This is a genomic window from Agathobaculum butyriciproducens (genome assembly GCA_003096535.1).
GTDB classification, from domain to species: domain Bacteria; phylum Bacillota; class Clostridia; order Oscillospirales; family Butyricicoccaceae; genus Agathobaculum; species Agathobaculum butyriciproducens.
The window spans coordinates 75068-132738 of sequence record QEKJ01000003.1 but is presented as its reverse complement, the minus strand read 5'-3'; the positions used below and the strand labels follow the sequence as shown (position 1 = coordinate 132738).

51 protein-coding genes, 1 tRNA gene and 1 pseudogene (1 of these 53 cut by a window edge) are annotated in these 57671 nt (G+C 51.3%); 25 read left to right on the top strand and 28 right to left on the bottom strand.

The features are described from left to right. The 16 genes from C7386_RS04485 to C7386_RS04410 all read right to left on the bottom strand — a co-directional run. Positions 1 to 1591, bottom strand: the 5' portion of a protein-coding gene (locus C7386_RS04485; RefSeq protein WP_165815460.1) for an S-layer homology domain-containing protein. Its footprint begins 176 nt before the window's first position; 1591 of the gene's 1767 nt are visible here — the first part of the coding sequence; the start codon lies at positions 1589 to 1591; the stop codon falls past the left edge of the window. A gap of 94 nt (positions 1592 to 1685) precedes the next feature. Beyond that, entirely contained in the window at positions 1686 to 3440 is a 1755-nt protein-coding gene (gene thrS, locus C7386_RS04480) for a threonine--tRNA ligase (RefSeq protein WP_110436842.1), read from the bottom strand. 527 nt (positions 3441 to 3967) lie between these two features. Beyond that, on the bottom strand, positions 3968 to 5224 hold the full coding sequence (locus C7386_RS04475) for a methionine gamma-lyase family protein (RefSeq protein ID WP_110436843.1): 1257 nt from the start codon (positions 5222 to 5224) through the stop codon (positions 3968 to 3970). A 107-nt stretch (positions 5225 to 5331) separates the two neighbouring features. Beyond that, positions 5332 to 6126, bottom strand: a complete 795-nt coding sequence (locus tag C7386_RS04470) for a hypothetical protein (protein WP_110436844.1) — start codon at positions 6124 to 6126, stop codon at positions 5332 to 5334. Next, the gene (gene wecB, locus C7386_RS04465; protein ID WP_110436845.1) at positions 6123 to 7271 is read right to left on the bottom strand and encodes a non-hydrolyzing UDP-N-acetylglucosamine 2-epimerase; all 1149 of its coding nucleotides are present in this window, start codon (positions 7269 to 7271) and stop codon (positions 6123 to 6125) included. Before wecB ends, C7386_RS04470 begins: the two co-directional genes overlap by 4 nt. Next, the gene (locus C7386_RS04460; protein WP_110436846.1) at positions 7264 to 8352 is read right to left on the bottom strand and encodes an MraY family glycosyltransferase; all 1089 of its coding nucleotides are present in this window, start codon (positions 8350 to 8352) and stop codon (positions 7264 to 7266) included. The genes wecB and C7386_RS04460 overlap by 8 nt, the downstream gene beginning before the upstream one ends. An 18-nt stretch (positions 8353 to 8370) precedes the next feature. Further along, the gene (gene trpS, locus C7386_RS04455) at positions 8371 to 9381 is read right to left on the bottom strand and encodes a tryptophan--tRNA ligase (RefSeq protein WP_110436847.1); all 1011 of its coding nucleotides are present in this window, start codon (positions 9379 to 9381) and stop codon (positions 8371 to 8373) included. Between the two features lie 302 nt (positions 9382 to 9683). After that, positions 9684 to 10916 carry a peptidase U32 family protein gene (locus C7386_RS04450; RefSeq protein ID WP_286050531.1) on the bottom strand — a complete coding sequence of 411 codons (1233 nt, stop codon included), beginning with the start codon at positions 10914 to 10916 and terminating at the stop codon, positions 9684 to 9686. Then, positions 10909 to 12162, bottom strand: coding sequence for an endolytic transglycosylase MltG (mltG, locus tag C7386_RS04445; protein ID WP_110436849.1), 1254 nt, complete (start codon positions 12160 to 12162; stop codon positions 10909 to 10911). The genes C7386_RS04450 and mltG overlap by 8 nt, the downstream gene beginning before the upstream one ends. 24 nt (positions 12163 to 12186) lie before the next feature. Further along, positions 12187 to 13077, bottom strand: a complete 891-nt coding sequence (locus C7386_RS04440) for a CPBP family intramembrane glutamic endopeptidase (protein ID WP_110436850.1) — start codon at positions 13075 to 13077, stop codon at positions 12187 to 12189. After that, on the bottom strand, positions 13064 to 13636 hold the full coding sequence (locus C7386_RS04435; RefSeq protein WP_110436851.1) for a 5-formyltetrahydrofolate cyclo-ligase: 573 nt from the start codon (positions 13634 to 13636) through the stop codon (positions 13064 to 13066). The genes C7386_RS04440 and C7386_RS04435 overlap by 14 nt, the downstream gene beginning before the upstream one ends. Next, positions 13623 to 14174, bottom strand: a complete 552-nt coding sequence (locus tag C7386_RS04430) for a DJ-1 family glyoxalase III (protein ID WP_110436852.1) — start codon at positions 14172 to 14174, stop codon at positions 13623 to 13625. Before C7386_RS04430 ends, C7386_RS04435 begins: the two co-directional genes overlap by 14 nt. Before the next feature lie 14 nt (positions 14175 to 14188). Continuing rightward, on the bottom strand, positions 14189 to 14989 hold the full coding sequence (locus C7386_RS04425) for a GNAT family N-acetyltransferase (RefSeq protein ID WP_110436853.1): 801 nt from the start codon (positions 14987 to 14989) through the stop codon (positions 14189 to 14191). Positions 14990 to 14994: 5 nt separating this feature from the next. Further along, entirely contained in the window at positions 14995 to 15900 is a 906-nt protein-coding gene (locus C7386_RS04420; RefSeq protein WP_110436854.1) for a DUF2156 domain-containing protein, read from the bottom strand. A gap of 29 nt (positions 15901 to 15929) precedes the next feature. After that, positions 15930 to 16700 (bottom strand): FAD-dependent thymidylate synthase, encoded by a 771-nt coding sequence (gene thyX / locus C7386_RS04415; protein ID WP_110436855.1) that lies wholly within the window; start codon positions 16698 to 16700, stop codon positions 15930 to 15932. A 5-nt stretch (positions 16701 to 16705) separates the two neighbouring features. After that, complete coding sequence (locus C7386_RS04410; RefSeq protein ID WP_110436856.1) at positions 16706 to 17443, bottom strand: WecB/TagA/CpsF family glycosyltransferase; 738 nt, start codon at positions 17441 to 17443, stop codon at positions 16706 to 16708. 271 nt (positions 17444 to 17714) lie between these two features. Between C7386_RS04410 and C7386_RS04405 the strand changes: the two genes are divergently transcribed. The 3 genes from C7386_RS04405 to C7386_RS04395 all read left to right on the top strand — a co-directional run bounded on the left by C7386_RS04405 (position 17715) and on the right by C7386_RS04395 (position 19648). Continuing rightward, on the top strand, positions 17715 to 18020 hold the full coding sequence (locus C7386_RS04405; protein ID WP_110436857.1) for a phage holin family protein: 306 nt from the start codon (positions 17715 to 17717) through the stop codon (positions 18018 to 18020). Between the two features lie 195 nt (positions 18021 to 18215). After that, a complete protein-coding gene (locus tag C7386_RS04400) occupies positions 18216 to 19271 on the top strand; it encodes a type IV pilus twitching motility protein PilT (RefSeq protein ID WP_116704916.1) in 1056 nt (351 codons plus the stop codon). Between the two features lie 301 nt (positions 19272 to 19572). Then, positions 19573 to 19648, top strand: a tRNA-Pro gene (locus C7386_RS04395). A gap of 538 nt (positions 19649 to 20186) precedes the next feature. Here C7386_RS04395 and C7386_RS04385 read toward each other — a convergent pair. Together C7386_RS04385 and C7386_RS04380 are read right to left on the bottom strand one after the other, a co-directional pair. Then, entirely contained in the window at positions 20187 to 20642 is a 456-nt protein-coding gene (locus C7386_RS04385) for a DNA cytosine methyltransferase (RefSeq protein ID WP_110436860.1), read from the bottom strand. Continuing rightward, complete coding sequence (locus tag C7386_RS04380; protein ID WP_207655841.1) at positions 20639 to 21376, bottom strand: DNA-methyltransferase; 738 nt, start codon at positions 21374 to 21376, stop codon at positions 20639 to 20641. The genes C7386_RS04385 and C7386_RS04380 overlap by 4 nt, the downstream gene beginning before the upstream one ends. A gap of 29 nt (positions 21377 to 21405) precedes the next feature. Here C7386_RS04380 and C7386_RS04375 point away from each other — a divergent pair, with 29 nt between their 5' ends. Next, a complete protein-coding gene (locus C7386_RS04375; protein WP_110436861.1) occupies positions 21406 to 21780 on the top strand; it encodes a hypothetical protein in 375 nt (124 codons plus the stop codon). 212 nt (positions 21781 to 21992) lie between these two features. On the opposite strand, the gene C7386_RS04370 is transcribed toward C7386_RS04375, so the two are convergent. From C7386_RS04370 to C7386_RS04355, 4 genes are all read right to left on the bottom strand, one after another. Beyond that, on the bottom strand, positions 21993 to 24467 hold the full coding sequence (locus C7386_RS04370; RefSeq protein WP_165815459.1) for a pPIWI_RE module domain-containing protein: 2475 nt from the start codon (positions 24465 to 24467) through the stop codon (positions 21993 to 21995). Next, positions 24457 to 27543 (bottom strand): pPIWI_RE_Z domain-containing protein, encoded by a 3087-nt coding sequence (locus C7386_RS04365; protein WP_116704914.1) that lies wholly within the window; start codon positions 27541 to 27543, stop codon positions 24457 to 24459. Before C7386_RS04365 ends, C7386_RS04370 begins: the two co-directional genes overlap by 11 nt. Beyond that, on the bottom strand, positions 27533 to 28657 hold the full coding sequence (locus C7386_RS04360) for a restriction endonuclease-related protein (RefSeq protein ID WP_110436864.1): 1125 nt from the start codon (positions 28655 to 28657) through the stop codon (positions 27533 to 27535). The genes C7386_RS04365 and C7386_RS04360 overlap by 11 nt, the downstream gene beginning before the upstream one ends. 412 nt (positions 28658 to 29069) lie before the next feature. After that, entirely contained in the window at positions 29070 to 30116 is a 1047-nt protein-coding gene (locus C7386_RS04355; protein ID WP_110436865.1) for a Fic family protein, read from the bottom strand. A 294-nt stretch (positions 30117 to 30410) separates the two neighbouring features. Here C7386_RS04355 and C7386_RS04350 point away from each other — a divergent pair, with 294 nt between their 5' ends. The 6 genes from C7386_RS04350 (at position 30411) to C7386_RS04325 (ending at position 36361) form a co-directional block, all read left to right on the top strand. Beyond that, entirely contained in the window at positions 30411 to 30632 is a 222-nt protein-coding gene (locus C7386_RS04350; protein WP_110436866.1) for a hypothetical protein, read from the top strand. Positions 30633 to 31058: 426 nt separating this feature from the next. Further along, a complete protein-coding gene (locus C7386_RS04345) occupies positions 31059 to 31196 on the top strand; it encodes a helix-turn-helix domain-containing protein (RefSeq protein ID WP_116704913.1) in 138 nt (45 codons plus the stop codon). 208 nt (positions 31197 to 31404) lie between these two features. Beyond that, entirely contained in the window at positions 31405 to 32097 is a 693-nt protein-coding gene (locus C7386_RS04340) for a response regulator transcription factor (protein WP_064786815.1), read from the top strand. Beyond that, entirely contained in the window at positions 32094 to 33125 is a 1032-nt protein-coding gene (locus C7386_RS04335) for a sensor histidine kinase (protein ID WP_116704912.1), read from the top strand. Before C7386_RS04340 ends, C7386_RS04335 begins: the two co-directional genes overlap by 4 nt. Before the next feature lie 177 nt (positions 33126 to 33302). After that, complete coding sequence (locus C7386_RS04330; protein WP_116704911.1) at positions 33303 to 33968, top strand: ABC transporter ATP-binding protein; 666 nt, start codon at positions 33303 to 33305, stop codon at positions 33966 to 33968. Positions 33969 to 33982: 14 nt separating this feature from the next. Continuing rightward, on the top strand, positions 33983 to 36361 hold the full coding sequence (locus tag C7386_RS04325) for an ABC transporter permease (RefSeq protein WP_116704910.1): 2379 nt from the start codon (positions 33983 to 33985) through the stop codon (positions 36359 to 36361). A 224-nt stretch (positions 36362 to 36585) separates the two neighbouring features. Here the strand turns inward: C7386_RS04325 and C7386_RS04315 are convergent, their stop codons facing one another. Continuing rightward, positions 36586 to 37686, bottom strand: coding sequence for a DUF6076 domain-containing protein (locus C7386_RS04315; protein WP_437124094.1), 1101 nt, complete (start codon positions 37684 to 37686; stop codon positions 36586 to 36588). Positions 37687 to 37928: 242 nt separating this feature from the next. On the opposite strand from C7386_RS04315, the gene C7386_RS04310 reads away from it, so the two are divergent. The 10 genes and pseudogenes from C7386_RS04310 (at position 37929) to glyA (ending at position 46699) form a co-directional block, all read left to right on the top strand. Continuing rightward, positions 37929 to 38153 carry a helix-turn-helix domain-containing protein gene (locus C7386_RS04310; RefSeq protein WP_024726897.1) on the top strand — a complete coding sequence of 75 codons (225 nt, stop codon included), beginning with the start codon at positions 37929 to 37931 and terminating at the stop codon, positions 38151 to 38153. A gap of 147 nt (positions 38154 to 38300) precedes the next feature. Then, entirely contained in the window at positions 38301 to 38504 is a 204-nt protein-coding gene (locus C7386_RS04305; RefSeq protein WP_004614949.1) for a hypothetical protein, read from the top strand. Between the two features lie 286 nt (positions 38505 to 38790). Continuing rightward, the gene (locus tag C7386_RS04300) at positions 38791 to 39108 is read left to right on the top strand and encodes a DUF3847 domain-containing protein (protein WP_008816380.1); all 318 of its coding nucleotides are present in this window, start codon (positions 38791 to 38793) and stop codon (positions 39106 to 39108) included. A gap of 2 nt (positions 39109 to 39110) precedes the next feature. After that, positions 39111 to 40583 (top strand): MobQ family relaxase, encoded by a 1473-nt coding sequence (gene mobQ, locus C7386_RS04295; protein ID WP_165815465.1) that lies wholly within the window; start codon positions 39111 to 39113, stop codon positions 40581 to 40583. Between the two features lie 47 nt (positions 40584 to 40630). Then, on the top strand, positions 40631 to 41371 hold the full coding sequence (locus tag C7386_RS04290; RefSeq protein ID WP_014079457.1) for a CHC2 zinc finger domain-containing protein: 741 nt from the start codon (positions 40631 to 40633) through the stop codon (positions 41369 to 41371). Further along, positions 41256 to 42595, top strand: a pseudogene (locus C7386_RS04285) (virulence-associated E family protein). Before C7386_RS04290 ends, C7386_RS04285 begins: the two are co-directional and overlap by 116 nt. A 270-nt stretch (positions 42596 to 42865) precedes the next feature. Beyond that, positions 42866 to 43051, top strand: coding sequence for a hypothetical protein (locus C7386_RS04280; RefSeq protein WP_004849804.1), 186 nt, complete (start codon positions 42866 to 42868; stop codon positions 43049 to 43051). Positions 43052 to 43089: 38 nt separating this feature from the next. Further along, positions 43090 to 44781, top strand: a complete 1692-nt coding sequence (locus C7386_RS04275; protein ID WP_243182705.1) for a recombinase family protein — start codon at positions 43090 to 43092, stop codon at positions 44779 to 44781. A gap of 75 nt (positions 44782 to 44856) precedes the next feature. Next, a complete protein-coding gene (locus C7386_RS04270) occupies positions 44857 to 45288 on the top strand; it encodes an XRE family transcriptional regulator (protein WP_147357608.1) in 432 nt (143 codons plus the stop codon). Between the two features lie 157 nt (positions 45289 to 45445). Beyond that, positions 45446 to 46699, top strand: coding sequence for a serine hydroxymethyltransferase (gene glyA, locus C7386_RS04265; protein ID WP_116704906.1), 1254 nt, complete (start codon positions 45446 to 45448; stop codon positions 46697 to 46699). Between the two features lie 329 nt (positions 46700 to 47028). Here glyA and groL read toward each other — a convergent pair whose 3' ends face one another. The 4 genes from groL to C7386_RS04245 form a co-directional block, all read right to left on the bottom strand. Beyond that, complete coding sequence (gene groL / locus C7386_RS04260; RefSeq protein WP_110436869.1) at positions 47029 to 48657, bottom strand: chaperonin GroEL; 1629 nt, start codon at positions 48655 to 48657, stop codon at positions 47029 to 47031. A gap of 20 nt (positions 48658 to 48677) precedes the next feature. Further along, on the bottom strand, positions 48678 to 48962 hold the full coding sequence (locus C7386_RS04255; RefSeq protein ID WP_110436870.1) for a co-chaperone GroES: 285 nt from the start codon (positions 48960 to 48962) through the stop codon (positions 48678 to 48680). Between the two features lie 174 nt (positions 48963 to 49136). Beyond that, the gene (locus C7386_RS04250; RefSeq protein WP_110436871.1) at positions 49137 to 50321 is read right to left on the bottom strand and encodes a THUMP domain-containing class I SAM-dependent RNA methyltransferase; all 1185 of its coding nucleotides are present in this window, start codon (positions 50319 to 50321) and stop codon (positions 49137 to 49139) included. 112 nt (positions 50322 to 50433) lie between these two features. Next, complete coding sequence (locus C7386_RS04245) at positions 50434 to 50841, bottom strand: hypothetical protein (RefSeq protein WP_110436872.1); 408 nt, start codon at positions 50839 to 50841, stop codon at positions 50434 to 50436. A gap of 1076 nt (positions 50842 to 51917) precedes the next feature. Here C7386_RS04245 and C7386_RS04240 point away from each other — a divergent pair. The 5 genes from C7386_RS04240 to C7386_RS04215 all read left to right on the top strand — a co-directional run bounded on the left by C7386_RS04240 (position 51918) and on the right by C7386_RS04215 (position 56575). After that, positions 51918 to 52193, top strand: a complete 276-nt coding sequence (locus tag C7386_RS04240) for a hypothetical protein (protein WP_181969008.1) — start codon at positions 51918 to 51920, stop codon at positions 52191 to 52193. Positions 52194 to 53233: 1040 nt separating this feature from the next. Then, complete coding sequence (locus C7386_RS04235) at positions 53234 to 53500, top strand: hypothetical protein (RefSeq protein ID WP_110436873.1); 267 nt, start codon at positions 53234 to 53236, stop codon at positions 53498 to 53500. 1146 nt (positions 53501 to 54646) lie between these two features. Next, positions 54647 to 54835: a type II toxin-antitoxin system HicB family antitoxin gene (locus C7386_RS04230; RefSeq protein WP_110436874.1), complete on the top strand. Its 189-nt coding sequence runs from the start codon at positions 54647 to 54649 to the stop codon at positions 54833 to 54835. A gap of 308 nt (positions 54836 to 55143) precedes the next feature. After that, positions 55144 to 55491: a type II toxin-antitoxin system RnlB family antitoxin gene (locus C7386_RS04225; RefSeq protein ID WP_110436903.1), complete on the top strand. Its 348-nt coding sequence runs from the start codon at positions 55144 to 55146 to the stop codon at positions 55489 to 55491. A gap of 919 nt (positions 55492 to 56410) precedes the next feature. Beyond that, the gene (locus tag C7386_RS04215) at positions 56411 to 56575 is read left to right on the top strand and encodes an RRXRR domain-containing protein (RefSeq protein ID WP_110436905.1); all 165 of its coding nucleotides are present in this window, start codon (positions 56411 to 56413) and stop codon (positions 56573 to 56575) included. A gap of 477 nt (positions 56576 to 57052) precedes the next feature. On the opposite strand, the gene C7386_RS13410 is transcribed toward C7386_RS04215, so the two are convergent. Continuing rightward, a partial coding sequence (locus C7386_RS13410) for a hypothetical protein (RefSeq protein ID WP_165815458.1) occupies positions 57053 to 57671 on the bottom strand: 619 nt, incomplete at its 5' end.

Sequence of the window (57671 nt, the reverse complement as noted above, 5' to 3'; positions counted from 1 at the left end):
TTGCGAAGCGAACAGCACCGCTTTTGACCGTCTTTACCTCGTCGATCAGAATGTCATCGAGTGTTGTAAGCGTGGTCTGCGTTCCGTCCGGCGCGATACGCACGAGCATATCACCCGCCATGTATCCGATACCATCCGAATAGTATTCCGTCCGCTCAGACTTATCGCAGGAAACAGCATAGTAGGCCCCATCCGCATCCTGCTTTACGCTGATGACCGGAGAATCTGTCACCTGCACCAGACGGCCGTTCTCTTCGCGGTACAGCCCAGCTGTGCCCCAGAACAGTGCACCGTCGCTGCCAATTATCCGCGGCGCACAATGCTTGCGCACCTCGGCATCATCCGATTGATACGCATTCGAGATGGTATAGCTGTCTGTCTTTTGACCGTCCCAGTTATACGCCGTCAGCACGGTTTCGTCCGCCGTACAGTTCTGCGTAACAGTCATGCCGTTATCCGTCAGCCGGCAGATACCCGCTGCCACGCCCAACGGCTCCACGCCTGTTTCCGTGAGCTTATAACCGGTCGTCTCGTCCGGGCAGATGATGCAGCCGCGTACGCTCTGATAAACGGTATGTGCTGCCTGCTGCTGTGCTTCGGTCAGGGTCAGTTCGGTTTTGACCGTATCGCCGTGCACTGAGCACAGCGAATACGTTTCCGTTTTCCGGTCGTACACCAGCAGATAATCGGTTTCTCCGGCACGGCCGAGATATTCCACAGAGCTTTCCTGCGGCAGCGAGAGCACTTGCGTCAGTTTCATCGTCTTGCTGTCCATGCGGTACAGGATAAAATCCGACTGCTCCATATCGCTCTGCGCATAACGGTCTGTACCGCTGACAGGCTGCACTCCGTCAATCGGACACTGCGCCACTGTCACATCTGCGATCTGGCAGACGAACGGCGAAGCAATCAGGTTCCATTTGCCATCGTACTGGTAATCATTGCCGTAATCACGCGGCAGAACGTCCCATGCCGCATTTTTGAACTGTTCCGCCGTGAAAACGCCGTCGTCGATCAGCTTTTCCGCCACACTGCGGTCGCTTTCATCGCCATTTTTCGCGTAGTTCGTACTGAGCAGCCGCGCCGAGAGCGAAACCGCATCTCCGCGGATAAAGCCCTCCTCGTCCGTCTGCCGTACCTCATCGTTATCGACAAAAGCCATACCCTGATAGCTGTCCGCATCCAAATGCGCCCGGGTCAGAAAAATGCAATACTGGCCGCAGGTGACATTGCGCTGCGAGCCGTACAGTGTCGCGGAAACGCCCTTGGTCAAACCATTCTGATACAGCCAGCCGACGTATTTGTCCGCCCACTGCGGCACATCGGTAAACGGATGCTTCCAGTTTCCTTCCAGCGCGGTCTTTTCTGCGCCAAGCAGACGGGTCAGCATCACCGAGGCCTCTGCGCGGGTCATGGATTTCTCCAGCGCAAAGCCCTTGTCGGTGCCTTTGAACAGTCCGAGATCATAAAGCATCTGCGCCTGCGCTTCGGTATCGCCGGGATAGTTGTTGTTGATCGTACCGACCTGTGCCGCACCGGCGGCACAAGTCAGCAGACCTGCCATCAGACACGCGGAAACAAATTTTTTCATGCCGCACCCTCCCTGCATACATGACAAAACTCTATGAACCTTTATTCTATTGTGACGGAGAACGGAATATCGCTTCCGCTCTCCGTTTTGCTGCTTACTTCAGCTTATTCTCAACCTCATACGCGAGCTTCTCGATAAACTCGCCGGTCTCCATAGCAGTGGTCTCGCCGGTCTTGCGGGTACGAACCGAGATAACACCCTTTTCCTCGTCCTTGTCGCCAATGACGATCATATACGGAACCTTGTGAACCTGTGCTTCGCGGATCTTATAGCCAATCTTCTCGTTGCGGTCGTCCATGGTGACGCGGAAGCCGTTGTCGGTGAGCTGCTGCATGACTTCCTTGGCGCACGGGATGTTGCGGTCGGTCATCGGCATGATGCGAACCTGCTCCGGTGCCAGCCAAGTCGGGAATGCGCCTGCAAAATGCTCGGTGATAACGCCGATGAAGCGCTCAATGGAGCCGAGGACAACGCGGTGGATCATAACCGGACGGTGCTTCTCGCCGTCTGCGCCGGTGTACTCAAGCTCAAAACGCTCCGGCAGCTGCATATCCAGCTGGATGGTGCCGCACTGCCAGGTACGGCCGATGGAGTCTGCCAGATGGAAGTCCAGCTTCGGACCGTAGAACGCGCCGTCGCCCTCGTTGACAACGTAGTCCTTGCCGATCTCGGTGATGGCCTCTGCGAGGGTCTTTTCCGCAAACTGCCAGTCCTTCAGTTCGCCCATGTGATCCTCCGGCATGGTGGACAGCTCGATCTGATAGGTCAGGCCAAAGGTGGAGTAAACCTCATCGAACAGACGAACGACGTTCTTGATCTCGTCCTTCATCTGATCCCAGGTCATGAAGATGTGGGCATCATCCTGCGTGAAGCAGCGCACGCGGAACAGACCGTGCAGTGCGCCGGACAGCTCATGACGGTGTACCAGACCCAGCTCGCCGACACGCAGCGGCAGCTCCTTGTAGGAGTGCGGCTGAGCCTTGTAGACCAGCATACCGCCCGGGCAGTTCATCGGCTTGATGGCGTAATCCTCGTCATCGATGACGGTGGTGTACATGTTCTGCTTGTAGTGATCCCAGTGACCGGAGCGCTCCCACAGCTTGCGGTTGAGGATCATCGGGGTGGAGACCTCAACGTAGCCGTAGCGCTTGTGCACCTCGCGCCAGTAGTCGATCAGGGTGTTCTTGAGGATCATGCCGTTCGGCAGGAAGAACGGGAAGCCCGGGCCTTCCTCGGTCAGCATGAACAGGCCGAGCTCCTTGCCCAGCTTGCGGTGATCGCGCTTCTTCGCCTCTTCCAGCATGTTGAGGTACTGGTCGAGTTCGTCCTTCTTCGGGAATGCGGTGCCGTAAATACGCTGCAGCATCTTCTTGGAGGAATCGCCGCGCCAGTAAGCGCCGGTGACGTTCATCAGCTTGATGCCGTTGCCCTTTACGCGGCCGGTGGAGTCCAGATGCGGGCCTGCGCACAGGTCAGTGAACTCGCCCTGCTTGTAGAAGGAAATGGTAGCATCTTCTGGCAGATCGTTAATCAGCTCTACCTTGTACGGCTCCTCACGCTCTTCCATGAACTTGATGGCCTCTGCGCGCGGCAGCTCGAAGCGCTCGAGCTTCTCCTTCTCCTTGCAGATCTTGCGCATCTCTGCCTCGAGAGCATCGAGGTGCTCCTGCGTGAAGGAGAACGGCGCATCAAAATCGTAGTAGAAGCCGTTGTCGATGGACGGGCCGATGGCCAGCTTGACCTCCGGATACAGGCGCTTGACCGCCTGCGCGAGAATGTGCGATACCGTGTGACGGTAGGTGTCGCGGTATTCCTTGTTCTCAAACGTGTACTTGTTTTCTTCGGACACTTTTATTCAGACCTTTCTTGTAAAATCATAACGAGTGGAGTAATTGATAGTGGAGAATGGAAAATGAAGGTATCCGTCCACGGGACGGAATTTTATAACGTGCTTTGCGCGTAACCACAATTCTCAACTCTCTATTTTCAATTTTCCATTACTGCAGAGTAACAAAAAAGCGCTCACCCCTGTATCTCTCAGGGGTGAGCGCTTGCCCACGGTTCCACCCTGCTTGCAGCCCTTGAGGGACTGCCGCTCGGAGTTCTTAACGCGAACGACACGGCACAGCATACTGCGGTTTTCCGCTGTGCGGCTCGGGAATCGGTACTGTTTTCTCCGCATTGCGTGTGCTTGCAGCCGTGACGCACGCTCTCTGCCAAATGCTTTTCGGAAAACAGGATTTCCGTCATTGCCTATAACTTAATAAATACAGATTTATTATAACGCTCATATCCGCACTTTGTCAACCGATTTCGCACGAAAAATGAAGAATTGAAAAATGCAGGATACCATCATCCTCTATTTTTCATTCACCATTACTGTGCCTTTGCCTTGGTAATTTTATCTGCAGCAAGCAAAATGCCCAGCTTGCCGGATTCATATGTCAGGCCGCCCTGCATATAGCAGACATACGGCTCACGCATCGGTGCATCGGCGGAAAGCTCAATGGACGCGCCCTGCACGAACGCGCCTGCAGCCATGATAACCTGATCGTCGTAACCCGGCATTGCCCACGGCTCCGGCGTTACATAGGAATCGACAGGTGCACCGGCCTGAATGCCCTCACAGAAGCGGCGCAGCGGGTCAGGCGCACCGAACGCGATGGTCTGGATGATGTCGTAACGCGGCTCCTCTGCCTTCGGGCTTACCTCGTAACCGAGCTTTTCCATGACCTTTGCGCAGAACATCGCGGTCTTGATGGCCTGCATGGTGACATGCGGCGCCAGGAACAGGCCCTGATACAGCAGGCGGTTCTGCCCCATCGTACAGCCGCATTCGCCGCCGATGCCGGGTGCGGTCAGCTTGTAGGAGGCGTTCTCGACCAGATCGGCACGGCCTGCAATATAGCCGCCGGTCGGGGCCAGACCGCCGCCCGGATTCTTGATGAGCGAGCCTGCGATGATGTCCGCACCGACCTGCGTCGGCTCGATCTCCTCAGTGAATTCGCCGTAGCAGTTATCGACCATGATGGCCGCAGTCGTGTTGACCTCGCGCACGGTCTTGCAGATTTCGCCGATTTCCTCGACAGAAAGCGTCTTGCGGACGCCGTAGCCGCGGCTGCGCTGAATGAATACCAGCTTGATATTCTCATCTGCCGCCGCTGCCTTGATGGCGGGCAGGTCAGGCTCGCCGTCCTTGAGGTCAACCTGCCTGTAGCCGATGCCGTAGCTCTTCATACTGCCGCAGTAATCGCCGGTGATGGTGTTCTGCAGCGTGTCATACGCCGGTCCGGTGACGGACAGCACGGTATCGCCGGTCTTGACGGCGGAAAACATCGCGCAGGACAGCGCGTGTGTGCCGTTTACAAAGCCGATACGCACGAGTGCGGCCTCGGTGCCGAAAATATCGGCGTAGATCTTGTCGAGCGTGTCACGGCCGTAGTCATCGTAGCCGTAGCCGGTCGTACCGGCAAACAGATTGTCGGATACGCGGTTCTTCGCAAATGCCGCCAGCACCTTCTCGGTGTTGCGGTCACAGATCTCCTCGAGACGCTCGAAATACGGACGGATCTCGCGTTCAGCCTCACGGCCGAGCGCACGAATCTCCGGTGAAATCTTAATATATTCAGACATTTATGTGTAATCTCCTTCTATCAGAGTGAAGAGTGGAGAGTTAAGAGTGAAGATAGCGAAACGGTTTCGCTGTCTCTCCACTCTGCAATCTCCACTCTCCACTTTTTCTATATAACGCTTTCGCCGTCCGGCAGCGTAAACAATTCACTGTCCGGCGTTTCCGTGCTGAGCTCGCTGACGGTGACTTTGCGCGTCAGCGTATCGCCGTCATAGAACGACGCCTGCGCCAGCAGACCGCTGACCGTTGAAACGGCATATACGCAGCGGTAGCCGTCCTGCTCAAACGTAACGGCAATACACGGTTCACCGTTAATATCCTGCCTGCCGGCAGCAGTCAGCTGTACTTCGTCAGCCAGAACATCCTCGTATGTCGGCAGCATAGCCGCTGCGTCATCGGTAAAATCGCCGGCTTTGCCCTGATAAGCAGTGCTGTCCCCTGCATTCCACGCGTACACCTTGCTGTCCGGAACGCGAATCAGCGTAGACTGCACCTGATTGTCACTGCCGAGTGTATCCGTGCGCATCACATTATCCCGCACATAGCGATGGCAGTACAGAGCCGCCGAGCCGCCATCATAGTAGATCGTGTTCTCGATCCTGCTGCTGTATGCCGCCGGACGTGCGAGCGTTGCAATAACGGTCTTGGCGTTATTGACATCAATGGTAATATCATCCACGCTCTGCCCAGTGAGCAGCGCACTGCCTGTGCCAACCGTTGGCGAATCGCCCTCACTGCCGGGCAGGATAATGCCGGTGCTGCTGCCGTGCATCCAGCCGGAGGACAGCACAAAGCTGAGCACCACCAACAGCACGAGCACGGTAGCGCCCGCAGCCGCAATCTTCGGCGTAGTGTCCGGCAGATAGTGTTTCGGCGTATGCTTCTCTTTTTTTACGGGTTTCACGGGTTAAACGGAGCCGGACCGTCCTCGCGCAGACCAAAATACTGCTCGATCGCCTGCACGATACGCTGCGAGGTCTTTCCGTCGCCGTACGGATTGACAGCGTGCGCCATTTTTGCGTAAGCGTCCTCATCGTCAAACAGCTCACGCGCGAGCTTAACGATATTGGCCTGCTCCACGCCTGCCAGCTTGACCGTACCGGCCTCGATGGCCTCCGGACGTTCGGTCTCGCGGCGCAGCACCAGAACCGGCTTGCCGAGGCTGGGCGCCTCCTCCTGCAGTCCGCCGGAGTCGGTCATGATGAGATAGCAGCGTGCCATCAGGTTGTGCATCTCGTCCACGGCCAGCGGATGGATGAGGTGAATGCGGTTATTGCCGCCGAGGAATTTCTCCGCAGTCTCGCGGACATACGGGCTGAGGTGCACCGGATAAACGAAGTGTACATCCGGATATGCTTCGCTCAGCTCGGCAATGGCGCGGCAGATGTTCTCCATCGGCTCGCCGTAGTTCTCGCGGCGGTGCGCGGTAACGAGGACAACGCGGTTGTTCTCAAAGTCCAGCGTTTTGAGCTGCTCATCGCGGAACTCAAAATCCGGCTTTACGGTCATGTGGATTGCGTCAACAACCGTGTTGCCCATGACAAACACGCCGTCTGTGATACCTTCCTTCGCAAGATTATCGCGGTTGCGCGGAGTCGGCGCAAAGTGCAGCGTTGCAATCTGACCGGTCAGCTTGCGGTTCATCTCCTCCGGGAACGGGCTGTACTTATCGTAGGTACGCAGACCGGCCTCTACATGACCGACCGGTACCTTGTGATAGAACGCCGCGAGCGCACCGGCAAAGGTGGTCGAGGTATCACCGTGGACGAGCACGATGTCCGGCTGTGCCTTTTCGAGCACCTCATCCAGACCGTGCAGGCTCTTCTCGGTGATGGTCGCCAGCGTCTGACGCGGCTGCATGATGTTCAGGTCATAATCCGGCTTAATATCGAAAATATCAAGCACCTGATCGAGCATCTCACGGTGCTGCGCGGTAACACACACAATGGATTCGGTGTTTTCATTCTGCTCGAGCGCGTGCACCAGCGGCGCCATCTTAATGGCCTCCGGGCGGGTGCCGAAAACCGTCATTACCTTGATTTTATTCATCGTCTTTATCCTCCTTGTTTTCGGGAGCGTGTTTGCTCCAGTGTTCCGCACCGTAAATAATGCATGCACCTACCAGAATTGCAGCCAGCACTGCCAGCAGCAGTACAATCGCCTTAACCTCGCCGGACGAGGTGAGCACCACGGCGGTCAGGCCGAGTGTTGCGCTGATAGCGTACAGGATAGCAACCGCCTGCTTCTGGTTGAAGCCCATGTCGATCAGCTTGTGATGCACATGGCCGCGGTCCGGACTCATCGGACTTCTGCCTGCCGCCACACGACGGATGATGGCGTTGGCTGTATCAAAAATCGGCAGGCCGAGAATCAGAAACGGCACCGCAAACGAGATGACTGCGTAGAATTTGAACAGACCCATGATGGACACGGTCGCCAGCATGTAGCCGAGGAAGGTCGAGCCGGTGTCGCCCATGAAGATCTTAGCCGGATTGAGGTTGTACGGCATAAAGCCGATGCACGCACCAGCGAGCGCCGCCATCGTGATGGCAATCGGCATGTTGCCGGTCAGCAGTGCAACGGCAAGCATGGTAATCGCCGCGATAGACGAAACACCGACCGCAAGTCCGTCCAGACCGTCAATCAGGTTTACCGCATTCGTGATGCCGACAATCCAGATAATCGTGGCCGGCACTGCCAGAATGCCGAGATGGACAAACGGCGTATCCGACAGCGGATTCAGATTGGTGAACAGACCGATCTGCAGATCGCCGATGCAGACCGGAATGGCTGCCGCCACAATCTGCACCACGAATTTGAGCTTGGCGCCGAGCGCCAGCACATCATCGAAAATGCCGAGTGCGACAATGATGGCCGCTCCGAGCAGGACGCACAGCATGGTCTCATCGAGCTGCCCGAAAATCAGAATCGAACACAAGAAGCCGCCGTAAATGGCCAGACCGCCCAACCGCGGGATCGGCTTTTTGTGCATGCGGCGTGCATCCTTCGGCACGTCGATCGCGCCGACCTTGTGTGCAAAGTTCTTGACCGGCGGTGTGAAAAAATAGCTCAGCACGGCAGCTACGGCAAACGCTGCAATGATCGTGCCGATAACAATATATTCAGACATGGTTTACTCCCTTTTGGCTCAGCGTGCGACAAAGCCTACCTTTCGATAAACCTTATCCAGCGTTTTGCGCGCCAGATAGGAGGCCTTCTGTGCGCCCTCCTTGTAGACCTGCTCCAGATAATCCTTGTTGTTCAGCAGATCGGTGGTCTTTTCACGAATCGGACGCAGCAGCTCGACAACGGCCTCGCCGACTGCGGGCTTGAACTCACCGTAGCCCTTGCCGTCAAACTCGGCTGCCGCCTGTTCGATGGTCTTGCCGGTCGCCAGAGCGTAAATCTGCAGCAGGTTGGAAACACCCGGCTTGTTCTGCGGGTCAAAGATGATGCGGGAATCCGAGTCGGTAACCGCACGCTTGAACTTACGCATAATGTCCTCCGGCTTGTCCATCAGCAGGATATAGCCGTTCGGGTTCGGGTCGGACTTGCTCATTTTGCTGTTCGGGTCAACCAGGCTGGTAATCTTGGCACCCTCGCCAACCTTCGGGTAGTAGCCCTCCGGAATGGTAAAGGTATTCGGATGCAGATTGTTGAAGCGGTTTGCAATATCGCGGCAGATCTCGATGTGCTGGCTCTGATCCACGCCAACCGGAACGAGGTCGGTCTGGTACAACAGAATGTCAGCCGCCATCAGAACCGGATAGGTGAACAGACCGACATTGATGTTGTCCGCGTGCTTGGCGGATTTGTCCTTGAACTGGGTCATGCGGGAAGCCTCGCCGAACATGGTGAAGCAGTTGAGCACCCACGCCAGCTCCGCATGCGCGGGCACATGGCTCTGGATGAACAGAATGCTCTTTTCCGGGTCCAGACCGCAGGCAATGTACTGCGCGATCAGCTCAAGCGTTGCACGGCGGAGCGCCGCAGGCTCCTGCCGGACCGTGATGGCGTGCTGATCGACCACGCAGTAAATGCAGTTGTACTGCTCCTGCAGGATCGGGAAATTGCGGATAGCACCCAAATAGTTACCCAGCGTCAGCTTGCCGGACGGCTGCACGCCGGAGAAAATCGTTTTTTTCTGGTTATCGCTCATGTATATACTTCCCTTGCTTAGAATTTTTCGGTTCAATTCACCCCGAAAGGTTTCCATACTTAATTGTAATGATACCACACTTTGAGGGAGGTTGCAACCGTTCAAAAAGAGTGAAGAGTGAGGAGTGAAGAGTGGAGAGCTTTTAAGAGAGTGGAGAGTGGAGAGCGTTTGTTGTTTGCGTGTACCTGTTTTCTCCTCGCACTCACAAAAAGAAAGGGCGGACACGCTGGTCCGCCCCTACGGCAAGTGAAGCCTCAGAGAATCTCTTCACTCTCCAATCTCCACTCCTCACTCTATTAAAACTATTCCGGCCGTTCCTTGACCTTCCGCAAAATGGCCCACTCGCTGACCTTGAACGGGAACGCAAAGTGTACGCGCATCTGCGGCACGTTGAACAGCTCGCGCTTCGTGCCCTCGTCATCAGTGACGTTCTCTGCGCGGAACACATACGGCACCTGACCCGGCTGGATCAGCTCCAGCTCTTCCCCATCGAAAAAGCGGTTCTTGAGTGCGAACACGGCTTTGCCGCTGTCGTCACACTCGACCGGCATGCCGACAACCTCGTACTCGCGGATATACTGGCTGTCGCCGTAATGCTGCCCGTTTTCCTGATTGCCGAAGTAGAAGCCGGTGTAATACTCGCGGTGGCTGACCTTATTGACCTCATCGCGGCAGAACTGCGGCAGAACGAAGCCGTTCGGGTCTTTTCTGTACGCATCGATCGCGGCACGGTATGCACCGGTGACACAGGCTGCATAGTACGCAGTTTTGTTGCGGCCCTCAATCTTGAACGAGGTAATACCGGCCTCGATCAGCTCCGGAACGTGCTCGATCATGCACATATCCTTGGAGTTATACAGGTAGGTGCCGCGTCCGTCCTCCTCGACCGGGAAGAACTGCCCCGGACGCTTCTCCTCCATCAGAGAATAATTCCAGCGGCACGGCTGTGCACATGCACCATGGTTGGCGTCGCGGCCGGTCATGTACTGCGAGATCAGGCAGCGGCCGGAGTACGAAATGCACATGGCACCATGAACGAAGGCCTCAATCTCGAGTTCCTTCGGGGTTTTGGCACGGATTTCGGCGATCTCCTCAAGGGAAAGCTCACGCGCGAGCACGATACGCTCGGCGCCTTCATCCGCCCAGTAGTTTGCCGCCTCGTGGTTAAGGATGCTGGTCTGAGTCGAGATGTGCACCGGAACCTTGGGCGCGTATCTGCGCGCCATGCGCAGCACGCCTACATCCGCGATGATGAGTGCGTCCGCGCCTGCGTCCTGCAGCAGCTCCAGATAGGCCGGAAGCGCCGGAAGGTCGCGGTTGGACGGCATAATATTGACTGTAATGTAGCACTTGACGCCGTGCGCATGCGCGTAGGCAATGCCCTCGCGCAGCGCGTTATCGTCAAAGTTGGTTGCAGCGGCACGCATGCCGAAGCGCGTTCCGGCCATATAGACCGCATCCGCGCCGTAGGCAATGCCAAACCGCATTTTGTCCAGATCGCCTGCGGGCGACAGTAATTCAGGTGTGTTATTCACCGGTTGCCTCCGTTGTTGTCGTGTCTGCCGAAGCGCTTGCAGCCTGCGCCTGTGCCTGATTGGAAGCCTCGATGTTGCGCTCGTGCTCCTCATAGCTGCTTGCAAACAGGTGCGAGCCGTCCGGCATAGCAACGTAATAGTAGTAATTGTTGTCCTCCGGATGGCTTGCTGCGTACAGCGAAGCATAACCCGGGTTGCAGATCGGTCCGGGCGGCAGACCCTTGTGGTTGTAAAGGTTGTACTCGGAATCCGATTTGAGATCCTCGTCACTCAGCTTGCCGCCGGTGCGTCCCAGACCATACAGAACGGATGCATCCACCTGCAGATACGGGAACTCGGAGGAATTGTTCAGACGGTTGTAGATAACGCCCGCAATGCGTGCGCGCTCATCGTCACGCTGTGCCTCACGCTCGACAAGAGAGGCGATCGTGACAATATCGTGCATCGAGCGGCCGAGATTCTCCGCGCCGGACTTGATGTCCGCGTCATACTTGTTGCCGAAGTTGTTGAGCATCTTGTTGATGGTATCGACAACCGCAGCGTTGCCCTTGTATACCTCATAGGTATCCGGGAACAGATAGCCTTCCAGCCAGCCTTCCGCGGCCGGTTTTTCATCCTCAAGGAAATCGTGCTTGAAGGAATAGTCATTCAGCACCTCATCCAGCGCATCCTCGGTGCAGATATGGTTGTCCAGCAGCACCTGACGGATCTGCGAGATGGAATAACCCTCCGGAATGGTAATCTGCACGGTCTCCGTGCTTGCGGTGTTGGCCAGTGCATCTACGATCTGACCGTAGTCCATCGACGGGTTCAGCTGATAGGCGCCTGCCAGAACCGAGGTATCGGTCTGGTGCTTGAGCGTCAGATACAGCTTGAACACCGAATGATAATTGATAACGCCCTGGTCGTCCAGCTCCTTGGCGAGCGAGGATACCGAGGTGTTCTCCGAAACCGTGATCTCCTTGACCGCATCCGCTTTGACAAAGGCAAAAATGTCGTTTGCCATGAACAGCGCTGCAATCGACAGCACCAGCGAAACGCCGACTACTGCGATCATGTACACCATCGAGCCTGCACAGCCTGCGTTCATCTGGCGGCGGCTGCGGCGGCGTCTGGGCTGCTTCTGCGGCTGCTCCGGCTCCCGATCGTCATCGAAATGCTCCGGCGTGAACTGCTCAGGCACCGGCGATTCCGAACCCGGCAGCGGTACGCGCCGCGTTTCATCGTTGTTAAAATGATTATCCATAATTCACCTCTCTGCGGATCAGCCTCAGCCGATCCAGTAATTCAGAATGATTTTACCGGCAAATGCCAGCACGAACACAATAAATCCGGGCTCTTTCACCAGCAGCCACAGGTCGTACCAGCCGGCGCTGACCTCAAAGTGCGGAATGGAACCGCGCGCCAGCATTTTTCCCAGTGTGTCCAGCGTTAAGAACACAAACAGCAGGAAAAAGAGCACAGTCAGCGGCAGCAGAATGTTCCAAATGCCGAACGGTGCATAGGTATCTGCTATCCACTGCATCACCACGGTGACAAATGCCGCCGCAGCATGGGAAAGTACCGCCGCCCATACGGTATCAAACACATAGGTCAGATAGGTAAACGCCAGTCCGGCGCAGAAGCCTGCCGCCAGATCAAGCGGACTGCCGTGCAGCAGTGCGAACACGATGCCGCCGAACAGCAGGCACGCCGAGGTACCGACTTCTTCACCGTACACGCTGAACAGTGCACCGCGTAAATAGATCTCCTCGACCAGAGCTGCTATCACAACGCCGATCAGCAGCCGCCATGCAAACGACATACCGCCGAGCGGCATCGGCAGGGATGCAATCGTCAGCCGGAGACCGGTATGCGCCAGCAGACGATATTCCAGCATGTTCAGGCTGAGGGCGGCAAATGCGGTCGCCGCGCCCATAAACAAAATGAGCAGCCAGCCGCCCTTACGCGGCATTTTGAATGCAAGCCGCTGCTTAAAGCGCTCCCGATCCATACCGGGCAGCGCCATTGCAAGCGCCAGACCGAAGCACACGATCTCACCGAGCGCCATCAGCGACGGCGGCAGATTAAAGTGCGTGATCAGCTTTTCCATGCCTGTCAGCAGGCAGAAGCACACAAACAGACTGAGACCCGGCAACAGTGTGCGTTTATCTTGATTCATCGGTGCGCAGCACCTCTCTTTCGGTGATAATGTAATGACAGCAGCGGTCGAACGCCTCGTGTGGCAGGGCTGCGCTCATGCGCTGCGATGCACACAGCGCCGCACAGACCGCGTTTGTTCGGCTGAGGAACCGATCATAGTAGCCGCCGCCGTAGCCGAGACGGTACCCTTTTCTGTCGCACGAGAGCGCAGGCGCAAGAATCAGGTCGATGTTCTCCGGTGCAATCTCGGGCGCCGTGTTAGACGGCTCCAGGATACCGTAGTGACCGGCCTGCAGCTCGGAGAGCGCGGTGATTTTCCGCGCGGTCATGCTGCCGCCCTTGCCGCACAGCGGCACGCAGACCGTCCTGCCGGACGCAAGCGCGTTTTCGAGCACCGTACGGGTATCAATCTCCTCAGCAGTCGAAACATAGCAGAAAATGCAGTCTGCCTGCTGATAGAACTCACTTTGCAGAATGTTCTGTGCAATGCCGCGGTCAATCGCCTGCTTTTCCTCAGCGGACAGACTTGCCCGTTCCGCAAGATAGCGCCCCCGCAGCGTTTTCTTATCCGTACACATGATGTACGACCGACTCTGCGATCTCGTCCGCCTTGGCCTTGCCGCACAGCGCGGTAATCAGCTCGCACGCGAAATCCAGCGCACCGCCCACGCCGCAGCCGGTGATGATCTTCCCGTCGGTGACGGCGTTCGCCTTGACCGGGGTCGCGCCCGTCATGCCGTCCTCCATGCCCGGATAGCAAGTGGCTTTCTTGCCCTCGAGCAGACCCATGCCGCCCAGAATGATGGACGGAGCCGCGCAGATGGCCGCAACGTACTTGCCTGCATCTGCCATCGTGCGAACCGCATCGGTGACGCGCTTGTCCGCGTACAGATTGGTCGTGCCCGGCATGCCGCCCGGCAGAACGAGCATATCGGCCTTTGCAAGGTCAACCTCGTCCATGGACAGGTCGGTTACGACATTGATGCCGCGTGCACCGCACACGGTTGCACCGGTCACACCGACCAGCCTGGTCTCCACGCCTGCACGGCGCAGAAGATCGACCGGAGTCAACGCCTCGACTTCCTCGAAGCCCTCTGCCAGTAATACATATACCATGTTTGTCACACCTTTCAGTTGAGCATTAAATTCATATATCCAGCGGTTTCATCCGCTTTCTCATGCCATTTGCATACGCCGAGTGCTATTTCGCTGCCGATTTCCGTCACGGTGAGCATATCGCGCCGCAGCACGTCCATCAGACCCTGCATCTGCGCGTCATCTGCGCCGAGCAGCTCCTGCGCATTGTCCTCCCAGCAGAACGCATAGCCAGTGAGCGTTTCGTCCTTGAACCAGCCGTATACGCCCGCGCCGAGCGTGTCGAACAGCGCAAGCTGTGCATTCCAGTACGCCGTGTCCCGCTCGATGCGGCATTTCGGCACCAGCTTGTCATACAGCGCCGCCAGTGCAGGCACATCCGCCGAGGTCAGCCGCCGAGGTGCTTCGCGCTCCCCTGCCGTGCAGGTAATCTCCCGGCGGGAAATATGGAAGAACGGCTCGTAGCCGAACGGTTTGTAAAAATCAAACAGCCACTTTTCTGCCGGAATGAGCACGGACGCAATGCGCCCTGCTTCCCTGTCCAGCTCGAACGAGCGCTCGAGCAGCCGCGCCATATACCCCTTGCGGCGGTGCGCCGGGTCGGTACACGCGCCGTAGATATACGTCGCCTCGCGGGAGAGACCACCCACCGTCATGCGGTACGGGAGCATCTGCACCATCGCCACGAGCGTTTCACCCTCGAGATACAGCAGCGTATATTTCTCTTTATAGAAGTGCGCGAAGAAGTAGTCATTGAAGCCGCCCTCATCCGGAAAACAGGTTTCCCAGAGGGCGCGAACGGCAGGAAAATCTCCTTTTTCGGCAAATCGCATCATTTCAATCAACCTTTCGGTGTTGCCACATATTTCACGCCGCGCATGACCGGATAATAGGACTTCTTCGCCTTGCGCAGGCCCTCGAGTCCCAGATCCTCCTCGCGGTTGACGTATTCCACATCATTGCAGTTGCGCTGTACGAACTGCTGGTTGATCATCTGGTACGCGCCCTGAATCGTGTGGTCGGCCTTTTCAATCTGTACCACGAACATATCCGGCGTAGCCTTGCAGCCGAACGTGAACGCGATAACCTCGCCGTCCAAGCGGAGCAGTCCGCCGCGCAGATTCAGGTAGTCGAAGTTGTGGAGCGCCTGCACGATCGCGCAGGTCTCGCCCTCAAAATCGCGCTCGCGTGCACAGCCGTTCAGGTTGCACCAGTGGATGTGGAACGCGAATGCGTCCTTGATGTTTTCCCTGGTCATATCCTCGTAGCTCCAGCGGCCCTCGTAGGCAGCCTTGAAGCGGTTGACGAGGTTGCGCTTGCTCTGCAGCTTTTTGCCGGACAGCGTGCGCAGCTTTTCCGCGAGGTAGATATAATCGTCACCGTCCTCGCTGTCATGCGAGAACGTGAACTTGCCCGGACGAACGGCTTCGATACGCTCGATCATCGGCTCAGCGACCGAGACGATGACGAACGGAAGACCGCGTTCAGCGGCATCCTGCTCGAGCGCATCCAGCGCCGCGCCGAGGTCGCCCTGACCGACAGGCGCAAGATAGCAGTCGTGTCCGCCGTCCAGCGGAGACATTTTCACCAGCATAAAGCCGTCTTTGAAGCAGATCTGCGTATTGTAGTGGCTGCGCCACATGAAAAGATCGACAAAGCAGCGCTCACACAGATGATAGTTGTAATGCGAGCCGCAGTGCTCGACCATCGGTTTATCTTCTAAGGTAATTTCTCTAAACGGTAACATATAATTCCTTTCGCAAGATTGATTGAGGGTTACTTGCCCTCGCGCAGCGTCTGATAGTGCGCGCGCACCTCTGCAGCCTTGCCGCAGGACATTTTGCCCTCTGTGCAGACACCGTCCACGCAGGCCGGTCCGCAGTGACCAAACAGCGTCGGCGCAACAGCGTATACCTGCTTGTACATCTCCTCGGCAAGCGCACGGATCTCCCACTGAGCGCGATTGCAGCAGCGCAGGCGGAAAAAGTTCTTCAGGCTGCGGGCGTTCGCCGTCATGACGATGCGGGTCGCGCAGGCGTTCGGCAGAACGTAGCGTGCGTCCTCAATGGCGTGCTTTTCAGCCTTGCTGCGGGCGGTCTTCTCCGGAACGCCCTGCTCGAGCAGCTCCTTGAGGTAGCCTTCCATCAGCACGGCCGTCAGTTCCTCGTAGGTGCGCTGATCGTCCTCCATCGCCTGAATAAATTTTGCCCGGGCAGCCGGAATTTTATCAATCTCTGGCGGAACAACATACTCAAAGCCCTTCTCACGCACATAGCGCTGGCTCTGTACCGAGAACGATGCAATGCGGTGGCGCGTGATCTGCGCCAGCAGAGAACGCGATACACCCTCGATTGCAAAGGTGAACGACACATGCTCGATCGGGCTTTCGTGGCCGATCTCGGAAAGCATGTTGACAAAGCTCTCGGTCTTTTCCTCGGTCAGACCATCCAGCACGCTGTCCACGTCCGTGGAGGAATAGCAGTTCTTTGCTGCAGCCGCGACCAGCTTTTCCGGGTCCGGCGTGTAAGCAAGCAGTTTTACTTTCATTCTTATCACTTTCCCTTCCTGCCGAAAAGCCGCTCCTTGATAACGATGAGCAGAAATTTCGGCAGCTTCATCATACGGCCGATACGGCTGGGCTGCTTGAGCAGACGATAAAACCACTCCAGACCCAGCTTGATGAAGATATCCGGCGCACGCTTGGCAACGCCTGCAAACACATCCAGCGAGCCGCCGAGACCGCAGAACAGTGTGCTGTGGATATCGTCCATGTTGTCCGCAATGAATTTCTCCTGCTTGGGCGCACCCAGACAAACGAACACAACATCCGCACCGCCTGCGGCGTTGATGCTGTCAACAACCTTCTGCGGGTCGGAGAAATAGCCGTCATGCGTGCCGGCGAGCACCAGTCCCGGATACTTCGCACACAGGTTTGCACCTGCCTTTTCGGCAACACCGGGCTTCGCACCCAGCAGATACAGGCGCATGTTCTCCTTGGCCATCGCGGCAACAAGGCTCTCGGCAAATTCAATGCCGGCTACCTTACCGTGCAGCTTTTCACCGAGGATCTTCGCAGCATAGATGATGCCGATGCCGTCCGGCAGGACAAGCGTCGCATGGTTGACAACGCCCATGAATTTTTCGTCATGGCGGCAGAGATCGACGATCTCCGGATTCGGGGTAACAACGTAGCCCTTCTGCCGGGAACGGATCTTGCTCATTGCAAGCTCAACAGCCTGCTGCTTGGTAACGGCGTGAAATTGCACGCCCAGAATAGAAGCAGTATTCATCTTCGTATCTCCCATATTTTCCAGCCTTTTATTTGGCGGTAAACATTCCTAATCTATTGTATTATACAGCAGCAAACTAAAATCTGCAAGTCCAGCTTGCAGAGAGTGAGGAGTAGATTGCGATAAACATATCATGCAGGGTGGGCTGACCCCGGCCCGCCGCCTGTAAGTATGTGCATATCGCAGGGCGGCATGAGGTCATGCCGCCCTGCGATATGCCTTGGCAAACATCGTTCTCTTTCCGCATAGGCTGTTAAGGGGAGGTGAACCCATGGAAGAACTGACGCAGTATATCAAGGCGGATTTCGCGGTTCTGGTGGCGGTTTTATACTGTATCGGACGCGGACTCAAGGCAATACAGCGGTTTCCCAATCAATTTATCCCTCTGGCACTCACGTTCTGCGGGATTGGACTGGCCTGTCTGTCGGTCGTATCGCGCTATGCCAGCTACGGCAACTGGGCAGCCGCTCTGTTTGAAGGTGTGGTGCAGGGTGTCCTGTGTGCGGGCATGTCGGTCTATCTGAACGAAGTCATAGCGCACTGCAGTTCAAATAAAGGGAACGACCCGCCGAAATAACACGCGCAAACCCAAGAAGAACGCATAAGCATTCTCGCAGATTATCGAAAAAACAAAGTTTTTCGACGGTCGCAACGGCTTCGGATTTCCGAAGCCGTTTTCATTTATCCTTACTTGCAGCGGCAGGCAATTTGCGGTACAATACCCATATAAACTCTGTCCCCTGCTTTGGGACACCAAGGAGAGAGACACGCCTTGTACGATTTACAAACTCTGATTTTTTACGCCAAGGAGAAAAACACCTCCGATGTGCATTTAACCGTTGGTCTCCCGCCGATGCTGCGTATCGACGGTGAGCTGCGCACCCACGGTGACGTACCTCTGACCGAGCAGGATGTGCAGGATGCGGCGCAGCAGCTTGCGGATGAGCATCAGCTGCACGAGCTGAAAACCATCGGCGAGTCCGACTTTGCAGTGACGTTTGCCGATTCCGTGCGCATGCGCTGCAATCTGTTTCGCCAGCAACACCACACGGCGCTGGCGCTGCGTCTGCTGCCGATGGAAATCCCGACTGCGGAGCAGCTTCGCCTGCCGGATATCATTATACAGCAGGCCGAAAAGCCGCGCGGACTGGTTATCGTGACCGGTCCCACCGGCTCCGGCAAAAGTTCCACACTGGCGGCACTGATCGACCACGTCAACCGCACCGCGGCACGCCATATCATCACGCTCGAAAACCCGATCGAGTATGTACACCCGCGCATTCGCTCAATGATCAACCAGCGCGAAATCGGCGCGGACACGGACAGCTTCGCGAGCGGTCTGCGGGCGGCTCTGCGGCAGGACCCGGACGTTATTCTCGTCGGTGAGATGCGCGATCTGGAGACCATTTCGACCGCTATCACGGCTGCCGAGACCGGTCACCTTGTATTCGGCACACTGCACACCAAGGGTGTTGCCGGTACGATCGACCGTATCGTAGACGTATTCCCGCCGGAGCAGCAAGAGCAGATTCGCATTCAGCTTGCCGAGGTGCTCGAGTGCATTGTCTGTCAGACGCTCGTACCGCGCACCATGGGCGGCCGCATAGCCGCATTTGAGATTCTGACCGGCACTTCTGCCGTGCGCAACCTGATCCGTCAGAACAAGTCGTATCAGCTGATCAGCACCATGCAGACCAGCCGCAATCAGGGCATGATGCTGATGGACGATTCGCTCGGTGAACTCGTCCGCAGCGGCGAGGTCCGCCTCGACGATGCCGCCGCAAAGGCAGCCGATCCGGAAGCGTTTCCGCAGTCTGTCTTCCGATAAGACAGCAAATCCCGCGTTGAATTTCACGCGGGATTTTTATGGCAATGCCGCATAAAGGAGCCGCGGCTTTAATTATGCGGTGTCGCCTTATGCTTGCAGTGCGCCTGCTTTGGGAGTGCCGTGGCGGTATCCGGGACGGGTCAGGGCGAAACGACGCAAAGCCTTGCAGCGCCTGCGTTTGCGGGATTTTCCCCGATTGCCGAAAGCGGCACAAAAGCGGCTTTGACCACAGGAATGACCACAGACAGAAAAAACTTTATTTTTACCGTTCGCCGTGGTATCATGGCAGAAAAGTGAATATCCGGGTGTGGCCCAACTGGTAGGGCGCGACATTTGGGATGTCGAGGTTGGGTGTTCAAGTCACCTCACTCGGACCAAAAGCCCTCTGAAATCGTTGATTTCAGAGGGCTTTTCTTATTCTTTGTCTATTGCGGCGCAAACATTGAGTTTGTCATTCTTAACATGCCTTTTTGACAAGCGCAGACTTAATATTGTAATTTTTTGCCGAATCGCAGTATAATTAACTAACGGTAGGCCTTTGTGCTACCAAGGCAGCCGTATGGGAATATTCTCATGCGGCTTTTATCACTTGAAGATGAATTGACACCAGATTGGAAGGAGACAACTATCCTCATGAAAACAGTAGAAGAATTAGTGTATTACTGTCACGAATGTGAGCCTGTAGGGGCACTATTGCTTTCAGGTGAATGGGGATGTGGAAAGACACATCTAATTGAACATGAGTTGAAAGATGCACTTGCTGACACATCAGTCGTTCTTCGAATTTCGTTGTTTGGTATGACCTTACCCGAAGAAATCCATGTCACCGTTCGACGTGAGTGGATGGCTGAATACTGCAAAATTAAAGGTATTGACAAAGTTACTGAAAAGATTGGTCAGGGTAAAGAATGGCTTTCAAAAATGGATTTTCTTCCAGAATGGATACGGGGAATCGCAAAAAAGGTCAATAATTTCCTTCTGGAAATATCCATTCTCAGCCGTCAGCAAATTCGGGACATTTTCCATTACAAAATATCCGGGTCGAACAAGGTCTACGACTTTAACATAATACTTGAATAAGAAGTTACGCTCATCGTGAATTGTTTTACGCTGCCCTTTTGGAGAGAACCCTTGGCATGGGGGACCACCAATAATTACATCGATTTTTCCGGAAAACACTCCGAAAGTGTTTTCGAGATCTAACGCCGTGATATCACCGACCACCATTTTTGTTTCAGGGTGATTTTTTCGGTATGCGGTTGCAATTTCATCGTCATACTCATTTGCCAATACAACATGAAAACCGGCTTGTTCAAAACCAAGTGACAAACCGCCAACGCCTGCAAAGAGGTCAATGACTGTAGGTTTCATTCCGTTCGACCTCCTTCGATGCGTTTTTTTGCCATATCAAAGTAATTTTTATCCAGTTCAATTCCAATAAAATTGCGACAGGTTCGTTTCGCTACGACTCCAGATGTACCGCTTCCCATGAAAGGATCGAGAACCCAATCGTCTGCGTTAGACAAAACCTCAACAAAATGACTCATGAGCACCTCTGGCTTTTGCGTAGGGTGCTTACCATATCTACGCTCACTGGCAGGAGTTACTGCGGTTTCAATAAAATCGTGCAACACCACACCATTGTTGTTAAAGGTGCCGGTGCGTGTTTTGTATGTAAAATAAATCCATGTTTCCGTAGAGTTTACAAAGTGCAAATTCATATTCCGGGGCATAGGATTCAGTTTATGCCAGATTCCAGTGGTCTTATAATAAAATCCGTGCTTTTCGGCCAGACTGATGGTGGTTTCGACTTTGATGGCCGCCATAAAGACAATCATAGACCCGCCCTTTTTCAGAACTCGCGCAGCTTGCGCAAAGAAAGCGTCCATAGCATTTGCCCACTCATCATATTCAAGGTTATCCCAACCCGCAGCCCCAAAGAAGTTGTCACGCATTTTTTTGAGGTTGGTATCTCTGCTTTTCATAAAGTTGCCGAGATTATACGGCGGATCAGTAAGAATCAAGTTTATAGTTTCTGCTGTTCCCTCAGGATCTGCCCGCTCCGATCTGCGATTCTGATTTTCGCTTAATCCTGTTGTCGGCAATGCGGTATGCGGTAGGCAGGAATACTTGCATGCCCGTGGTAGTTGCCAATTATATCAAGCGTCACATTCGGCTTCTGGATGATAAGTTTCTCGTATTGGCTGCCGATGATATTCGGCGGCACCTTGAAGACTATGCAGAGCATGAACTGAATCCAAATCTTTGGCAGGGTCTTTTAGATGCACTTGAAACAGAGCAGAGAGAGCGTGCCACTCGTCAGGCAAGGAAGATCAGACCGTGCCCCGCCTGTGGGAAGCCCTTGGAGGGCATGAGCATTACTGACAACCAACATTCACCCGGCGGATTCGATGTAATTGATCACTGCCAAAATTGCCACTCTGATTACGAGTGGTTCTGCGATAAGGATGGCGGTGTCTCAGATATGAAGCAGTATTTCTTCGGGTAAGGCGAGCATAAATCTCAGTTAGCGTTTTGGGGCGTATCTCTTTATCTCTGGCAACTTACCTGAACTACTACTAATTCGGAAAATTTTACACACATTTAGCCATTTATCATATTAAAATAGGCATTCCCCCTAATTAATCTCATTGCAAAACTGAAATGAAAAGTAGGCACCACCTCTATTTTTGAGGTGATGCCTACTTTTGTATTATCTACTTATACCTTGAAAAGATACTCTTCAAGGCCTTTTGCCAAATGGAGTGGTAGGGGCAGAACCGTCGACTGATTGTACTGAATCGGAAGATCTCTCAATGCGTTGGTATAGAAGATCCAGCTTGCTGCATCATCCCCCGGTTGAAGCTGCAATGGGTACAATTCAATCATGTCCTTTTCGGCAAAGAAATGTTTGGGGTAATCGATCTTGGATTCTTTCAGACTATGTGTATAGCGCATATCGTTCGGCTTCGTATGAATGCCCCAATACACATCCTCGTATTTAAAAATACCCGATGCGGAAGAACGCTGCAAATTTTCGTCAGAAGCTTTCGCGCTCAACTCCGTGAAATAATCCGGAACTTCCTGATTGCTCCTGATCCGGACGATCCGCACGCCTGAATCAGCCAAGGAGAGTAAGTACGGACTATGCGGTGTCCCGACGTTTACCTGAGTCGGGTAATACGCCTCTGCCCTGTCATATCCGCCGATCTCCTTGTCGGAGATACCGCCCCATACTACCCGTGTATCTCCATCGGATTGTACCAAAACCAGCACTCTGTTTTCCGGTGTATCGTACCGGTTTTTCAGCTCTATGAGTTTTTGCTTCGCGGGGGTGCGGCTTGCGGCAACACAGCGCTGTTCCAAATCGCTGTTCCAGAAAAGCCGCGCCATCTCAAGGCACGCTTCCCGATAAGAGACCGTCCGCTTTGAGAACGCGTCACAATGTACCTGCGTCTTTCCCTCTATCAAATCAACCGTAATGTAAAACGGAAGAAAACGCGCTTTATTGGAGATCCCATGAACTTGCGTACACAAATGCATCCCCACACAGGGTGTATGCGCCAAATCAGGCTGGTCCCGTTCAGAATCCAGCAGGGTTACAACACCCAACTGCCGATAGAGGTCATACACAGCATTTTCAATTTTGTTCTGGCTGGCATCCTCCTCCGGGGTAACGAACTGCACAACTCGTCCCGTTTGGGCAAACGCATTGCGAAGGACGGATTTCGGATCGCCAGCGCCATAGTTTTCTTGCCCGGGCAAAACGAACATACAAGCCGTTACCCCATTGGTATCGCCTAATTGCTTAACGATTTCGCCGCATCGCGTAATCTGCGTTTGCCTTTTATTGTCCGGCATTTCGTCGGCAAGACTGCCGGTTTCTTTACACACATACCGCACTTTCAGGCTGGATATATCCTTTTCATCGCCAAAATCCCGTTCAATTTTGGCCTGGATCTGTTTCAGCAGTCTTTGCTGTAAAGCATCCTTCCACAGACCATACAGCTCGAATGTGATTTGGTCTGTCGCGGCGCATTGCCTGACCCAGTTCCGGAAAACTTCAGGATCCCCGTATTCCTGCGGAGAGTCATATTTTTTGAGTTTCTGTCCTCGCAGCATGACCCGCTCCGCTTCGGGCTGCTCACAAATCATATCACCGAGCAGAGCAGACACCGACTGGTACAGTGACGCCTTGTCAACAACGGACACGCCTGTTCCGATTTTGGGAGCCACAAAGCCGGCCATGCCGTTTTTATAGGGAAGGAGAATTTTTCCCGCGTATGCCGCGGGATTTTTCACAACAGCTTCCGCCGATGGCAATTGCTCATATCCCCAAATGTTGTAGCACTCCTCGTCCTGCTCTTTCCATACGGGCTGCTTGGCAGCGTAACCATAGACAATGGGCACTTGACAATATTTGCCCTCTGAGATCTTGATATGGGAATTGACCGCATTCGTTAAAAACGGGGGCCGCTCTTTATTGCGGTTATCGGGGATCCAGCGGCGAATGCTCATCTGGCACAGCAGCAGCGCTTTTCTTCCCGGAGGAGTTGTCTGTACAGATAGATCAAATACAAAAGAGTATTGATGATGACTTTTCATATCCGTGATCGGATCGCTGACCAGCTGATTCTTGGCGGCATAGCACAGGTGTAGCGTTTGCCCGCTCAGGGTAATCTCTTTTCCCAACAAACGGTTGATCGCCAGAAGCGGAATCGCCTGATAAGCGGCTTCGCAAACCGTTCCGTTCTCAAGCGTAAGACAGACTTCGTCCGTGGAGCGAACCGCCGCAAGTTCTTCCCAATTCATCGTATCGCAAAATTCTTTTGCGAGTTTTTTTGCTATGGGGTTTACTCTTGAAGACGTGACATATGTGGCTTTTACCCAGGTCATAATAATGCCGCACAATGCCCGCAAATTCTCCTCGGAGTATTCATAGCAGGACGTAAGCCAACGCTCATCATGGCTGTCCTTTTTTAGCGGAGCTAAAGCGATGATACCTTCCATCCAACTGTCGACCAGCTTCTTCAGCGCATTCGTTGGAAGTCCATACTCATCCTTAAACTTCGGGTTCGTCTTCCGTGCGATGTTTAGCAGGACCGCTTTCCAGGATGTGGGAAAACCCAAATAATACAGGGTGCAGGTTTGTTTGGGAGACAGTTTATATGCCAGCGGATAGATTTTATGATTCATACGGAATGTCCTTTCGATAAGCTTTATAAAATGGAGCATACAGCGTTTCGGCAATTTCCGCACTGTCTTTGCAGGTCATCAATGCATCTAAGTACCTGCCCAACTCGGAGAGACAGTCAAAGTCACCTTGCTTTTCTTCGCGGCCGCGAAATGCGCCGTCAATAAAATAAACATGCGGTTCCGGCTTTGTCACATCCGTTACACGCGCCAACCGGCCAAAAATCTGAAGGATCAAAACAAACAGTGTTGCAACCACATCTTTCCGCTCTTCGGTATCCAGCTCAGCCAAACCAAACGATTTGCTTTTGCTCATCTTGGCCCACTGCTGTGCCGCAAATTGCCGGATGCGCACATTGTATGCGAACAGAGATTCCTGTGGCCCCCGATGACAGTGGGATTCCACAAATCCATTGAGCTTGCTGCCCTTCTGCTGGATATCGTCAGGAACAGCCATCGGCCGCACCATGAAAAACACCGCGCAAAGGGCAGAGTGGCCGTACTCATCGACAATGTTGTGTCCGCGTTCGATCGCCATAGCGGGCGCAATCAGGATCTCCTCTTTCATCCCGGCAAACCGGCTGACCTCCCCCCGGCGCACCGTTCCCTGAACATTCTCGCTACTGACGGCATCAGAGATCATCCGGCAAACCTGTGCAGGGCAATTGACCTTCCGCAGGGCCGTCTCCAGTGTTCGCTGTACTTCCTGTGCCTGAACATAGCTGTTGACGACCAACAGGATCTTCCCGGTCCTTCTCTCATATTCTCTGACGATCAGATCGACAGTCCGTTCGGTCGCAAACCGCAGCTGCACCATGCGCTGATCATCCGACGCACCGGAAATACGCTCCGGAAAACCGGATTCAAAGAAACGCGTTTTCTCTAAAAATGCGCGTTTCTCACAATCTGCCTCAAGGATATAGTTCACCGGCCGATTGATGTGGTACTCATAGGAGCCCTCCGCCCAGCTGGAACCGGACAGCATGATCACATGAGGACCCGCAGGATCGCCCTGTGCGTCAGTGCGCAGATACGGAAGATCCTTCATCAGGCTTCGGCCAAACGCGAACTGGCGGAACAGAATAATGTCTTCGTCGTCTGTCTTTTTCAGGCCGAACAGGTTGCCGCACAGCGCAGAGGGTAGGAAATACTGCTGCTGCCGAAAACGGGTCTGCAGGAATCCGAACAGCTCATTTTGTCCGTAAGAGGTTTCATGGCTAGCCTCATACGCATCGCTGAGGTCTCGGATAAAGTGATCAAAATAAATGAGCCGCAAAATAAGCTTGATGCGGGCATCTTGGATTTGTTTCACTTTATCCTTCTCAGACCGCGAAAAATCATCGCCCAGCTCATTCAGCCAAACGCGGTACATTTGGTTAAAGAACGTCTCGTCGGTACTCTTGCAGGAGCTCTCAAGAACGGCCCATAGCGTACCTTGACGGATGCCGTCTTCATCCTGCATATCGATCAGGTCATAGATGGCTTGATAGACGGCATATGGAATTCTATATTCCGACTCATCCCGGTACATATCCTCTAAGAGGGTAAGTGCCGAGAAAGGATCGCCATGCGCAATTTTCTTCCATGTACCCAATTCATGGTGCAGAGATTTTACGAGACAGCTCAGGACTGTCACGCTCTGGCGCTGCATTTCATCGTATCTCTGCTCGGCCAGATTCTCCTCTCTGCGTTTGCTGCTCAGCCGCATATAGGCGCTGCAATCTTCGGCACATTCGCGGATATAGCTATTAAAGCTCGTTTCCGGCATAAAAAAGTGATCAAGCGTTTTTTGAACTCTGTCGCTTTCATCAAAGACGACCACATCAAAGCCGCGCATTACCAACTCCAGAAAGGTTTCCCGCTGCGCTCCTACCCGAGATGCCGCAAAGCCCGCAACTGTTGTGATAACAACGGAAGCGGTATAGCATTCACGGAGCATTCTGGTGCCCAGGCACTGATGAAAATACGGACACAGGTGATTCTTGTTACCTTTTTTCAGGGCGTAGCATGGCTCTTTGCCGAAAGCGACCGCTTCACTATGCTGCGCATCCATCCCATCAACCAAACATAACGGCGTTAAGTATTGAGAAAATTCTGCCGGCAAACAGGTCTCACAGGGCTGCGCGACCTGATTGATATATTTTAGCCTTTCACCGCGGCCAATCAACGGGCTTGCCTCAACCCCAAAGGCTGATAAATATTTCTGCAGGTTCATGACTTCGGCTACCGTGTCAACAACGATCGTCATCCGGTACCCATTTTTATGACACCAAAATGCCAACACCTTGATCAGCGTGGATTTGCCCGCGCCAACCATGCCAACGATATTGACGACCTCAACAATCGTGAGCTTCGTACATGTACTGACGGAAGCCTCATTGATCTGCTTGAGAATATTGGTCGATAAAATCTCGCAGCACGGGTCACCGGGATGCATCCCGGCCATTTCCTTTGCGGTGTTCAGCAGTTCGTCCAGAGTGACGGAAATTGGTTCACTGCGTCCCTTTTCAGGAATTCCCGGTGGAACGGGTGCGGTACAGTCACTGTCAAATCTGACTGAAACAGTTTCGGTTTCCCCGGTTTCCAGATTCAGATACGGATAGCGATATGTTCCGGCTCCGGCATAAGAAGTCGGCTTGGCTTCTTCAAGTCTTTCCGTCCAAAATCGTTCCCACTCCCTTTGGCGCTGCTTATACGGATAGGGATATTCCCCCTCTGCTTTGGAAAACGAACGACTTTCCCCCGATTTCTCAAACGAAAAAGCGCGAACTGCATCATATTTCGGATCCTGATATGCCCGCAAATCATCCTGCCAGTATTTTTGAGAACGATAGTAACCCAATGTGTGCCGGGCCTGCTGCAAGGTGTGTTCCATAGCCGTACACGCCGTTGTGCCAATAAGCTGATATTGGGTAAATAACAGATAGGCTTTTGCCGGATCGGTGGCCGGTGCATTCAAGGCAAGCAAATGCAGAATCGCTTCGATCGCCGCAAATCTGGCAAGCGGCATAGGCTCTTCCATGCCTTGAAATCGTGCCGCAAGAGGAGCGTACCAGCCGTCCCTGCTCTTATTCATCATTGCATGCTGCCTCCTTCTTCGTAATTGCGGTTTTCAGCGTCTTCAGAGTCACGCACTCTACATTCTTTTGATCCTTCAGTACGCAGTTGATGATCGCGGTATAGTTTCGCTGATTGACCGTATATTCGTTGGGAATCGCAAAATAGCCGCGCGCATAGTCCCCGGAAGGAAATCCACCGTCATTCTGAATCTTCGTGCGGAGCGCGATAGGATTTCGATATGCCTTTGCATCGATTTCCCAAATATCCCCGTCAGGGAACCGGATCTCCACATCATAGCGGTCCATCTGCGGCCACAACGCCCATCGAAGTTCCTTTTTCTCACAAAACGCCGCAATTTCAAGTTCAAGCTTTCCCGGCGCGGCAAAATACCGCATAATGCCTTTCTTTAACCGATAGAGATCACCAGCCGAAATATCCAGCTTCATCTCATCCGTGAGTTCGGGGAGGGTATCTGTGCAATGCGTCGAATGACAGCTGTATCCGTATTTTCCTTGCATCATCGTCCATCCGCACCGAGGACAGCGGTAGCTTTCCTCCGTAATTTCCTCGTAGGCAAACTGGAAGGCATCTCTGGCCATCGGATCATCGGCCAGCTCAAGAGACATGGTGCGCCTATCCTCGAGTGTGATAATCGGATGCTCGATGATATATCTTCTGACCCTGCAGTAATCTTCTTGACTTAACGTAATTATTTTTTCATAGAGAATACGCTCATCTGTTCCATTCATGATGTCACTGTCCTGCGTTTCCAGGAACTCATAGCAATCCGAGCTGGGAACATATACGTTACCGGCTTTTTGATACGCAAAGGCGTCATAGGCATAAAACGGCTCTTCCTGAAGATGCAATTGCTCGACAGCTCCCGATTCCCATGTATCGAACCATTTCTCAACAGGTCTGGTGATAAAATGCGTAAGGAAAGAGACCTCGTCGGGATACTCGACAGCGGCTTGGCTCCCCGCCCATTGACTTGCGGCCAAAAACATGTTGATCCCATGCTGCATGGCTTTGCTGTAGGGATACCTTGTCGGTTCCGTCTGCAGAAGCTGTTCTTTCTCAATCAATCCTTTTGCGATCAGCGCAAATGTTTTTCGCATAAATGCCGTATCCATGGAAATCCCTCCTGTCTTGAAGCAAAATAAAACGGCTCTCTTGATATGTACAAGAGAACCGTTGAAAATACAATATGACCGGAATATATAAATCGTGAAACAAAATCTATATACCGAATCGATGCGCTTTTAACTTTTCTCGTGTACAAATACAATTATATGAATTGCCTTACGGCTTGTCAAGAATCATTTTCACTTTCTTCGTATATTGTGGCTGATGAGCATTTCAGACAGAGCTGGTGGTAAAGGCACAGCAAAGTTCATTACACAGGTTATTCATGCTTACTGCGGAAATTGATTCTTCTTTGTCTATAGCTCTACTGTACACGGTCTTTTAAGCCGGTAAAATGTATCGCATCTGCTCGTATGAACAGGTGCGATCCTCTAAAAAGTTGCTCCTATTGAACGGAATCTAATTTAGCCTGAAATAGCAGGTATTCTTCCCGCGTCCTTCCTTTTTCAGTTCACCGGCTACGACCAGTTTTCGCAAGGCTCCCTCTATGGAACTGTCGCTGAGCGTTGGGCAGAGTTCCCGGATGTCCTGCTTATTGAACCGCCCGATTCTATTCTTGCTTGCTCTGCGCACCATTTCTAGTGCAGGCAGCTTGGTTTCCACAAGTGCCATACGATCTTCAAAGTCTTTGTAGGCGGCAAGGATCGTCCCGAGCAGGTACTTGACGAAGGGCACTACATCCTCGGTGCCTTCGTGCCAGCCGGTTTGCGCCTGTGCAAGCGCGTTGTAGTACAGGTCCTTGTTTTTAGCAATTTTGGCTTCGAGGGAGGTATATTTGCCGACATAAAAGCCGTTTCGGTACAGAAGCAGCGTCGTGAGCAAGCGGCTCATTCTTCCGTTTCCGTCATTGAAGGGGTGGATGCACAGAAAGTCATGGACAAAAACCAAAATTGCAATCAATGGTTCCAGTTCCATATTTCCAATCACACGGTTGTATTCCTCGCAGATTCTGTCCAGCGCTTCCGGCGTTTCATAAGGGGCAAGCGGCGTAAACAGTGTTTCCACATGACCGTCCGGATAGGTGGCAGTGATATAATTCTGCACGCTTTTTGTGCGGCCCGCAAGCGGGTTATTCATGTGGCTGTACAGGATTTTGTGAAGCTGCAGGATATAGTTCTGCGTAATTGGTATCGCGTCAAAGCTCTCATGAATGATACTCAGCACATCGCGGTATCCAGCAATTTCCTGCTCGTCACGGTTTCTCGGCGTGGTTTTCTCCTCGACGAGTTGCCGGATTCGGGTACTCGTGGTGACGATGCCCTCGATGGCATTTGATGCCTCGGTGCTCTGTATCTTGGCAATTTCCACGAGTTTTTCGAGTTCCTCCGGGCGCTGCTTCAAATACAGTTCCTGCTTGCCGGCTTCCTTGTATATGGCCGCAATCAGGCCAAGAACATCCGAGTCCCACTTCTGCTCCTTGATTGCGGAGTAATTGAAGGTTCTCATTCCCTCACCTCTCTTCGTTTTCCCTTAAATAATATCGAAAAATAAGAGAATAGTCAATAGGCTGTGCCATAAATCCCTTACTATTATGCCTGTATTAAGGGATTTATACCCAGGGAGCAAGAAAAGTACCTCTGCCTATCTACCTGCCTATTCTCTGTCTATAGCGGCTCAACCTTTGAGCTGCTATCCTCCCAGAAAACCACTTGCACACCCCTACCATTAGAGTTACAATTTAGGCAGTCCAAAACGATTTCCGCTTGTACAGGTGAAAGTTCACCGAAAGGAGCAACTGACATGGATAAAGAGCGTATGGCAGAGTTAGAGGAAATCGAAGCCCATGGTGCTGAGAACGGCTGGGTTGCCCCGATGACAGAGGAGGACAGAGCGTTCTTCGCATATTTTCGTTCGGTGTTTAAGCGTTACAATATTTCGCCCTCAAAGGCAACGCGGCCGGAGTATGATTTTGTGACGCGAGTTGCGGAGAGTGAGTTTTATCTCCAGAAGGCAAATGTGTGAGGTTATTCTTTGTCTATTGCGGCTCAACCTTTGAGTTGCTGTCTGCGTAGAAACAACTTGCACAACTGCCTGCTCAGAGTTACAATGCAGACGGTCTGAAACACAAAACGCTTCCCGCCCGACACCGGTGACAGTTCACCGGAAACCGGGCGGGAAGCGTTTTTGACCACATAGATTACCACATACGGCACTGGAGCACCCGGAAACAGTGGAGATAAGAGCGCCAAAGAGTAAGTGAAACAAATTAAAAAGTGCAGAAAACCGCTATAAACGAGCGGAAAAAGTGTTCCCGATAAGTTTGGGAGCAGGATGCCGCAGGTTCGCTCTTACGTTAATTCTCCATTCTCAATTTTCCGCAACTCTACGGAGCGTTCATTGTATTCTCCTCCGTTTTCCGTATAATAGAACGCAAGGGAGGTGATCCGAATGGATCAGGTAAAAACCGGCAGACTAATCCGTACAATGCGGACAAAACTGGGACTGACACAGCTTGCGCTGGCTGAACAGCTTAGCGTCAGCGACAAGGCGGTATCCAAATGGGAGCGCGGAGTTTCCCATAGTTAAAGATACCACACCAAATATGATGAACCCACGCTTATACACTACCAGCTATAATAAACCGCAAGGACAGCAATTTGATACTGCTGTCCTTTCTTTTATAAAATTGCAGTACACAGAAAAAAGCTGTAAAATGATAAATATATTTGTCCTTGTAACAATTCTCGGACATTTGCCTGTTATACTATTTGCAAAAAGAAAAGGAAGTGAGGATATGAAGCAGATTTTAATTGTCGAGGACGACAGTTTTTTGAATAAGATGTTGGCCTATAACCTGACCGCAGACGGCTACGGCGTGACTTCTGCCCTAAATGCCAGAACCGCAGCCGACGCCATCCGCCAGCGGGAATTTGATCTGGTGCTGCTGGACATCAACCTGCCGGACGGGAATGGGTTTGAGCTGTGCAAGCTGATAAAGCCCCAGTACCCGGACACCATCGTAATTTTCCTGACCGCCAACGATCAGGAGAGTGACCAGATACGGGGCTATGAGGTGGGCGCGGTGGACTACATCACAAAGCCCTTTGTGATCGGGGCCTTGCAGCGGAAAATCAAAGCCATGTTCGCCATGCTGGAACATCACAAACCGGCCAAGGACATTTACGACGACGGGCGGCTGTTTCTGGACTTCTCGGAGCAGACGGCTTCCTTAAACGGCAAGCCCCTGACCCTATCCCTGATGGAATATAAAATGCTGAATCTGTTCCGTAAAAATCCCCGGCAAGTGCTGACCCGTGGGCAGCTTTTGGAAAAGCTGTGGGATATAGACGAAAGGTTTGTAGACGAACACACCCTGACAACCTCCATTAGCCGAATTCGCAGCAAGATCGAATCCGACGGCGGCGCGCCCTACATCAAGACCGTTTACGGCATGGGTTATCAATGGACGGGAGGCGAGGCAAAATGAAGTTTCAAAACCTATCGGTAAAGCGGCTGTTTAGCCGGGTGGCAATAGGACTTGTCCTTTCCATGTCCGGGATCACCATAGCCCTGTTTCTTGTGACAAAACAGACGGCGGTGCTGCTGACTGGCGGGGCGCTGCTACTGTGCGCCCTTGTGGGGATTTTTGTACTGACGCAGGCGTTTGGAAAGCGGCTGTCGCAGTTTACCGCTAACCTGTGCCAGACTTTAGACCACATGATCGCCGGAAATGAAGCACCCCAGCGGCCAGAGGACAGCGAAACCCAGCTTGCCAGAATCGGACACCGGTTGGCAAGGCTTTACCAGATCATGCAGGAGAACCGCCGCCGGGTGGACGAGGAACGGCAGGAGTTGCAGACCCTTGTATCGGATATTTCCCATCAAGTGAAAACGCCGGTAAGCAATCTGAAAATGGCGACGGACACCCTGCTGGAAAAGCCTATGACCGAGGCGGAGCGCACCGACTTTATCCGGGGAATCCGCAGCCAGACGGATAAGCTGGACTTTCTCTTTCAGGCCCTTGTGAAAACCTCCCGTCTGGAAACAGGCGTGATCCAGTTGGACAAGAAACCGGGTCGCCTCTTTGATACCGTGGCGCAGGCCATGAGTGGGATCGTGTATGCAGCGGAGAAAAAGGAAATCGCCGTGTCTGTGGACTGCCCGGAGGATTTGACCGTTTCCCATGACAGCAAGTGGACATCCGAAGCCCTCTTTAACCTGCTGGACAATGCGGTGAAGTACACCCCGGCGGGAGGGAAAATCGCTGTGTCGGTGGTGCTGTGGGAAATGTATGTGGAGATCAAAGTGACCGACACCGGCAAGGGCATTTCCGAAAGCAATCAGGCTGCCATCTTCCGGCGCTTCTATCGTGAGGAAGAAGTACACGAACAGCAGGGCGTGGGCATTGGCCTGTATCTGGCCCGCGAGATCGTAACGCGACAGGGCGGCTATATCAAAGTGGTTTCGGAGCCGGGCAAGGGTTCGGAATTTTCCATTATGCTGCCTACAAAATAGAACGCGGCGGACGGCCATTCCCGGCTGCCCGCCGTAAATTTTTTTGAAATGTCCGAGCGTTGTAACATTTCACCCCGATTTTCAATGAAATTTTTTGGCCGCTGTAACATTTCGCGGACATTTGGGTTTTATAATACCCTTATCAACAGGCAGGAAGCCTTGAAAGGAGTTTTGAATATGAGCGTTTTACAGACTATCGACCTGAAAAAGTATTATGGCACAAAGCCGAACATTACCCACGCCCTTGACGGTGTGAACTTCTCCGTGGAGGACGGCGAGTTTGTGGCTATTGTGGGAACATCTGGCAGCGGCAAATCCACCTTACTTCACATGATGGGAGGGCTGGACACACCCACTTCCGGCAATGTGATTGTCCGGGACAAAGAACTGTCGAAAATGAACGATGAACAGCTTACTATCTTCCGCCGCCGCAACATCGGCTTTATCTTTCAGAACTATAACCTTGTTCCCATCCTGAATGTGTATGAGAACATCGTCCTGCCGGTGGAGCTGGACGGGGACACGGTGGATCAGAAGTTTTTGGACGAGATCGTTCATCTGCTGGGGCTGGAAGATAAACTGAAAAATATGCCGAACAATCTTTCCGGCGGACAGCAGCAGCGTGTGGCTATCGCCCGCGCCTTGATTACCAAACCGGCTATTGTGCTGGCCGACGAGCCGACCGGCAACCTTGACAGCAAGACCAGCGCCGAGGTGCTGGGGCTTATCAAGCGCACCAGTGCAGAGTTCCGGCAAACTGTTGTGATGATTACGCACAATGACGACATTGCCCGCCTTGCAGATCGGATTGTCCGCATTGAGGACGGCAAGATTGTGGAGTAAGGAGGTGGCAGGCTATGACATGGCCTTTTGAGAATGATACCAGCGCCATTACAAAGAAGCTGGCAAAGAAAAGTTTGCAAAGCGAGAAGCGCCGGAATCTGATGGTGGTGATTGCCGTTGCGCTGGCGGCATTTCTGATCTGCTTTACGGGAATTGTGTCTACCTCCCTGACACAAATGCAGCGCAATCAGGTTGTCGATACTTATGAGGCGGTCTGGCTGGGCGTAGAGGAAAACGACATTGAAATCCTGAAAGGACTGCCGGAGTTTGAGCGCGTAGGCGGCTACTATATGCTGGGTGAGGAGCTTTCAGAACAGGGCTATCATGCGTCTTATGTGTATTGCGACGCGCAAATGATGGAGATTACCAAGGCGCAGATGGAGTTGTTAGAGGGCCGGGTTCCTGAAAAAGCAAATGAAGTTGTTGTAAGCGAATACTTTCTTTCCACCTATGGAAACAATGCCAAGATCGGGGACACTGTGACCTTAGATACAGAGAGTTTTCATGGTGATTATGTCGTTACCGGCATTATGGACAGCGTAAATGAAAAAGAAGCGAATACCTGCGCTATCATTCTTTCCAACGCTGCCCTGACAGGATGGAAAGGGTTTGACCCGACTGGCTATCGCGCCTATGTCCATTTCAAAAACAGCGACCAGTTGGGCGAAGAACTGATGACCTCTTATTGCAGGGAGATTGCGGAGGAATATCAGCTTCCTATGCCCAAAATGAACAGCAAGTATTTTGCCTATGCTTCTAAATCCTTTGATTTTGCACTGATGGCTGGCGTGATTACCATTGTTCTGATCGGCGGCTATATTGTGATCCAGAGTATCTTCCGTATCTCCATCAATGACAAAATCAAGAGCTACGGGCAGCTTCGGACGATTGGTGCAACGCCAAAGCAAATCAAGCGGATTGTAAAGCGGGAGGGGCGTAAACTCGGCAGTATCGGGATTTTGATTGGTACAGTGCTGGGTGTATGCGGCGGTTTTCTTTTGTTTCCCAAGGGATTTAATGCTGTTTCCTATGTGGCAACGATTATTTTGACACTCATAAGCAGTTGGATCATGGTATCTGTTTCCATCCGTAAGCCGATAAAAATTGCGGCAGGGATTTCCCCGATTGAAGCCGTCCGTTTTACCCCGGCACAAAAGGACATCCGAAGCCGAAAAAAGAATATCAAGCTCAATCCTGTTTCAATGGGAATTGCGAATTTTAAGCGTGACCGAAAAAAGACCGTTGCTATTGTAGCCTCATTGAGTTTGGGCGGAATTATTCTGCTTGTGGTATCCTCCATTGTTTTGCTGCGTTCTCCAGAGGCGCTTGCAAGACGGTTTTTCCCGGACGGCGACTATAAAATTTATTTGGATTCTGAAATGACAGAAGAAAAGGTTATGGCAGCGGGAAATCCGTTGAATGAAGAATTAAAACAGGAAATCTTATCTATTGATGGTGTTACAGATATAATTCCAAGCAGACAATCTCTCTATGCAACCCTTAAGACGGACATTTACCAAAGCGGTGGTATGTGTGATATGCTGACCGACCAGAATTATGCAACAGTTGAAGCGGCTCTGACAGCAGGAACGATGCCAAAAGATTCCCGTAGTATTGTAATTGACTATAATGTGCTAAAGCAGAATGAGGATATGGGTGTTGGTTCAACAGTTGACTTTTATTTTGGAGAGGGGCAACCGCCTGTTTCCGTCACTGTATCAGGATTGTTTGATTCCAACAAGACGCCTTCCGGGCATGGAAAACTGGCCCTCGATGGAGTACTCTTTTTCGCACCAGAAGCATTGTTCCATGAACTGCACCCGGAAATCGCTTCTTTCGACTATTCATGGAGCATTGTAAACGATCCGAAAAAAACGGACTATGTGGGAGCTGAATTGAAAAATATTGTTGCCAGCCATAGTAATATTGCCTTAGATGAAATCAATACAGTGATTGAATATGAAGAAATGACAAATTCTTTTGCGTTTGGCAGTATGGAGATACTTTCATGGTTGGTATTTCTCTTTGGCGTTATCAACCTTATCAATACGACACTCTCTAACCAGATAGCCCGAAAGCAGGAAAACAGTATTCTGCGTTCTATCGGCCTAACACAAAAACAGCTATGTGAAATGAACATCTGTGAGGGGCTGTGCTATGCGCTCTTTGCAACATTGGCGACGCTGATCGTTGGGCTTCCGGCTTCCATCTTTGCTTGCAGAAAAATGAGTATAGGAGCTTTTGCCGGAAATGTAGTGCCTTACAAATTCCCGGTTTTGGAAATGGGACTGTTCATTCTGGTATTGTTCGGAATGGAACTGATCTTGTCTGTATGGACAATCCGCAGACAGAAAAAGCAATCCCTGATCGAACAAATGCGGGCGATGGAATAACCGTATGGGATCGGCGGGGCGGCGTGTGCTGCCCCGCTTTTTTCGCCATTTCTCAAAAAATTTTTGAAATGTCCGAGCTTTGTAACAATTCAGCCTGTTTTTTTGTCGAAATCAAAGGCACCTCGGACATTTATAGTTCTTCCAAAAGTTTGATGATAATATTACCATTCATGGAAGAAGCAATCTGTTATTGCAATAATGCGAAATTGACGATAGAAAGTTTTTCATATCTCGGTCAGCTCAACAATTACATTACTCTGCTGATACAGCCAGTCCGTAAATTCTTTCGGGCTGGCCGTTCCTGTTTTTACAGCCTTTTTTCTCTGTAAGGCTTCTTTCTTAAAGTCGGAAAAGGAAGCCTGTATTTTTTCCAGACGGTCAGCCGGAAAGCCTGCGGTATTTTTTACCCGGTTTATTTTGTTGCGCCAGTTCTGGCATTCATTTTTATAAAGCAGGTCATAGTTATTTTCTCTTGCCCTCTCGTCAAATTCCCGCTTGTTTTGAAGCGCCTGTGCTTTTCGGCACTTGTCGCTGCACAGCTCATACCGCTGGCTCTTTGCCAGAAAATATTTTCCACAGACCTTGCACCGCCGGAAGCAAAGCCCCCAGTCATTCAGCCTGTTCAGATAATAGGTAATCAACGGGTAGAGGGACGCATAGGCAGACACACATTCTTCTGTGCGCCGGTTGTCCGGGAACCAGAGGTCAAGCCGGGTATCTTCTGACGGTGCGCCTTTGAAATAAAGGCTGCCAGCTTGAAATTGTTTCGGTTTTCCTGTCTCCCTGTCAAAGCTCATGGTTTCGTTTTGGAATACCCCGGTCAGTCTGCTCATTTTATCCATGAAGCGGTCACAGGCAGCGTTACGGTCACGGGGTTCTCTGGCAAGCAGATAGCTGTTCCAGATACGGAACGCCACATACATTTTCAGAGGGTCGTTGCTAAGATATTTCTCCCAAAGAAATTCGCTTGCCGCCTGCTCCAGCTCCGGCTGTTTCCATCGGTTGGAGTGGAGAGCTTGCCGCAGCGGAGAAAGCCCGTATAAGTTCCAGTCTCTGTCCGTGTCACGCTCAAAGTTTATCAAAAAAGTTCCCAGTGGGCGTGTCATATCACAAAGCACCTCTGCGTTTTGGCTCCCGTTCAGACGGAAGCGGATCTGCTGTTCTTCCCCAATCAAAATCCGCTCTTTCATTTTCTTCCTGTCCAGCGTCAGGACAAACAAAATCCTCTCAAAACATGGCTCATGCCGTATAAACTGATTCTCCATCCCTATCCCCTGCCTTTGTTTATGGTAATTATATAATTCAGTTATATCCGTTACACTCATGGTATCGCAGAATCATTGTTTTGTCAAGGATAGTACGCTATGATGATTGCGGTTGGTAATTTCGTACCGCACAGTACCTTGACAAGTGAATGACCGTCCAAAAGGGATATGACCGGCAGGAGAAGTGACGCATTCGGCGCACCAATGCAGGGAAACACCGCAGGAATGGGGCAGGAAAACGGCTTTTGGGGAGAACGGCAACAGGAAGCATTTTAACCTATTTGATTTATGGGAGGAACAGAATGAACGATAAAAAGAGATTGAACAGCTACGAGGATTTACCGCTGGTTCTGGATGTGGCGGACATTCAGTGGATTATGGGAATTTCAAGAGCGAGCGCCTATGAGCTGGTACACACACCCGGCTTTCCAGCGTTCCGCAGGGGCAGACTTATCAAGGTCAGCAAAATTGCTTTCTTTGAATGGATGGCAAAAGGCTCCGAAACCGTACCGGGAAGCGACAAATAAGCGTGAGGTATCATTCCCTGACTTGCAATACTGCCGCACTTTCCAAAGGGGCATACAGAGGGAAAAAAACTTAAAAATGATACCGAGACGCTACATCAAAACAGCCTATCTGCGTACATCAGATAGAAACGGAGAAAGGAGCCGGTTATGGCAAGAATGAGTAACAAGCGGCGGTTGGAATGGTCTTTCTTCTTAAATGACCGCAGCCGTATCACTTACAACGAACTGTGCCGGAAATGCCAGCACGAATGTAAACAGAGCTTCCGGGCGGTTGTGGTTGACTGCCCGAAGTATCTTTCCAAGCGTTCCAAGAAAAAGGACAAGACTGCCGGAAACGGCAAAATCCCTTAGGAACTAAGGGCGCACTTCTATACATAGTCTAAAGACCATGTATCGTGCGTCCTGCGGAGCTTACCTCTGCCGCTGATAAAATCAGCAATCCGAGGCCTGCGTTCGCTTCGCTCCGACAAGGTGGCTACACCCCCTTGCGCCGCTAAAGCGGCTATCCCCTGTGTACTCGCCGCAAAGAGAAATCCGCTCTGCGGTTTTCCCTTTTCATCGGGTTTTATAGAAGCACTGACACACGGACTGTCTGCGGATGGTCTTTCTTTATCTTATCAGCAAAGGATGTGAGAACATGGAAAAATCTTTGGAACAGTTGAAGCAGGAATATGAAAAAACCACTGTCCTGCTGGAACAGGAAAAACGGAAAATGCAGCGTTTGAAAAACCGGCAGGCGTATCTGGAAAGCGGTTCCCGGAAACAGAGGACGCACCGGCTGATTACCCGTGGGGCAGCTATTGAGAGCATTGCACCACAGACAAAGGAGCTATCCGAAGCGGAATTTTATTCCCTCATGGAAAGCATTTTGAATCTGCCGCAGGCGGAGCATTTCATCCGGTCTGCCACAGAGAACCACGCCCGTATTTCCGGGCAGGAGAAAGGCGGTGACTAAGGATAGCACTTTATCATTTTTCAATCGCACAGATCAAGCGCAGCGCCGGTCAGAGCGCCATTGCCAGCGCAGCCTATCGAGCCGGGGAGCGTCTTTACAGCAGCTACTATGGAGAAGTCAGCGACTACACCAAAAAGAGCGGCGTGATCGCTTCGGAAATCATGCTGCCGCCCCATGCGCCGGAAATATATCTTGACCGGGCGACCCTCTGGAATGCTGTGGAGAACTGCGAGAAACATCCAAAAGCACAGCTTGCCTATTCCTTTGATATTGCCATGCAGAATGAATTGACGCTGGAAGAAAACATGGAGCTGGCGAGGAAGTTCGTACAGGAGCAGTTTGTGACAAAAGGCATGATTGCCGACCTTGCTTTTCACAGCCCGGAGAAAGAGGACGGCGGCATCCCTAACCCGCATTTTCATGTGATGACAACCATGCGCCCTTTGAACCCGGATGGCACATGGGGACAAAAACAGCGTCGGGAATATCTTCTTGATGAAGATGGAAACCGAATCCGGGATAAAAACGGCGATTATATGTTTAACGCTGTCCATACAACAGACTGGCATGAGCCGGAAACGCTGGAACACTGGCGGGAGCAGTGGGCGGCTGCCGTTAATACAAAATTTGAGGAAAAAGGGCTGGATGTGCGTATCGACCACCGTTCCTATGTGCGGCAGGGGCTTGACCTGATACCTACTGTCCACGAGGGAGCTAATGTCCGGCAGATGGAAGCAAAGGGCATCCGCACCGAGAAAGGGGAACTGAACCGCTGGATTAAAGCCACCAACCGGCTCATGCAGGATGTGAGGAAGAAGATCAAAGCCCTGTTTGTCTGGATGGCAGAGGTAAAAGAAGAACTTTCCAAACCGCAGACACCGAGCCTTGCCGACCTGTTGATCGCTTATTACAACCAGCGCAACGCAGGGGCATGGAGCAATAAAGCCAGAACCGGAAACTTAAAGCAGTTTGCCGAAGCCGTCAATTATCTGACGGAAAACAAGCTGCTCACATTAGAGGATTTGCAGGAGCGTCTTTCCTCTGTCAACGAAGAATTTGAAGCGTTAAGCGACTCCATGAAAAAGAAATCTGCCCGGATAAAGGAATTGCAGGAATTGATACGGGAGGGCGAGAATTACCAGCGGCTAAAACCTGTTCATACGGAATTGAACAATATCAAGTTTAAGAAACAGAGGGAGAAATTTGAAACATCCCACGATGCGGAGTTACGGCTGTTTTATGCCGCCCGCCGTATTTTGAAAGAAAAACTGGACGGAAAACCCATTGCCCTGAAAGCATGGAAACAGGAATACGCACAGTTAAAAACAGAGTATGCCGAACTGTCTCCGCAGCACAAGCCACTCCGGGAGGAAGTCATACGGCTACGGCAGGTGCAGAACGCCGTAGATACCGCACTGCGCCGGAGGGAGCAGCCACAGGCAGTACAGAGAAAGAAACATGAGATGGAGCTATGATATAATCGGCAGCTTTACCGCTACCAGTATTTTTATGGAGGGAGCATTTGAATGTATTTGAAGCGGTGAAACAGTCTGTTACCACTCGGCAGGCTGCTTCATTCTATGGAATCCGGGTGGGGAGAAACGGCATGGTCTGCTGTCCATTCCACAATGACCGCACGCCCAGCATGAAAGTGGACAGCCGCTTTTACTGCTTCGGCTGCGGGGCTTCCGGGGATGTGATCGACTTTGCCGCTTTGCTGCATGGATTGGGGAAACGGGAAGCTGCGGTCAGGCTTGCGGAGGACTTCGGCGTTTCCTATGAGAAATCCGGCAATGCGCCGCCAGATAGGAAGCGTCACAACAGGTCACAGCCCCGACAAAAATCAGCGGAGCAGAGATTTCAGGAAACGGAACGGTATTGTTTCCGGGTGCTATGCGATTATCTGCGCCTGCTGGAGCATTGGAAAACAGCACACGCCCCACAGCCGCAGGATGCCATCTGGCATCCTCTTTTTGTGGAAGCGTTGCAGAGGATAAGCTACACAGAATACCTTTTGGATATTTTGTTATACGGAGAAATAGAAGAAAAAGCGGCATTGATCGCCGCACAGGGAAAGGAGGTGTTGCGGCTTGAACAGCGAATTTCAGAGCTTGCCGCCGGAAACGCAGGAAGCGGTCAAAAGGACGATGGACACAATGGAACCGGCGCAGACACCGGCAGAAATCCGGGAAACATTAGAGGGGACGCAGAAAGGCGGCGTGAAGAACAGCATCCGAAACTGCCTGACGGTGTTCCAGCGTGACCCTCTGTTTCGCGGGGCGCTGCGCCTGAACCTTTTGACGGAGCAGATTGACATTGTGAAGCCGCTGGGCTGGGAGCGCACCAGTACCACGCTGACCGACATGGACATGAACTACCTGCTTTTGTATCTGGAAGAAAATTACGGGCTTACCAGCGAGAAAAAGGTGCAGAGCGCCATCAAGATTGTTGCCAATGAAAACCGCTACCATCCAGTCAGGGATTACCTGAACAGCCTGCAATGGGACGGCACAGAGCGCATCCGTTACGCCCTGCATCACTTTCTGGGAGCCGATACGGACGAATACACCTATGAAGCCTTGAAACTGTTCCTGATGGGAGCCATCCGGCGGGTATTCAGACCGGGGAGCAAGTTTGAGGTCATGCTCTGTCTGGTTGGTGGTCAGGGAGCCGGGAAATCTACCTTTTTCCGGCTGCTGGCAGGCAGGGACGAATGGTTTTCAGACGATTTGAAAAAGCTGGACGATGAAAATGTGTACCGCAAGCTGCAAGGGCATTGGATTATCGAGATGTCGGAGATGATTGCCACAGCCAACGCCAAGAGTATTGAGGAAATCAAGTCATTCTTAAGCCGCCAGAAAGAAACCTACAAAGTGCCGTATGAGACACATCCGGCAGACCGGCTGCGGCAATGTGTATTTGGAGGGACGACCAACCGGCAGGACTTTTTGCCCCGTGACCGCACCGGCAACCGGCGCTTTCTCCCCGTGACGGTGTACCCGGAACGGGCGGAGGTTCACATACTGGACGATGAAGCGGCGGCGAGGGCGTATATCGAACAGATGTGGGCGGAAGCCATGACGGTTTATCGCAGTGGGAAGTATAAGCTGTCATTCAGCATGGAAATGAACCGATACCTGAACGCCACCAGCAGGACTTTATGCAGGAAGACACACAGGCCGGCATGATCTACGCCTATTTGGAGGACTACACCGGCGACAGGGTATGTTCCAAGCAGCTTTATGAGGAAGCGCTGGGGAACTTAAATTCCCCGGCAGACTGGGAGACACGGGCAATCTGCGAGATTATGAATACCGGCATTGCGGGCGGCATCATACAGGGCTGGGTAGCCTACAAAAGCCCGAAGCGGTATAAGAAATACGGTTCTCAAAAAGGCTGGGAGCGTGTCAACCAAGCTCCGCCGGAGGGGGACGGTTTTCAGGAAATCACGGAAGAAGAAGCCCGGCAAATGGAACTTCCATTCTGAAAAGCCACCGGTTGACAGTTTGGTTGACGCTTTGGTTGACAGCCGGTTGACGGGGAAAAGCCTGATATTTGGGGCATTTCTCTCCTTTGTCAACCATGTCAACCAAGAAATCAAAGAAAAAGTAAAAAGTAATAATAGAGCGCCTATGGATTGTTTTCAAAGTCTTTTCTGCCGGTTGACACGGTTTGGTTGACACGGAGACAGTCTGCGGCTGTACACCTGTCTGACATTCCCTTGTCGGGCATATTTCATTTATGGAGGTAACTGCCTATGGCAAAAAGCAAAAACGAGAGCAATAACAAAAACAGCGGCACCCTGCTTACCGAAAAAGACGGCACCCAGTATTTTGTCATGGGGAAAGTCCGTATCAAGGTATCGGAGCATTTCGCACAGGATGGGAAGCCGCTTGACAGCCTGCTGGAAGATGTGATCCAGCACGCTGCCGCCGCTTCCTGAAAAAATACGGAATAACGACTGTCAATCAGCCCACGCTTATGATATACTTGTACCAGCGAGTATTGTATAAGCGTGGGTTGTTTCTTTTAGAAGGAGGATTTTTAACCGTGAAACAACCATACAATACAACGATTTATAACACTGCACTATATTTGAGATTGAGCCGTGACGATGAATTACAGGGGGAAAGCGGCAGTATCCAGACCCAGCGCATGATGCTTAGACAGTATGCCGCAGAGCATGGGCTGACCGTTGTAGACGAGTACATTGACGACGGATGGAGTGGGACAAATTTCGAGCGTCCAAGTTTCCAAAGGATGATTGATGACATCGAAGACGGGAAAATCAACTGCGTTGTCACAAAGGACTTATCCCGTCTGGGAAGAAACTATATCCTGACCGGTCAGTACACGGAAATCTATTTCCCCAGCAAGGGAGTACGCTACATTGCCATCAATGACAATGTGGACACCATCAACGGAGAAAGCGAGCTTGCACCGTTCTTAAACATCCTGAATGAAATGCACGCCCGACAGACCAGCAAAAAGGTCAAGGCTGCCATGCACACAAGATTTGCCAATGGCGCACACTATGGAGCCTATGCACCGCTGGGCTATGTAAAAGACCCGGACAAAAAAGGTCATCTTCTGATCGACCCGGAAACACGCTGGATTGTAGAGAAGATTTTTGACCTTGCTGTACACGGGCGTGGAGCCGCCAGCATTACACGGATTCTGGTGGAGGAAAAAGTACCTACCCCCGGCTGGCTGAACTATGAAAGATACGGGACTTTCGCCAATATCTACGCCGGTGCGCCCGCAGAAAAAGCCTATGCGTGGACGATTGCACAGGTCAAGAGCATTTTGAAAGAGGAAACCTACATCGGTCACAGCGTTCACAACAAGCAGAGCAACATTTCATTCAAGAACAAGAAAAAGGTGCGGAAGCCGCAGGAAGAATGGTATCGTGTGGAAAATACCCACGAAGCCATCATTTCCGAAGAAGTGTTCCAAAAAGTTCAAGAGCTGATTGCAAGCAGACGCAGGAAACGCAGAAACGGTACGACACAGATTTTCGCAGGATTGATAAAATGTGCAGACTGCGGATGGTCTTTAGCCTATGGGGAAAACAAGCAGAACAAAAACCCATACGGGTACTACCATTGCAGCAAGAACGGACAGGGATTACGCCAGTGTTCCATGCACTATATCCGCTATGATGTACTGTATGCCTATGTGCTTGCAAGACTGCAATACTGGTCTATGCTGGCACAGAAAGATGAGGACAAGCTGCTGAAACGGCTGCTCAATGTCAGCGACAGGGAAAGGAACTCTGCGAAGAAAAAGCAGGCTGCGGAGCTGAAAAAGGCAGAGAAGCGTAAAGCCGAGGTTGACGGGCTGTTTGCTAAAATGTATGAGGACTGGTCTGCCGGACGCATAACCGAGTATAACTTCAATATGCTGTCCGAGAAGTACCAGAACGAGCAAAAGGAGCTTGAAACAAAAATAAGACAGCTTCACGAAATGATGGAAGCCGCCGTACAGACCGCAGCGGATGCTGAAAAGTGGATTGCCCTAATGAAACAGTATGTCAACCCTGTGGAGCTGACCGCCGAACTTCTGAACACTCTAATTGAAAAAATAACCGTCCACGAAGCTGTCAAGGGCGAGGATGGAAGCCGTGAGCAGGAAGTAGAAATCTACTACCGCTTCATCGGCAAAATCGACTGACCTTTCTTTTTTACCCAACAATATCTTTAATTAAGGGAAACGGGCGGCGGTGCTCCCGATATCTCGCTTCTCCCATTGTTATCACAGGCCCTCGGCGTGGACACCGAAGCCCTGCTGAGAGGCGATCTGGAGGAAAACGATATGACTAACGGCAATATGAAGAAAATGCGGTTTTACCGCTGTCCGGCCTGCGGCAACCTGCTGTTCTCGACCGATGACGCAGATGTGACCTGCTGCGGTGCAAAATTGACCAACCTCGTTATGCACAAACCGGACGAGGAAAATGCACTGCAAATTGAGCACAGCGACGGCGAATGGTATATCACCGCACCGCATGAAATGCACCGCGAGCACTACATCTCGTTCGTTGCATTTCTCACCGGAGACACGATGATCGTCAAAAAGCAGTACCCGGAATGGGGATTAGACGTGCGTCTGCCCTATATTCGGCACGGTATGCTGCTGTGGTACTGCACGAGGGACGGACTGTTCTATCAGAACATCTGAGCAAAGGCAGGGCAGCCTGCCTTTTTTATTTTTGCAGGAGGCTTTTTACAATCCTTCATTTTTGGTTATATTTTTCGTAAAATCGACTTGCTTTTTTAGAAGGGCAATGGTATAGTCAAAGAGAACTTTATACTACTAAAGCTTGGAGGTAGTTCAAATGTACAAAGAAATGATGGATTCCATCGGTATGATCCAGTCGATCGACCCCGAGCTGGGCAGTGCGATGAACGAGGAGCTGCACCGTCAGCGCCAGAATATCGAGCTGATCGCCAGCGAAAATATCGTTTCTCCCGGCGTTATGGCTGCTATGGGCAGCGTGCTGACCAATAAGTACGCTGAGGGTCTTCCCGGCAAGCGCTACTACGGCGGCTGTGAATTTGTTGACAAGGTAGAGCGCATCGCAATCAAGCGCGCATGTGAGTTGTTCGGTGCAAAGTATGCGAATGTTCAGCCGCACTCCGGTGCACAGGCCAACCTTGCGGTTTACTTCGCTCTGCTCGATCTGGGCGACACTGTTATGGGTATGGATCTGTCTCAGGGCGGTCACCTGAGCCACGGCTCTCCGGTCAACCAGTCCGGCAAGAACTACCACTTTGTTTCCTACGGCGTAAACGAGGATGGCTTCATCGACTACGCTGAGCTTGAGAAGGCTGTCAAGAAGCATCGCCCGAAGCTGATCGTTGCAGGTGCATCCGCATATCCGCGTGCCATCGACTTCGAGAAAATGGCCGAGATCGCACATGGCTACGGCGCTTACCTGATGGTCGATATGGCGCACATTGCCGGTCTGGTTGCCGGCGGTCAGCACCAGAACCCGATGCCGTATGCTGACGTTGTTACCACCACCACCCACAAGACGCTTCGCGGTCCGCGCGGCGGCCTGATCCTGACCAACAACGCTGTTCTGGCAAAGCGCATTAACTCCGCTGTATTCCCGGGCACCCAGGGCGGTCCGCTCGAGCATGTTATCGCGTCCAAGGCGGTTTGCTTCGGTGAGGCACTGCAGCCGGAGTTCAAGGAGTACGCACGCAAGATCGTCGAGAATGCCAAGGCTATGGCTGCACAGCTGCAGGCACGCGGTGTCAAGCTGGTTTCCGGCGGCACCGACAATCACCTGCTGCTCGTTGATCTGACCGACGAGGAGTGCACCGGCAAGGATCTGGAGGCGCGTCTGGATTCGGTTCACATCACCGCCAACAAGAACACCGTTCCGGGCGAGAAGCGCAGCCCGTTCATCACCTCCGGTGTTCGTCTGGGCACCCCGGCCGCTACGACCCGCGGCATGGGCGTGGAAGAGATGAAGGTCATCGCGGACTGCATTGCAGACTGCATCTATCACTACGATGAGAAGAAGGACGAGATTTCCGCACGCGTTCTGGCACTCACCGAGAAGTTCCCGCTGTACGAATAATCTCCGGCTGCCGCGGAACTGCTTCATCCGGATTTCTGAGCAATACAGCATGAAGCTCCGGCGCACGCAAATCCGATGATACTCATACAAAACAGAGCGTTTCACTGCTGTGAAGCGCTCTGTTTTCATTTCCGGGTAAATCTCAAGCCTCTTGAAGAATCCATCAAGCACATTTGCATCTGTAATTTTTCGACAACGGAAAAAGGCCGACGCCTGCAAAATGCAGGCGTCGGCCTTGTACATATCTGATGCTTTTCCACTGACGATTATCACAAATTTTCCTTTTAACCCTTGAAATCCCCAGTGTTTTCAGCGTTTTGGGGTACTTCTTAGTACATACCGCCGCCCATATCCGGAGCAGCCGGAGCAGCCGGAACCGGCTCCTTCTTATCAGCAATCAGGCTCTCGGTGGTCAGGACCATCGAAGCAACGGATGCTGCATTCTGCAGTGCGGAACGGTTTACCTTGGTCGGGTCAACGATGCCGTTTGCAATCATGTCACCGTAGGTCTCGGTTGCAGCGTCAAAGCCGTAGCCAACCTTGTCAGCGTGCTTTACCTTATCAACAACGATTGCGCCCTCGATGCCTGCGTTGGCAGCGATCTGCTTCATCGGTGCTTCCAGACCGCGTGCAACGATCTGCATACCGGTCTTCTCATCGCCGGTTGCCTCTGCAGCCAGAGCCTCAACCGCTGCGATAGCGTTTACATAAGCTACACCGCCGCCTGCTACGATGCCTTCCTCAACAGCTGCGCGGGTTGCGTTCAGTGCATCCTCGATGCGGAGCTTCTGCTCCTTCATCTCGGTCTCGGTTGCAGCGCCAACCTTGATAACTGCTACGCCGCCGGCCAGCTTGGCCAGACGCTCCTGCAGCTTCTCACGGTCGAAGTCAGAGGTGGTGCGCTCGATTGCGCCGCGGATCTCAGCAACGCGGTTTGCGATAGCCTGCTTGTCGCCTGCACCGTCAACGATGGTGGTGTTCTCCTTGGTTACCTTGATCTGACGGGCAGAACCCAGCATATCCATGGTAGCGTCCTTCAGCTCGATACCAACCTCCTCAGAGATTACGGTACCGCCGGTCAGGATTGCGATGTCGCGGAGCATATCCTTGCGGCGATCGCCAAAGCCCGGAGCCTTAACAGCTACGCAGGTGAAGGTGCCGCGCAGACGGTTTACGATCAGGGTAGACAGAGCCTCGCCCTCAACGTCCTCAGCGATGAGCAGCAGCTTCTTGCCAGCCTTAACAACCTGCTCGAGGATCGGCAGCAGCTCCTGAATGTTGGACAGCTTCTTATCGGTGATCAGCACCAGAGCGTCATCCAGGTTTGCTTCCATCTTCTCGGTGTCGGTGCACATATACGGGGTGATATAACCGCGGTCGAACTGCATGCCCTCAACAACCTCAGAGTAGGTCTCAGCGGTCTTGGACTCCTCAACGGTGATTACGCCGTCGGTGGAAACCTTCTCCATAGCCTCTGCGATCAGGGTGCCGATCTCGTCGGAGCCGGAGGAGATAGCGCCTACACGGGCGATGTCGTTCGTGCCGTCAACCTTCTTGGAGTTCTCAGCAATCGCTGCAACAGCAGCCTTGACTGCCTTGGAGATACCGCGGCGCATTACCATCGGGTTTGCACCTGCTGCTACGTTCTTCAGACCCTCACGAACGAAAGCCTGCGCCAGAACGGTAGCGGTGGTGGTGCCGTCGCCTGCGATGTCGTTGGTCTTGGTGGCAACTTCCTTAACAAGCTGTGCGCCCATGTTCTCGAAAGCGTCGTCCAGCTCGATCTCCTTAGCGATGGTAACACCGTCGTTGGTGATCAGCGGACCGCCGTACTTCTTATCCAGTACAACGTTGCGGCCCTTCGGACCGATGGTTACCTTAACGGTATCAGCGAGCTGATCAATACCGCGCTGCAGAGCCTTGCGCGCGTCCTCGCCGTAAATAAGCTGCTTAGCCATGATGAATTACCTCCTGAAAATTACTCTACGATTGCCAGAATGTCGCTCTGACGAACGATGATATACTTCTCGCCGTCCAGCTTAACCTCGGTGCCGGTGTACTTGCCGGTGATGACCTTCTGGCCCTTCTGAACTTCCATCTTGATTTCCTTGCCGTCAACAACGCCGCCCGGGCCTACTTCGATAATTTCAGCAACCTGGGGCTTCTCCTGTGCGGATGCGGTAAGAATAATGCCACTTGCGGTGGTCTCCTCCGCCTCGACCATCTTGATAACTACACGGTCGCAAAGGGGCTTGAGCTTCATAATGGATTCCTCCTATGAAAAATAAGATTTTACAATGTTGGGGGTTAGCACTCAAATTACCCGAGTGCTAACTTCGAGTATTATCTTACACCAAGGAGCCGCAATATGCAAGGGGGTAATCCGGAATTTTCACAAAAATTTTCTGAACAAATTATGAACAGTGCCCTATAGCGCTCAGCGTTTTGCCGGCCGTTTAGCAGACGGTCGGTCGGAGTGCTTATTCTCTCCCCTGTTCGATGCAGACGGGTCTTTAAAATACATATGCAGCTCGCACTTGATCATGCCGTTATACAGCTTGCGGCGCTTATCCGCCTTGCGGCCGTAGCAACGTTCGAACAGCGGGTCCGAACTAAGCAGATACTGCTTCATCGGACTGTTTTTTGTCGCTCGGCCGAGGTCGGCGTACAGCTTTTCCGCCTGCTGCAAGTCCAGCAAACGCTCACCGTACGGCGGATTGGCAAACAGTACGCCCACATTGCTGTAATCGCGCTTGGTCGCGTCCGCGCGCTCGAAAAACACCGTGTTGGCTACACCGGCCTTGCGCGCGTTCTCGATGGACAGCTGCACGCAGTCCGGATCGATGTCGCTGCCGACGATATCGAATTTAGCGTCCGGCTGGGCAAGGTCGAGCGCACTCTCGCGCGCCTGCTGCCAGACCGACTTGTCAAAGCAGCTCCACTTCTCCGCATCAAAGCGGCGCAGCAGACCGGGCGCACGGCGCTGCGCGATCATGGCCGCCTCAATCGCAATCGTGCCCGAGCCGCAGAACGGGTCGAGGAACGGGTCGCGTCCGCGCCAGCGCGCCAGCTTGACCATAGCCGCCGCCAGCGTCTCACGGAGCGGCGCCGCGTTGCTGTTGGCGCGGTAGCCGCGCTTGTGCAGACCGGCACCCGAGGTATCGAGGTACAGCTCGGCTACGTCGTGCATGATGGCGAACTGAATCTGATACTTTCCGCCGATCTCGTCAAACCAGGTTTGACCGTACTTTGCGCCCAGGCGCGATACGACTGCCTTTTTGATGATCTTCTGGCAGTCCGGAATCGAGTGCAAAGCCGAGTCCAGACTGTGACCCTTGACCGGAAATGCGCCGTCCGCCGGAATGAACTGCTCCCACGGGAGTGCTTTTACGCCCTCGAACAGCTGATCGAACGTTTTGGCTTTGAATGTGCCGATACGGATGAGCACGCGCTCGGCGCACCGCAGGTTCAGGTTCGCCCATGCGAGCGTGTTCTCGTCACCGGTGAACAGCACGCGACCGTTTTCCGCGTGTACGTCGGTCAGCCTGCCGCCGAAGCGCAGCTCGTCCGCGACGATGCCCTCCAGCCCGAACAGGGTCGGGCAGCATAATGTGAGTTGCATATGGTTTTCCTCCAAAAAGGCTCCCGCCGTCAGAGCAGGAGCCGAAATTCCTTTTTAACTATTATAGTGTATCGGTTTTTGCGAATTTTGTCAAGATTTGCGACGAGATGGTCTATTTAAAATTTGGTGTGGATAGGGGGTAAAACGCATATCCCATGTCTTCTTTGCAGCTTGTCAGGCGGATCTCATTGAGGAGGTCAACAATGCGGAACACCTTCTGCGAATTATTCGCTACAAACTCATCCAGCGAGCCATAGTTCGTGAACGCATTGTCATCCGGCGGTTCCGGCCAACTCCACTGCTTGATCGGTTCATTGGTATTCACATCAAAGAACTTTGTTTCCGGTTCGCCGCCCTCACATTTCGTTTCAAAGAGACAGTCCGGCATAAACTCTATTCCGTGCCAGCCTTTACCTTCTCCAGTTTCTGCATTGTACTGCGTAAAGTACCAGCCGTTGCCCTTTGGTTCTCCTTTTCCCTGCTCAAAATGAACATATGGGAGATAGACCATTTTGCTCATTTTTCTCACCTCTTTTCCCTTTCTTATTTGAGGACTATTTTGGCCCCGGACAAATAAAAAAGTGCCGGTAATGAGGATTTCATTACCGACACTTTTTATCGTGTCATTTGATGACTTTTTAGCGTTACAATATTACTGCTTGTATTTGTCACCCTAAAAAACCATCAAACATCACCCTAAAAAGAGTCCAAACCCTGCATTATACCATACCAATGTCAACCCTGCTAAGTGCAAAATGGAATAGGCTGCAGCGACGTGTAGACGGCGTATGAGGCACGATACGGGCAAGAGTAAGGGGTTCTTTCCGAACTACTTGTCCCCTGCCATACTAGCGATTCTGACGCAAATTTTGTAGTATATCACAGTTCACTTCCCTTTCGCTAATGCAAAAACTGCATAAGTCCGAGCATCGAACAATTGTTTGCTTTTTCACCGGAATATGGTATAATAATTACAAAGCAAATGTTGCGTTCAAAGAAAGAAGGCTATTATGAAATTAGAACATGTAACCATTGACGATAGGCTTCGTTCATATCTAAAGTCTAATTTCGCTAACCGCAACACACTGGTCATTTGGCCTTTAAGCATGTGTGATTCCGAAGCTGAAGTTGAGACTATTAAATAAGATCTCTTCGAATTCGGTTATCTTCCGCCGAAGAGCTATTGCCGCAATGGATTCTGGATTATAGAGATGCCCACGCATACGGCATTTGAAATCATCAACCGTCATAGTAAAGGTACACTTGCGATGCGTTGTTATTGCGGCGATGAATGTCTCCACGAAAATATGTGATTGAGACCTATTGAGACCTATGTTAAGCCCTGTGCAAAAACAGACAATCTCGTTTGAGATTTATGCAAAATTAAATACCTCCAAACCTCTGCCGGTGTTCGAGTATAAAGACCATCAGGTTTGAGGCCTATGCAAAACTGTCTACCTCTAAAACTATCCTGCACCGCCCGTTTGAGTTCTATACAAAATTACTCACCTCCAAACTCACTGATTGCCAGACCTCTCGATAATGGCGGTTTGAGACCTATGTAAAACTATCTATCTCTCAATTCCATCACAAGGAGTGATTCCGACGAAGAAGACCTACCAATTTAACGCCGAATACCAAACAGACGACTTAGACTTTGCTGTTGGCGTTTCCCTTTTCGATCAGAACGACAATATGGTGTTTTCGGCATGGAATCTAAATGAATGCCCTGAGGATGCTGTAATTGGTCGAGACCTGTTCGACGAAAAGGACTTCATTAAGGCTGTTAAGCTGGGAATGGAGTTAGCAAAGCAGGGATATGACGATGTTAAGTACGTCGATCCTACGGGGTTGTATGGTCCTCAAATTTAAGTGTTTGAGACCTATGTAAAATCACTTACTTCCAAAGCTCAAGGTTTTTCGCAAAACTGTAACTTTATGTTTGAGACCTATGTAAAATCACTTACCTCCAAAACCGACGGCATTCCAACATAGGTTCGCGCTTAATTTGAGACCTATGTCAAACCTCTTTCAGCGGCTATCCCGTACCGCTACGCGCGTTTGAGTTACTTAACCTTGTAAATTCACAACCATTTTCCCTTATATATAGGAGGCGATTTCTTTGTTTATCGTCGGCATTATTGCTGGCCTGTATCTTTTCGCAACGGTTGTTTGCGTGACCGCTGTTATTGCGGCCGGACAGGCTGATTACAACAAAGCTACTCGGAGAGATTAAGACCTTTCTCTTCTTACACGGTTCCTTTTTGAGCGCCTATTTACCTCTATTATTACCGTTCAGACCGGTCGTTTGAGCCCATTAAATCCTATACCTCTATTTTTAGTATGCCAAATACAAGCGTTTGAGACCTATGTCAAGCAGAACACTCTAAATCAATCGACATTTCCGGCGATATCTCAAGTAAGTTTGAGACCTATGTAAAACGAGATACCTCTATTTTCTACTTATTACATTGCTACCTTATTTGCGTCACTGAACTTACCTCTTTTCTAGCGGAACAGTCGTCATCGTCTAATTGAGTCTTTTGTGAAAATTCCCCTTTATTTTCCCTACAGGGTACCCTGTTTGAGTTTGGAACCTATGTAAAAACAGATATCTCCAAACCTTAGCTATAAGAGGATTGCTGAGGGAATTTGCTTGAGACTTATGTAAAATCACCGATAAGCTATCTATTGCATTATTATTCCACTTTTTGAAACCTATGTAAGACTATATGCCTCTAAAACTTGTCACCAAACGAGTCGCAGGAAGTGATTGTTTAAGACCTGTACAAAATTATCTACTTCTAAAACACACAAGCCTTCAAAATGCTGAAGGATAGATATTAACTTGTGCTCATTGTGCGCACAATCTTGCATTTTCCCAATTCTAAATCAAATTCGGAGGATTATTTATGTCTCAAAAGACCTTAATCGACAAACAGACTATTCTTTTGCAAATCAAAGATGTTATGTTTTCATCGGCATTGGCTGGGGCGCAATGTTGGCTGTTGATGCTGCATGTGCCATACTGGCCCTCGAATCTCCTGTTTTCTGCCGTATTAACGCTTTTCCACTGGGGAGCATTTATCTTTGCTCCTTTGTATGTCGCCAGCGCAGCATGCAATCTTATTCAACTGCTTGTTATCCTTGTCCGAGCAGCCGCTCAAAGAATGAAATAAGCGAACGTGCGACATTGAGTATCATGTGATTTTTCGTCTCCAAACCTGCGCTTCTACTGGTTTTTACGGTTTCTTTGCTTGAGAACCATGCAACATGTAACGAAGCACTTCTATCTCTATTTTCATACTTATTTACCAGAGATATATTCGCAGGCCCTCTTCCGGCGGCTGTTGGTATCTACATAACATACATTTTAACTCATCCTGCTCTATTTTCCGGCTATTTACCCTTCCTCGAAGGGAAAACAATCCCCATTGTGCTTGCATGTGTCATTGGATCGGTGATAGCAATCGTACTATACGGTATTTGGTTCAAGGAGATTCTGACCGTAGAGCAACAAACGAAAAAGTAATCCAAACAAGAAAAGAAGGATAGATGTCAATTACCCACGCCCCTTTCGGGGCGTGGTATCTACCGAGGTGATTTATACGAACTATCTCTACTACATCGGCTACGCATACACCGTTTATAGACCGGTCGTTTGAGTCCTGATTTACCTCGTTTTGCTGAATTTGGTTTAAGCTGTTTTGAGATTGGGTTAAGCTACCCTACGGCTTTATGGAGTCGATCAGTTTATTTGAGCCTATACGAAACTGTCTACCTCTAAAATTAACTGTTCGTTCAGATGATATTCTTGCTAATTTGAGAGCTATGTAAAATTGCACCTTTGCAGTACGTCAAACTTTATGATTTGAGACCTATTTGAAAACTGTACAAATCAGACATTTCTAAACCAGCAGCTCCTCAATCTGCCTGTTTTAGATCTATGACAAATTAGATACCCCCCAAAAAAAGACACTCTTCATTCATCTTTGAGCCTATGTAAAACGGCCCACCTCTAAAACCGGCTTTAGCAACAGATTCTGGAACTGCCAGTTTGCGACCTATGTAAAACGAGATACCTCCAAGCCCAATGCGCTTTGCGTATTATTATCTTAGTCGTTTGAGACCTATGCAAAAACGAGATACCTCCAAACCATTTTTTCTCTTGTTTGCCCGTTATTCGCTGTTTGAGACCTATGTAAAACGAAATACCTCAAAACCTACCTCAAAGCCGTGCAGTCAGAATTTGTTGTTTGAGGCCTATGCAAAACGAGATACCTCTATTTTCTATCAATTTTTGTTCTCAAAAGGAGCTGTTCCTCATGTTGTATCCCTACGCCATAAGCCGTGAGAGCGTCAATGGGCATCGTGTCTGGATCGCCAAGAGCCTGCATTTGAAAGGCTGCGTCGCCCAAGGAGATACTCGCCTTGAGGCCATCAAAGAGCTGGAATCCAATGAAATAACATGGCTTGAGACCGCCAGAATGCTGCATATCCCTCAGTCAAATTAACACCCATACAATCAAAAATCCTTACTCCATCTGTACCCTTGCGGTTAGATGGAGTTTTTTTATAAAATTTGTTTTTTGCGCTACAAAAATCATTTCTTTGGTATTTATATAGACATATACGGAATAACGACAATTCTTTAGAGCGGCTTTAGAAACATCGTGAGCTTGCAAACCCACTTCTTGCCTTTGGTGATGAGCATTACATAGAGGAGATGCGTTTCCTTGCTCTCGCTAAAAAGGCGATGGAAGCTAAGAACAATAAAATAATGTGAATATAATATTCTATTGTTCTGTGAGGAGGTGAGGTTATGAGAAAATATAACGTTTTGAAAGTTGATAGTTTGCAAGATTGTTTTTTGGTGATTGCTAACACATGTGAAAACCCCATAAACGATTTGCTATGCGATGGAGATGTTTCGTTTATTGAAAATGGGAATGTTATATTTGACCTTGCTGTAATTAATGGAATAAACTTCAATAGATTTATTCAAGTAACAGTAGAGAGTCACCGATTGCAAGCAAAAACTATTAAGATTATATCTGACGTTCCTACAAGTATACTTGAGATAAGCGAAAAATATTTTAAGACGCATAAAGAAGTTATTCAACAAAGCTCATTGCCATCAGCAACCAAGTATTTACTCACAAATGCATAAATAATGGTAAAACTTTTGATTCTTACTCTTGACAAAACTTACTCCATCTATACCCCTTGCGGTTAGGTGGAGTTTTTTATGAAAATTAGTTTTTTTTGCGCTACAAAAATCATTTCTTTGGTATTTATAAATGTAGATGGCGAATGCGGACAACTGTATATTTGAGGATTATGCAATGCTTTTCGGATATCTTTAAGTCTTTTCCCCACACACGTGGGGGTGATCCCAACGTAGAAACCATGACACGGTGTGACATGTGCTTTTCCCCACACACGTGGGGGTGGCCGCTGGAAAAGTCATTCCCAGCGCGTCCTTTTCCCCACACACGTGGGGGTGATCCCTGGGACTTTCAATATTTTTCGACATTTCCCCACACACGTGGGGGTGATCCCAAATTCCAGAAAGGAAGTGACCCAATGCAGTTAATACATGAACTTTCATGGTTATGGAAAGGAATAGCTATTATCGCACTTGTAAGTGCAATCGTTCTCATTGCAGCATTCAAGCTGCACAAAGAAGAATACAAAATTGAGATTGCATGCATTATTCTTATAGTGACTATACTGATTTGTATTATTGCTATGATTCTATGCGCTCGGGTTCCGATGCCCATATAAGCAGTCAATGACCCATGACTGAAGTCACGGGCTTGTGCAAACGAGCTCAGATTTTAGGCATGCTCGCAAGAGTGCATTGACTACCCTATGCACCGTAAGAGGTGCCCCGTTGCTCGCGAATAGATAGTTACCGCATGGCGTTAATCCTAACTGTGCGCTCTAAGACAACACATCACGTAAAGCTAAGGTAAGGCCGACAGGTGTGGCTGAATAAACCGCTTGCAACCTTGGGTAAGGATTTCGACTCCTCTTTTGAGGAGAGCGGCTTCTTCTTAGCTGCTAGTTTTTAGGGCGAGCCCTTGATGCCATGCTCATCACGCAAGGCTCGTACATTGTTGAACAATAAGAAAGCGTGCGTAGCAAAGCGCACACCGTTTACCATTAAGCTCCTGCACGGTAGTGCAGGATACAAACAGCCGATTACCCTTGGCGTTGACGCAGGAAGTAGGTATGTTGGTCTTTGGTGATTAGTTTTTTCATACGTCCTGATACTCGCCCTCTTATCACATCTGAGGGCGAGTAACAGCATTTCATCTTCATTTCTTTATCGAAGCCAATGCAAGTCATTGGCGGAAAGCAGCTTCTACTTGAAACTACTTGTAAGTTACTTGAAAGTTTGCTTTCAAGTGTTTGCAACTTTTTGCGGTTGCTAATTTCTCATCAGCAACGTTGCGCCAAATTGCCATATTTTCCTCTTAAAATGCTATAATTACAAAAAGCTACTACATTGTGAGATAATAATCAGGAGGTATCAAATATGGTTTTAGTCAGCGTACAACCCGAAGATAACGGCTTAACATCATTTAAACAATAGAATTATGGAATCTGATTACCAGAAATTCAACATGCTGTTAGGCCCTTATATGGATCGCATAGAGTCCGCAATGCATTAAACCTTTCCTATTCCTCTGCTCAATATGAGCAGAGGTTTTCTTTTTGCCCAATCACTCAGGCTGATTATCGTCTGCACGACACTGCAGATGAACCTCGCTCAGTTTCCGGTATTCCACCTGCGCAGTATCAAGCATCCGCAACCCAATAAGGACATCATCATCCGGCAGCGTTACAACAGAAGACATCTTACAGCGTCTTGCATCAAAGCTGTCTTCCGGGACATCGCCGCAGAACTCCGGCTTTACAAGCACACGGAACATCTTGTCTTTGTTCTTCTCTGCAAATCTACTGAACGAACCATACGTATTCCATGTATAATTGACTATCCGCTCAGCAGCTTCATCAGTACAATGTCGTGTCATGTCTTCTTTGCAGCTTGTCAGGCGGATCTCATTGAGTTTGTAGTATTCCAGCGTATCCGTATCATACAGCTTTCCATCATCGCTCTCCTGCAGCACCTGAATGCCCAACAGAGCGCCTTTATCTGCCAGCTCTATCATCGTACTCAGGCGACCATAGATTATGCAGGGACAGTCCTGTGCTTCTTTATTGCAGTCAACAATGCGGAACACCTTCTGCGAATTATTCGCTACAAACTCATCCAGCGAGCCATAGTTCGTGAACGCATTGTCATCCGGCGGTTCCGGCCAACTCCACTGCTTGATCGGC

Excerpts from the sequence above, each read along its gene's own strand:
- C7386_RS04475 (WP_110436843.1), bottom strand. The coding sequence starts at position 5,224 with ATGTCTGAATATATTAAGATTTCACCGGAGATTCGTGCGCTCGGCCGT.
- wecB (WP_110436845.1), bottom strand. The coding sequence starts at position 7,271 with ATGAATAAAATCAAGGTAATGACGGTTTTCGGCACCCGCCCGGAGGCC.
- C7386_RS04460 (WP_110436846.1), bottom strand. The coding sequence starts at position 8,352 with ATGTCTGAATATATTGTTATCGGCACGATCATTGCAGCGTTTGCCGTA.
- trpS (WP_110436847.1), bottom strand. The coding sequence starts at position 9,381 with ATGAGCGATAACCAGAAAAAAACGATTTTCTCCGGCGTGCAGCCGTCC.
- mltG (WP_110436849.1), bottom strand. The coding sequence starts at position 12,162 with ATGGATAATCATTTTAACAACGATGAAACGCGGCGCGTACCGCTGCCG.
- C7386_RS04440 (WP_110436850.1), bottom strand. The coding sequence starts at position 13,077 with ATGAATCAAGATAAACGCACACTGTTGCCGGGTCTCAGTCTGTTTGTG.
- C7386_RS04435 (WP_110436851.1), bottom strand. The coding sequence starts at position 13,636 with ATGTGTACGGATAAGAAAACGCTGCGGGGGCGCTATCTTGCGGAACGG.
- C7386_RS04430 (WP_110436852.1), bottom strand. The coding sequence starts at position 14,174 with ATGGTATATGTATTACTGGCAGAGGGCTTCGAGGAAGTCGAGGCGTTG.
- C7386_RS04425 (WP_110436853.1), bottom strand. The coding sequence starts at position 14,989 with ATGATGCGATTTGCCGAAAAAGGAGATTTTCCTGCCGTTCGCGCCCTC.
- C7386_RS04420 (WP_110436854.1), bottom strand. The coding sequence starts at position 15,900 with ATGTTACCGTTTAGAGAAATTACCTTAGAAGATAAACCGATGGTCGAG.
- thyX (WP_110436855.1), bottom strand. The coding sequence starts at position 16,700 with ATGAAAGTAAAACTGCTTGCTTACACGCCGGACCCGGAAAAGCTGGTC.
- C7386_RS04410 (WP_110436856.1), bottom strand. The coding sequence starts at position 17,443 with ATGAATACTGCTTCTATTCTGGGCGTGCAATTTCACGCCGTTACCAAG.
- C7386_RS04405 (WP_110436857.1), top strand. The coding sequence starts at position 17,715 with ATGGAAGAACTGACGCAGTATATCAAGGCGGATTTCGCGGTTCTGGTG.
- C7386_RS04385 (WP_110436860.1), bottom strand. The coding sequence starts at position 20,642 with ATGAAACCTACAGTCATTGACCTCTTTGCAGGCGTTGGCGGTTTGTCA.
- C7386_RS04375 (WP_110436861.1), top strand. The coding sequence starts at position 21,406 with ATGCCCGTGGTAGTTGCCAATTATATCAAGCGTCACATTCGGCTTCTG.
- C7386_RS04370 (WP_165815459.1), bottom strand. The coding sequence starts at position 24,467 with ATGAATCATAAAATCTATCCGCTGGCATATAAACTGTCTCCCAAACAA.
- C7386_RS04365 (WP_116704914.1), bottom strand. The coding sequence starts at position 27,543 with ATGATGAATAAGAGCAGGGACGGCTGGTACGCTCCTCTTGCGGCACGA.
- C7386_RS04360 (WP_110436864.1), bottom strand. The coding sequence starts at position 28,657 with ATGGATACGGCATTTATGCGAAAAACATTTGCGCTGATCGCAAAAGGA.
- C7386_RS04355 (WP_110436865.1), bottom strand. The coding sequence starts at position 30,116 with ATGAGAACCTTCAATTACTCCGCAATCAAGGAGCAGAAGTGGGACTCG.
- C7386_RS04350 (WP_110436866.1), top strand. The coding sequence starts at position 30,411 with ATGGATAAAGAGCGTATGGCAGAGTTAGAGGAAATCGAAGCCCATGGT.
- C7386_RS04345 (WP_116704913.1), top strand. The coding sequence starts at position 31,059 with ATGGATCAGGTAAAAACCGGCAGACTAATCCGTACAATGCGGACAAAA.
- C7386_RS04340 (WP_064786815.1), top strand. The coding sequence starts at position 31,405 with ATGAAGCAGATTTTAATTGTCGAGGACGACAGTTTTTTGAATAAGATG.
- C7386_RS04335 (WP_116704912.1), top strand. The coding sequence starts at position 32,094 with ATGAAGTTTCAAAACCTATCGGTAAAGCGGCTGTTTAGCCGGGTGGCA.
- C7386_RS04330 (WP_116704911.1), top strand. The coding sequence starts at position 33,303 with ATGAGCGTTTTACAGACTATCGACCTGAAAAAGTATTATGGCACAAAG.
- C7386_RS04325 (WP_116704910.1), top strand. The coding sequence starts at position 33,983 with ATGACATGGCCTTTTGAGAATGATACCAGCGCCATTACAAAGAAGCTG.
- C7386_RS04315 (WP_437124094.1), bottom strand. The coding sequence starts at position 37,686 with ATGAGTGTAACGGATATAACTGAATTATATAATTACCATAAACAAAGG.
- C7386_RS04310 (WP_024726897.1), top strand. The coding sequence starts at position 37,929 with ATGAACGATAAAAAGAGATTGAACAGCTACGAGGATTTACCGCTGGTT.
- C7386_RS04305 (WP_004614949.1), top strand. The coding sequence starts at position 38,301 with ATGGCAAGAATGAGTAACAAGCGGCGGTTGGAATGGTCTTTCTTCTTA.
- C7386_RS04300 (WP_008816380.1), top strand. The coding sequence starts at position 38,791 with ATGGAAAAATCTTTGGAACAGTTGAAGCAGGAATATGAAAAAACCACT.
- C7386_RS04280 (WP_004849804.1), top strand. The coding sequence starts at position 42,866 with ATGGCAAAAAGCAAAAACGAGAGCAATAACAAAAACAGCGGCACCCTG.
- C7386_RS04275 (WP_243182705.1), top strand. The coding sequence starts at position 43,090 with ATGATATACTTGTACCAGCGAGTATTGTATAAGCGTGGGTTGTTTCTT.
- glyA (WP_116704906.1), top strand. The coding sequence starts at position 45,446 with ATGTACAAAGAAATGATGGATTCCATCGGTATGATCCAGTCGATCGAC.
- groL (WP_110436869.1), bottom strand. The coding sequence starts at position 48,657 with ATGGCTAAGCAGCTTATTTACGGCGAGGACGCGCGCAAGGCTCTGCAG.
- C7386_RS04255 (WP_110436870.1), bottom strand. The coding sequence starts at position 48,962 with ATGAAGCTCAAGCCCCTTTGCGACCGTGTAGTTATCAAGATGGTCGAG.
- C7386_RS04250 (WP_110436871.1), bottom strand. The coding sequence starts at position 50,321 with ATGCAACTCACATTATGCTGCCCGACCCTGTTCGGGCTGGAGGGCATC.
- C7386_RS04245 (WP_110436872.1), bottom strand. The coding sequence starts at position 50,841 with ATGAGCAAAATGGTCTATCTCCCATATGTTCATTTTGAGCAGGGAAAA.
- C7386_RS04235 (WP_110436873.1), top strand. The coding sequence starts at position 53,234 with ATGTCTCAAAAGACCTTAATCGACAAACAGACTATTCTTTTGCAAATC.
- C7386_RS04230 (WP_110436874.1), top strand. The coding sequence starts at position 54,647 with ATGTTGTATCCCTACGCCATAAGCCGTGAGAGCGTCAATGGGCATCGT.
- C7386_RS04225 (WP_110436903.1), top strand. The coding sequence starts at position 55,144 with ATGAGAAAATATAACGTTTTGAAAGTTGATAGTTTGCAAGATTGTTTT.
- C7386_RS04215 (WP_110436905.1), top strand. The coding sequence starts at position 56,411 with ATGCCATGCTCATCACGCAAGGCTCGTACATTGTTGAACAATAAGAAA.